This is a genomic window from Kitasatospora sp. NPDC127060, assembly GCF_042724935.1.
Lineage (GTDB): Bacteria > Actinomycetota > Actinomycetes > Streptomycetales > Streptomycetaceae > Kitasatospora.
Map to the genome: position 1 here is coordinate 1 of NZ_JBHXEG010000078.1, position 46422 is coordinate 46422.

Below are 46422 nucleotides of genomic sequence, written 5' to 3' on the forward strand. Positions count from 1 at the left end.
CGTGAGCACCGCCCGAGGGCGGTGCTCACGTCGTTCGTCGTTCCAGGCCCGTGGCCGGTCCTCCGTCGCGGGGGCGCCGACCCGGTCGGACCGCCGGCCCGGTTCGTGGGAAGGCTCGGTGAGGGGCCCTGCTCCCTTGTGACGATTCGGTGCGTATACGGCTTCGGGGGCGCCAGGGACGCCGGGGCGGTGCGGAATCAATGTTGTACTGAGGAGGCGTCAGCCTCGCGCAGGGGGCAGAACCGACGGTCCGTAGGGGACGGACCGGTTGCCCCCGGAGTGTCGGTCCGGGTTCCCCGGAAGGGCACGTGGCCCGTATTGGTGGGGTTCGAACGGGTTGTCGGTCAGTGTGCGAACCGAGGGTGGTGACCATCACGGGTTTGACATGGTCACGGGGCGTAAGGGGAGATTGCGGAAGAGCAAGATCGCGGAGACGAACGGGGCGATTTCGGCGGAAGGGGCCCATTGACACCGTTGGGGGGTCGGGTGCACCTTTCCGGTCCGGTTGCCCGGGCGGGGAAGCCCGCCCGGGCAACCGGGTCAGTGCCCCTGCCGGATGTCGCTCAGCGTTCCGCTGATGTTGAGGAGTTCGTGGCACGTGGCCGCCTGCTTGCCCGAGGCCGGAGTGCCCGGGGACTCGCAGGTCACGTTGGCCGTCACAGCCTGGTCCGCGGGGACCTGGATGGGAGTCACCCAGTGGTAGTCCTGGTTGCGGAAGGTCTCCAGTGCGATCGTCATGAGCGTCTGCTTGCCGGCCATGATGGTCACCACACCCTGGTCGCCCTGGAAGTTGGCGATCACGAGGTCGGTCATGTCGAACACCTTGCCGTGCGGCACCTGGTAACTGCCGGTCGCGGCGCCGCCGTTCGGCGTCTGCACGTCGATCGTGGCGGAGCTCTGCTGGCCGGTGCCCGGCTGGGCCAGACCTCCTGGACCGGGGGCGTTGCCGCCGGGGCTGGGCTGACCGGCACCGGGCTTGGTCTGGCCGCCGGGGGTCCCGCCCGCGGGGGCCGGGGTCGCGCCGCCGGGGGCGGCCGGGTTCGGGGCCGGGGTGGCGCTCTGCTGGGCGACGGCCTGCTCGGCGGCCTGCTTGGCGGAGCTGCGCACCGCCGGGCGGACCAGGGCGAACCAGGCCAGCAGCAGTGCGATCAGTGCCGCCAGCAGGGCGAGCAGCCACTTGGGGAAGATCGGCAGCTGGAGGAACTCGCCCTCCAGCAGCGGGCGTTGGACGACCTCAGGAGTGACGGCCGACACACCTGCGGCGTCCCCGCCGCCGGTGCCCTTGCCCTCGGTGCCGCCCCTTCCGTCCTTTCCGCGCTTTCCGTCGTTGCCGTTCTTCCCGTCCTTGCCCGTGGGGTCGGGGTCCTTGGCCGCAGTGGTCTGCTCGGGGCCCACCGTGACCTCGAACGGCCAGGAGGCCTGCTTGCCGAACCAGATCAGCTTGCGGGCCCGCGCCTGGAGCCGCAGCTCACCGGACTCCCCGGGCTGAAGCCGCAGCTTCTCCGGAGTGGCCCGGAACCGCAGGTCCTCACCGGCCTGTCCGGGGGTGAGCACCACCGTGGTGGGGGCGTTGCCCTGGTTGCGCACCGAGGCGCGGTAGCGGCCGCGCAGCCAGCCACGACGGCGGCGGGGTGCGAGCGCGGCCTGCAGCTCCTGGAACGGCGTCACGGTGACCGTGGTCTCCGGGACCGTCACCAGCTCGGGGCGCTCGGTCGGCAGGACCCGGATGCCGAGCGGGAACTCGCCGGCCCGGGCGGCGGGCGAGCGCGGTGGGGCGAGGCGTACCGTCACAGTCTCGGACGTCCCGGGGAAGAGCGAGACCCGGGCCGGTTCGACCGTCGTCCACGCGGCGCAGTCGCCGACCACCTCCAGCGTGTACGCCTCGACGATGTCGAGGTCGTTGCGCACCGTCAGGGTCGTGGTGGCCACGCCACCGGGCGCCACCGTCAGCGCGGGCAGGCCGAGTTCGGCGGATGTGGTCATGGTGCGACGGTAGGTCCGGAGGACCGTCCGCGGAGAGGGCCGTACGGGCAAGCCGTGGGCACACCCCTTGCCCGAGCGGACCGACCGACCCTGCCCGGCGTCGTCGCGGCACACCGCGCGACCCGGGCCCCCGCAGCAACCAGACCCTCGACCGGGCACCCGGCCGGCTCCGCTCCGCGGCGCCCGGCCACCACCGCCGCAGGTCCACTGGAAATTGGAGAGTTCGATGACGTCGACCGAGGCATCCCGCGGGGAAGCCGTCACCATCCGGCGCACGCCGACGGCCCAGCCGTCCGGCAGCGTCCGGCCGGCCGGGGCACGCATACCGGTCCAAGGGCGCGGCCGGCCCGCCCAGATACCCGTGGCGGTGTACGCCGAGGACCTCATCCTGCAGACCGGAGTGGTCCAACAGCTGCGCCAGCGGCCCGAGGTGGAACTGCTCAGTGAGGCCGACGCGGGCCGGGCCGAGGTCTCCCTGCTGGTGGTGGACGCCCTGACCGAGGCGGTCGTCGACCACCTGCGCCGGCTGCGGCTCGCCACCTCCGGCCGGATCGGCCTGGTGGTCGGCCAGTTCGAGGCCGGCGGGCTGCAGGCGATCGTCGAGCACGGGGTCGCCGCCGTGCTGCGCCGCTCGGAGGCGGACCAGGACCGGCTGGTGCACCTCGTCACCGCGCTGGCCAACGGCGAGGGCGTGATGCCCGGCGACCTGCTCGGTGAGCTGCTCGACCGGATCGGGACGCTCCAGCGCACCATGCTGGACGGCAAGGGCCTGACGCTGTCGACCCTGACGGCCCGGGAGGCGGAGATGCTCCGGCTGGTCGCCGAGGGCTTCGACACCAGTGAGATCGCGGCCAAGACCTCCTACTCGGAACGCACCGTCAAGAACGTGCTGCACGAGATCATCACGAGGCTCGGGTTGCGCAACCGGGCGCACGCCGTGGGGTACGCGATGCGGCGCGGGCTGATCTGAGGAGGCCGGCCGGAGGGGGCGGAGCGTCCCCGAGGATCCGGCCGGAGGGGCAGGAGGCACCGCCGTCCCGGAACGGACGGCGAGCCACGGCGCGGACGGCCGTCCCCAACGCCCGCGACCGTGGCGGCCTGCCCTTTGCGGACACCGCTCGTTACCCCCGGCTCGGGCACCCGGGCCCTGTACCCGGGCGCCCGGGCCGGTGAGACTGCGGGGGAGACCGCCCCTGCCACCCTGTGAGGTCGAGCGTGACCGGCGCCCCCGCCAATCCCCGCTCCGTTCGGCGGCCGGCCCGGGCCGCCGTCGCGGTGCTGCTCGCGCTGGCCGTCGCCATGCTGACCCTGGGCTCCGCGCCCGCCGGGCCGGCCGGCCGAACCGCCCCGGCCGCCACCGCCGAGGACCCGGCCGCCGGGCGGGTGCTCTACGCCGGCACCAACCACCGCGGCCTCGGCCGGGTGACCGGAGCGGCGTCCAGCACCCCGCTGTTCGGACCCGGCCCGATCCACTTCGACCGGGACCCGTCGGCCCGCGGCGACGACCTGGTCTTCACCAGCCTGCGGGACGGCCCGCTGCCCCAGGTCTACCTGCGCGACGCGACCGGCGCGGTGCGCCGGCTCACCAACGGCATGGACACCGCCCACCCCGCGCTCGCCCCGGACGGCAAGGGCGTCGTCTTCGAGGCCCTGGAGCCCACCGCGGCCGGCGGCACCCAGCACGTGCTGTGGGCGGTCAACCGGGACGGCACCGGGCTTCGCCGGATCACCGAAGGCGCCGCCGACGAGACCCACCCGACCGTCTCGCCCGACGGCCGCTGGGTCGCGTACGCCTGCACCGGCGAGCCCGGGCACATCCAGATCTACCTGCGGCCGTTCGCCGGCGGCGCACCCGTGAAGGTCACCAACGTGACCAGCGGCGACGCCGTCGACCCGACCTGGAACCCGGTCAACGACGACGCGCACCGCAACCAGATCGTCTACACCTGGGACCAGGGCGACAAGGGCCGGACCCTGATGCTCACCTCGCCGACCGGCGGCGACAAGGCGTTCTTCCCCGGCACCGGCTCCACCTGGCGGTCCGGCTCCGCCTCCTGGATGGCCGACGGCAGCGGCGTCCTCTTCCTGAGCGCCGACCAGCTCGGCTCCTCCCCGGCGCCCCAGCCCGACCCGAACCAGCCGCCCGTGGTGAACCTCTACCGGGCGCCGACCTGCGACTGCACCGACCCCCAACTGCTCTACCGCACCAACCGGTTGATCGCCACGCCGACCTGGCTCGGCACCCAGGCCCAGGGCGGCCCGGTGGTCGAGCAGACCAGCGCCGCCGCCGCCAACATCGCCGACGTCCAGGACGTCCGCCAGGACGGGACCGACCCGCGCGACCTCGGCATCAGCGTGCTCACCGAGGACCCGGCCGCCGACACCAACACCAACCCCGACCCGGCCGCCGACCCGCTCTTCCACCCCCGCCCCGGCTACGACCCCTGGTACGAACGCCAGACCTACACGCCCGACGGCCGGCGGATCGTGGCCACCCGCTACGAGGACTCCCCGGCCGGACGGATCCAGCGGATCTGGCAGGCCGACGCCGACGGCTCCGGCCCGCAGCCGATGAACCTCGCCGGCCGCGGCCCGACCGACCGGGACACCGACCCCTCGCTCTCCCCGGACGGCAGGCTCATGGTGTTCAGCCGCAGCACCCCGGGCAGCGACCGGACCCCGGCCCGCCCCGGCCGGATCATGATCGCCGAGGTGGCCACCGGCGCGATCGTCGGCACTGTCCAGCCGCCCGCCGACCAGCCGGGCGCCGCCGACGGCGAACCCTTCTGGTCCCCCGACGGCAAGCTGATCGCCTTCTCCCGCACCGCCGCGGTCAACGGCAACACCGGCAACCTGCACGTCTGGACGGTCGCCGCCGACGACCTCACCCGGCAGACCGACCTCAGCCGGACGGCCTGCCCGGGCAACTGCAACGTCATCGACGACAGCCCGGTGTTCTCGCCCGACGGCCGGCGGATCGCCTTCAACCGCAAGGCCGGCGACGGCGGGAACAACCACCGGGACGCCCTGCTGGTCACCACGCCCGCCGGCACCGGCTGCACGGTGCTGCTGCCCGCCGGGCACACCGATGACAAGGGCGCCTGCACCCGGCCGCTGCCCGACACCTCCGAAACCGGCCCGTACCAGCCCCGGGACGTCGCCTGGACACCGGACGGCGCCCGGCTGGTCCTCACCTCGCGCCGCGCCCTGCCGCCCAACTCCCCGGAGGGGCTGGGCACCTACGACTTCGCGACCGGCAAGCTCACCCCGCTGGACTGGCGACTGCCCGGACGGCAGAAGGAACCGGCCGTCCAGCGGTCCGTCCACCTGGCGCTGAGCGCGCCGCCCCGCACCCCGGCCGTCCGGGTCGACGGCGGCACCGACGTCACCGTCACCGTCACCAACCACGGCCCCGCGCCCTCGCCCGGCACCGTCCTCACCGCCTCGGTGCCGGCCGGCGCCCGGCTCGGCAAACTGACCACGCCCGTCGGGACCTGCGACGCCGACGCGCTGCGCTGCGAACTCGGCACCCTGGCACCGGGAGCCGAGGTGAAGGTGACCGCCACCCTGATCGGCACCCGGACCGGTGACCAGCCCTTCGGCTGGACCGTCACCGGAGCGGTGGTCGACCCGAACCCGGAGAACGACTCCGCCGAGACGGTCCTGCCGGTGCTGGACAAGCCCGCGCCGACGCCCACTCCGACCCCGACGCCCACCGCTTCGCCGACCCCGACACCGAGCCCGACCCCGACCCCCGATCCGACCACCCCCGCGCCGCCCCCGCCGCCGGCACCCGCACCGCCGCAGGCCGGCCCCACGGTCACCGTCGGCGCCCAGCCCGCCCCCGGCTACGTCGGCGGCCACGTGACCGTCAGCTACACCGTGCGCAACACCGGACAGGCCCTCGCCACCGGCCTGCGGCTCACCCTCGGCCTGCCCGCCGGGGTGCCCACCGAGCCGCTGCCCCCCGGCTGCCGGGCCGGCAGCTGCGAGCTGGCCGACCTCACCCCCGGCCGCAGCCAGGTGATCCGGGTGGTGCTGTCGCCGGTGGCCGCACTGGACACCACCATCACCGCCGAACTGACCACCACCGGCACCGACGCCACCCCCGGACCGCACCGGGCGAGCACCCCGCTGCGGATCCTCCAGCCCCGCATCGTCGCCGTGCCGCCGATCGGCAAGCCCGGCTTCGTGACCTCCGTGCGCGGCGTGGACTTCCCGCCCGGCGCACCCGTCCGGTTCACCTGGCAGCCCGGCATCACCGCCGACGCGGCCCCGACCTACCCCAAGGCCGACGGGACCTTCGCGGGCCAGCTGCTGATCCTCCCCAAGGACGAGACCGGCCCGCGCACCATCAAGGCCGACGGCCCCGGGTTCTCCCCGGTGACCACCCCGTTCCTGGTGGTCAAGGGCACCATCGGCCCGCCGGCGGAGGTGGAGCGCCGATGATCCACGAGGTCGATGAGGCGCTGCGGCTGCTGCTCGCCGAGGCGGGGCTGCCGGAGCGCGGGGTCGAGGTGGTGTTCGACGGGCCGACCCGGGACCTCGCGGCGCGGCGCACCGCGCCGACGGTCAGCGTCTTCCTCTACGGCATCCGCGAGGAGACCGGCCGCCGGCAGGCCGGCGCCGTCGCCGAGTACGACGCCGAGGGCGTGGTGATCGGCCGCCGGCCCGCGCCGCGCTGGTTCGAGCTGGCCTACCTGGTCACCGTCTGGACCAACCGCCCGCAGGACGAACACCGGCTGCTCGCCGAGGTGCTGCAGTGCCTGACCGCCGTCGACGCGCTGCCCGCCCGGCTGCTCACCGGCACGCTCGCCCGGCTCGGCCTGACCGTCGAGATGGACATCGCCGGGCGCGACACCGGCCTGCCGTCGGTGTCCGACGTCTGGTCCGCGCTCGGCGGCGAACTGCGGCCCTCGATCGACCTCAGGCTGCTCGCCCCGCTCGTCGGCGCGCTCGACCCCGCCGGACCGCCCGTCACCGAAGGCCTGGTCGTGCACGCCAGGGACGCCAGCGGGGACACCAGAGGGGACGGCGCCGGGGACGGCCGCACCGGGGACGACGCGCCGCCTCCTGACGGCCCCGGCCGCCGACTGCGCTACCACGGCGCCACCGACCCCGGCGCGGACGGCTTCGCCGCGCCCCGCGACCGCACGCTGCCACCCGGCCGCCGGACCAGGGGCGGGAAGCGGTGAGCGTGGACCTCGGGACGGTGCTCGACGGGGCGCCGCCCGGCCTCGACCCGGCCCGCGAACCCGACCCCGGCCGCGAACCCGACCACCTGTGGGAGCGGCTGCACCGGGTCGAGCAGCGGGTCCGTACCGCCGTGCGCGAGCGCCGCGCCGACGACCCGGACCCGGACGACCCGTACCGAGGCCAGTACCTCGGCCCGGAGGCGGTGGAACGCATCCTGGCCTCCGCCGCCGCCACCGGCCGCAGCGGTGCGGACGTCCGGGACGAGCCCGCCCCGCCGCCCGGCTCGCGGCTCGCCCGGCTCGGTGCTGCCTTCGGGCTGCTCCCCGTCGACCTCGACCTCCTGATGGTCGCCCTCGCCCCCGAGCTCGACACCCGCTTCGAACAGCTCTACGGCTACCTCAACGACGACCTGACCCGGCGCCGGGCGACCGTCGGTCTGGCCCTCGAACTGTGCGGACTCCCGGGTGCCGGCGTCGGCCGGCTGCGGTTCTCCGGGCGGGCCCCGCTGATCGCCGGCGGCCTGCTGGAGATCGCCGAGCCCGAGCGCCCGCTGCTCTCCCGCACCCTGCGGGTGCCGGACCGGGTGACCGCCCACCTGCTCGGCGACGACGAACCGGACGACGCCCTGGTCGGCCTGGCCCACCGGGCCCTCCCCGGGACGGAGGCCGACGGGGAGACCGTCGGGCGGCTGCGCGCGGCCGCGACCGGCGCCGGCCCCGTCCACCTGCTCGACCGTGACGGGCACGCCGGCCCGCTGGCCGTCGCCGCCCTCGCCGCCGACGGCCGGCCGCCGCTGGTCGTGGACGCCGCCGCGCTGGCCGCCCGGCCGTCGCCGGGCCTGGTCCGGGTGCTCGCCCGCGAGGCCCGGCTCGGCGGGGCCGGGGTGGTGCTCGGCCCGCTGGACCGGCTGGAACCCGAACGCCCCGAACGGGCGGCGCTGCTGCGCGAGCTGGTCGCGGCACTCGCCGCCGTCCCGCTGATCGTGTACGGCCCCCAGGTGTGGGACCCGGCCTGGACCCGGGACAGCCCCGTGGTCGTCACCGCCCCGCCGCCGGACGACGCCGGCCGCGCCGGGCAGTGGGCCCGCGCGCTGGCCACCACCGGGGCGCCGCTCGCCGAGGAGCTGACGGACGGCCTGGCCGAGACGGTGGCCGCCTACCGGGTCGACCGGGAGAAGCTGGAGCGGGCCGCCGCGGTGGCCGCCAGGACGGCCACCGCCGAGCGCCGCCCCGTCCGCGCCGAGGACCTCCGGTCCGCCGTCCGGGCGCAGAACGCGGCCGGCCTGGCCCGCCTCGCCCGGCGGATCGAGCCCGCGGTCGGCTGGGACGACCTGGTGCTGCCCGCCCCCACCGCGGCCCGGCTGCGCGAACTCGTGCTGCGCGCCCGGCACCGCGACCAGGTGCTCGGGCAGTGGCGGATGCGCCCGGGCGGCGGCCGGGGCAACGGGGTGATCGCCCTGTTCGCCGGCGAGTCGGGCACCGGCAAGACCATGTCGGCCGAGGTGGTCGCCGCCGAACTCGGCATGGAGCTGTACGTGGTGGACCTCTCCACCGTGGTCGACAAGTACATCGGCGAGACCGAGAAGAACCTGGAGCGGATCTTCACCGAGGCCGCGCAGGTCAACGGCGTCCTGCTGTTCGACGAGGCGGACGCGCTGTTCGGGAAGCGCTCGCAGGTCAAGGACGCCCACGACCGCCACGCCAACGTGGAGACCGCCTACCTGCTCCAGCGGATGGAGTCCTTCGCGGGCATCGCGCTGCTCACCACCAACCTGCGCGCCAACCTGGACGAGGCGTTCACCCGGCGGCTGGACGTCATCGCCGACTTCCCGCTGCCCGACCAGGCGCAGCGCCGCCTGCTGTGGGACCGCTCGCTCGGCCCGCGGCTGCCCCGCGGCGACGACCTCGACCTGGACTTCTGCGCCCGGCACTTCGAGCTGACCGGCGGCTCCATCCGGGCCTGCGCCGTCTCCGCGGCCTACCTGGCCGCCGGGACGGGAACCCCGCTGGGCATGGCCCAGTTGGTCGCGGCCGTGGTCGGCGAGTACCGCAAGCTGGGGCGGCTGGTGCTGGAGAGCGAGTTCGGGCCGTGGCTGGGTGTCCTCGGGGACATCGGGCACGGCTGACCGGGCGGCCGTCGGCGGGGACGCGGGGACGGACGGGCCGTTCGGGGCGCCTGGGAGTAGCCGCCGGGGGCAGCCGGTGCTGCCCCCGGCGCGGGACCTGGGGACATGTCCCCGGGCGGTGACCCGGCCGCAGACTCGGGGGAGAACCAGGCGAATGACCGGTCATCCGAAGGAGCGCGAATGCCGTCGTACCTGACCCCGGGCGTGTACGTGGAGGAGGTCCAGTCCGGTGCCCGGCCGATCGAGGGCGTCGGCACGGCCGTGGCCGCCTTCGTCGGCTTCGCCGGATCCGGACCCTTCCACGAGCCCACGCTGGTCACCAACTGGGACCAGTACGTCCAGCGGTTCGGCGGTTTCATCGAGGGCACCTACCTCGCGCACGCGGTCTACGGCTTCTTCGCCAACGGCGGCGGCTCCGCCTACGTCGTGCGGATCGGCGACCCGGCCCGGCAGGCCCCCGGCGGCGCGCCCACTCCCGCCGCCGTCACCGCGGCCCCGCCGGCCGAGGTCTCGGGCTTCCTGATCTCCGCCCTGCCCGGCGCGGGCGGCGACGTGTCCGTCGAGATCGCCGACGCCGAGGGCGAGAACGTCCCCGACGACCGCTTCCGGCTGCTGGTCCGCCGCGGTGCCGAGGTCGTGGAGAGCTACGACGTCTCCACCCGGAAGAACACCAAGGGCTACGTCGTCACCCAGCTGCGCGAGTCCAAGCTCGTCGCGGTCACCGAACAGCCCGGCACCGCGCCCAGCCGCCCCGAGCGCCGCACCCACGCCCTCGCCGCCGCAGCCGCGCCGGCGACCGGCCCGGTGCCGGCCCCCGCGGCCCGGCTCGACCCCGCCGAGTACGTCGGCGACGCCGCCGCCCGCACCGGCTTCGCGGGCCTGGAGGCGATCGACGAGATCACCATGGTCGCCGTACCCGACCTGATGAGCGCCTACCAGCGCGGCGACCTCGACGACGAGGGCCTGCGGACCGTCCAGCTCGCGGTGATCTCGCACTGCGAGCAGATGGGCGACCGGATCGCCGTCCTGGACCCGCCGCCCGGCCTCAACGCCCAGCGGATGCGCACCTGGCGACAGGACGAGGCGGGCTACGACTCCCGCTACGCCGCCCTGTACTACCCGTGGGTCAAGGTCTTCGACCCGGCCACCGGCCGCAACGTGCTGGTCCCGCCGAGCGGGCACGCCGCCGGAGTGTGGGCGCGCAGCGACGCCGAGCGCGGCGTCCACAAGGCGCCGGCCAACGAGGTCATCCGCGGCGCCGTGGACCTGGAACTGCGGCTCAGCAAGGGCGAGCAGGACCTGCTGAACCCGATCGGCGTCAACTGCGTCCGGGCGTTCCCCGGCCGCGGCATCCGGATCTGGGGCGCCCGCACCCTCTCCTCCGACCCGGCCTGGCGCTACCTCAACGTGCGCCGGCTCTTCAACTACCTGGAGGAGTCCATCCTCCTGGGGACCCAGTGGGTCGTCTTCGAGCCCAACGACGACCGGCTGTGGTCCAGCATCCGCCGGAACATCACCGCCTTCCTCACCGAGGAGTGGCGGCGCGGGGCGCTGTTCGGCCAGACCGCGGCCGAGGCCTTCTACGTCAAGTGCGACCGCGACAACAACCCGCCGGAGTCCATCGACCTCGGCCAGGTGATCTGCGAGATCGGGGTCTCGCCGGTGAAGCCGGCCGAGTTCGTGGTGTTCCGACTGGCCCAGTTCTCCGACAGCACGAGCCTCGTCAACGAGTGATCGTCGTACGGTCGGCCCCCATCGCACGGAAGGTGACAGCACGCCATGGCTGAAGGCGATCCGCTCTCCACACACATATTCGGCGTCCAACTCGGCGGCTACAACGTCGAGTCCGTCAAGGAGATCAGCAACCTGACGGTCGAGCAGGACGTCGTCGAGTACAAGCAGGTGACCCAAGAGGGCAAACTGATCGTCCGCAAGCAGCCCGGCGCCCGGCTCCCCGGCGAGGTGACCATCACCCGCGGCCTGGACAAGAGCGGCGCCTTCACGGACTGGATCAAGGAGACCCTCAACAACGGGGCGATCAACACCGCGCGGCAGAACCTCACCATCGAGGTCAAGGACACCACCGGTGCCACCCTGCGCCGCATCCAGCTCACCAACGCCTGGGCCAGCCGCTGGGAGGGCCCCACGCTCAGCGCCGGCGAATCCAGTGCCGCGACCGAGACCGTGACCATCGTGTTCGAGGAGATCAGCGTCGAGTGAGGCGGAAGATCGGCCTTGACGAACTGCTGGAAGGGGCCCCGGCCCCGGCCCCGCAGGGCACCGCGCCGCAGCAGCAGGCCCCGGGACAGCCGGGGCCGGCCGGGCCGCCCCGACGGCAGTCGCCGCACAGCGAGTTCGAGTTCGAGCTGCCGCTCGGCTACGTCGACGACGAGGGCACCGTGCACCGCCACGGCGCCATGCGGCTGGCCACCGCCCGTGATGAACTGATGCCGCAGATCGACCTGCGGGTCAAGGAGAACCCGGCCTACCTCAGCGTGGTGCTGCTCAGCCACGTGATCACCAGGCTGGGCGACCTCACCGACGTGCACGCCGGCATCGTCGAGCGGATGTACGCCACCGACGTCGCCTTCCTCCAGGACCTCTACCAGCGGATCAACAGCGAAGGCCACACGCGCGCCGCGGTGACCTGCCCGCACTGCGACGGCGCCTTCGAGGTCGACCTCGCCGGTGGGCGCCTGGGGGAATCGTGACGTACGCGCCTGCTCGGTTGTACGAGGAGATCGCGTACATCGCCTACCACTTCCACTGGCCGCGCGAGGACCTCCTCGACCTGACCCACCGCGAACGCGGGCAGTGGGTGCGCGAGATCGCGCGGATCAACTCCCGTGTCAGTGAGGGTGGGTGAGCCGGGTGGGGCTGCGGGACTGGATCGCGCGGCGACGCGGCGGGGCCGAGTCCGGCACCGGTTCCGGTGCCGTCCCGGGTGCCGTTTCCGGTGCCGTTTCCGGCGCTGTGGAGACCGGGGGCGGGACGGCAGGTGCCGGAGCTGCGGCGCGGCCTCGGCCGGCGGCCGGGGACGGGGGCTGGCGCGCGGTGGCGCCGCTGGTCCCCACCCTGGGCGGCGGGGCGGCACACGGGGTCAGCGACGGCCTGGCGTTCCGCTCCCGGCTCGCCTCCTGGCAGAACCCTTCGCTGAGCGGACCGCTCGGCCATGCCGTGCTGCCGACCGCCCCGGTGGGGATCCTGCGGGCGGTGGTTTCGCCCGGTGCTCCGTCCGTCGCGGTCGGGGGCGGGGAGGCACTCGTCCTGCCGGCGGCAGCCGGGGGAGCGGTGCCGGCGGAGCCGGAACAGCTCGAAGCGGGAGGGGAGTCGGGGGGAGCAGGGCAGCGGCGGCAGGCGCGGCCGGTCCAACGGGCCCTCCCGGTACGACGGTTGCCCGTACGGTCGGGGCCGCGTGCGGGGCGTGCCGCGCGTGCGGCCGGAGCCGACCGGCGCGGCGGCTCGGCGGGCGCCGGCTCGGCGGCTGGTCCGTCAGCGGACTCGTCGGCTGGTCCGGCGTCTGCTTCGGCGTCTGCTTCGGCTGGTGCGGCGACGCCTTCTGCCACCGGGGCGCCGCGCGTGGCGGGGACCGGCGTCGTGCAGAGGTCAAGTGCGACGAAGCCCGGTGCCGCTGCGACCCGCGGCTCGAGGAGCGGCAGTGCGCCGACGTCCCGCGTGGCGACGTCCTCTGCTGCGACGCCTCCGGCGTCGGCGTCCGGTGCGGCGAAGACTGCTGCTGCCGTGCCGAGCAGCGCCGGGACCGGCCCGGTGCCGTCGTCCAGTGCGCCAGTCTCCGGTGCGCCGGAGGCCGGTACGTCCAAGCCCGGTGCGGGCGCCGAGTCGCCACGTCGGAGTGACCCGGCGGGCCCGGCGGTCGTACGCCCGGTGCGGCCGCGTGCCGTCGGTGCGCCGCTGACCGTGGCCCGGCGTCCCCGGCTGCTGTCCGTGCGCCCCGTCCCGGCCGTTGCGGTGCGGGGCGGCGTGGCGTCGGCTCAGCCCGCAGGGGCGGTGGAGAACCCGGTGGACGCCGTGCGGCCGTCCGCGAGCGGCGAGGCCGTGGTGCGGTCGGCGTCCGCGCCGGGCGGTGCGGGTGCGCCCGCCGGCGCGGTCGTCCAGCGTGCGACCGCGCCGGGCGCTGCGGCACCCGCCACCCGTCCGGTCCTCGGCGCGCCCTTGAGCGCGCTGCCCGCGAGCGCCGCGCCGGTGGCTCCGGCCGGGCCCCGGGCCGGTGAGCCCGCCTCGGCGGCGCCGGCCATGCCCGTCGTTCGCGCCGACGCAGGCGTCACCCCTGACACCCGGCAGACCGAGGGCGGGGTGCGCGAGCCGGCCGCTGGGCGGAGCGCTCCGGCGCCGTCCCGCTCCGGGCGGGGGCCCGTCAGCGGCCCGCCCGTTCAGCGCGCGGCGTCCTCGTCGGCTCCCTCCTCACTTCCCGCAGTTCCCGCACGGGTACAGCCCGACCCGGCGCCCGCCCGCACGCGCACCGGACTGGGTGCGCCCCTCGACGCGCTGCCTCCGACGGCGGCAGCGCCCGGCCGTACCGCTCCGCTGCTCGGCGGGCGCCGACCGGTGCGGCGGATCACCGGGCCGATCTCGGAGGGCGGTGCGGGCCGAAGCACCGGGAGTGCGGCGGAGCAGGCCCGTGGAGGGCTACCCGTACAGCGGGCAGCCGACCGCGCGTCAGATTCAACCCCTCTGCCCCTCACCGCAACTGACGGTGGTTCAGGAACAGCTTCCGGTGTGACGGCTGAGCGAGGCCCCGGCAGGTCGGTGCCTGGGCGCCCGGCGGCCACTGCCGCGTCCCAGTCGCTCGCACCCGTGGCCGGGCCCGGTGTCGGCACTTCGCGTCAGAGCGGGAGTGGAAGCGGGAGCGGGAGCAGCAGCGGGCCGGTGGTTCCGCCGACGGTGCTCGTACGTCCGGCGGGCGGCGGCCTGGGCGTGCAGCGAGCCGTCCGACGCGCCGCTCCGAGGCGTGGGTTGATCGGTGAGCGCCCGATGACGGTCGCTCTCGGCACCCCGCCGGCGCCCTTCGCGGGCAGCGCCGCCGCCTCGACGGCCCCTCGCGCGGCAGCCGCCCCGCCCGTGGTCCCGGCAGTCTGGCCCAATTCGCTCGCGCGCCCCACGGCCGACGCACCGGCCTCCGGGCCGGTCTCGTCGCCCGGAGCCGGCGGGCGACGCGGGGGCGCGGCCGTCCCGCAGCGGGCAGCGGCGCGCCGGTCGTGGGCGCCGGGGGAGAGCGGCCCGGCGCCGTCCGGCGCGCCGGGTACCGTGGCGGCGCCCGGCCGTTCGTCCGGCACGGGAGTCTCGTCCGGCACAGGTGTTTCATCCGGTACGGGAGTGCTGCGCGGGGTCGTGGCGGCCGTGCAACGCTCGCGCTCCCGGCGTTCGCCGGTGCGCGGGGACGGTCGTGCGGCGGACGGGCAGCCGTCCGGGGAGGGGAGCCCGGTGCCGTTCGGGGCCGCCCCGACCGCGGTTGCGCCTGCGGATCCACCGCGTGCCCGTCCGGCCCGGACGGCTCGCGCCCGCGCGGCGAGGAACGCCCAGAACGCCAACGCCCAGAACGCCAACGCCGGGAACGCCAACGCCGGGAACACGAGCGTCGGGAACGCGGGCATCGGTAACGCGAGCGCCGTGACTGCGAGCGCCGGGCGCTCGGAACCCCGAGGTCTTCCGGCCGCCGGGGTGTTCGCGGGGAACCCCGGCCACGGCGCCCGCCCTGCCGCACCGTCCGCGCCCGTGGTGCGGCCCGCCACCCCGGTGGCCCGGTCGCTCCAGCGGCTGCCCGCCGCGCCGCCTCCCGGGGGCCCCGGGCGAGCCGCGCCCGTCGTCCCCTCCGCGCCGCCCGAGCCTGCTCGGTCCGCCGGGTCCCCGCTGTCCGCCCCGCCGGTGCCCGGGCCGGGTTCGGAGGCCCGGTCCGTGCCGGTGGTTCGGCCCGCACCCCCGGCGGCCCGGTCGCTCCAGCGGCTGCCCGCCGGGTCCGCGCCCTCGTCCCAGCCACCGGCGCAGCCCCGGCAACCCCAGCCGCAGTCCTGGTCGCAGCCGCCCGCAGCGTCCTCGCCGGTCACCCCCCGGTCCGGCGCGTCCGCGCCGCGGCCCGCCCAGGCCCCGCCCGGCACCGCCCAGGTGCTGCAACGGGTGGCAGAGCAGGCGGGGCTGGCCGGGATCCCGCTGACCGCCGTCCCGGCACGCAGGCCGACCACGGTGCAGGCGGCCCCGCCGACCGCCTCGCCGTCCAAGGGGGGCTCCCCGGCGCCCCGCGAGACCGCCGAGCACCCCGAGAGTGCCGCGCCCGCCGACCTGGACGAACTGGCCCGGCGTCTGGTCGAGCCGGTCGGCCGGCTGCTGCGCACCGAACTGCGCCGGGGCCGGGAACGCGCCGGGAGGCCGTACGACCTGCGCCGCTGAGCACGACGCCGGACAGCAGGCACCAAGCAGTAGGCGCCAAGCACCAAGCAGCAAGCAGCAACAGCGAGTACCGAGCACCAAGCAGGAGGCGGGGCCCCGATGACCGACAACATCTTCGCGAGCAGCGTGTTCTTCAGCCTGACCATCGGCGGCAACGACCTGGGCGAGTTCACCACCTGTTCGGGGCTCGGAGCCCAGGTCGAGATCGAGCAGTACGCGGAGGGCGGCAACAACGGCTTCGCCTGGCAGCTGCCGGGCCGCATCACCTGGTCGAACATCACGCTGTCCCGCGCGGTCACCGCGGACACCGCCAAGATCGCCCGGTGGCTGAACGAGATCGTCCGGAAGGTCGAGCCGAAGGACGGCGAGATCGTGGCGCTGCGCCCCGACTTGAGCCGGATCGTCGGCTGGCAGGTGCAGGGGATCGTCCCGGTGCGCTGGGAGGGCCCGTCCTTCGACCCGTCGAGTTCGCAGCCGGCGATGGAGACCCTGGAGATCGCCCACGCGGGCCTGCGCCCGTCCTGAGAAGCCGGTCCCGCCCGCCCGCCCGCCCGTCCACCCACCCACCATCCAAGGAGCAGCAGGATGTCCTCGGCGGTCCCCGCCAGCGTCACCCGGGCCCAACTGACCATCATGGAGCCCCCGTCCACGGTCGGCGCCCAGCCCGGCGGTCCGATCGCGCGGCTTCCGCTGCAGTTCAACCCGGCGACCCTGGTGCTGCGCAAGACCACCGAGTGGCGGCGTACGCCGTCCAGGATGGCGGGCGAGTCGGCCCTGCCGGAGTTCGTCGGCAGCGGGCCTCGCTCGCTGTCGCTCGACGTGTTCCTGGATTCGACGGCGACGCACGACAACTCGGTGGAGCAGGCGGTGGAGCAGCTGATGAAGGCCTGCGTGCCGACGCCGACCAGCCTGGCGCGCAAGACCCCGGCGAGTCCGTGGATCCGGCTGGACTGGGGCACCCTGAAGACGACCTCGTTCAACGGGGTGCTGACCGGTCTGTCCGTCACGTACACGCTGTTCGACGTGGACGGCAATCCGCTGCGCGCGGTCTGCTCGCTGTCCATCGACGAGGCGAGCGTCGACCCGGCCGGGCAGAACCCGACCTCCGGCTCCCCGGAGGCCCGCAGTACCCACCGGGTGATCGCGGGCGACAGCCTGCCGCTGCTGGCCTGGCGCGCGTACGGGGACGCGACGGCCTGGCGGACCATCGCGGAGGCGAACGACATCGACGATCCGCTGGTGCTGGTGCCCGGTGCGGAGCTGATCGTGCCGGGGATCGACGAACTCACCCGAGGAGGCCGGCCGTGACCACTCCCGAGGCCCGGGGCGGCCGGCCGTTCGCCGCGGATCCCGTCGTCGAGGCGCCGGGGCCGCTGCCGCCGGTGTGGGCGGCCCAGTTGGTGTCCTGCGACATCGAGGAGAGCGTGGGGCTGCCGGACACGGCGGTGCTGAGCTTCCGGGACGCGGACCACACCTTCCTGTCCGCGACGGGTATCACCATCGGCACCGAGCTGCGGGTGTCCGTGGTCACCGTGCAGGGGCACACCCAGGTGCGGCTGTTCACCGGGGAGGTGACGGCGCTGGAGCTGGAGGTGGACACCACGGGCTCGTACACGGTGGTGCGGGCCTCGGCGGTGACCCACCGGCTGATGCGCGGGCGTCGGGTGAAGGCCTTCCGGAACATGACGACCGCCGACATCGTCCGCCAGGTCGCCGCCGGCGCGGGCCTGACCTGCGGGCGGGTGGACTCCTTCCCGGTGGTCCACCAGCAGCTGTCCCAGGCGAACGTCCCGGACTGGGAGTTCCTGCAGTTCCTGGCGCAGGAGAGCGGTGCGCAGGTGCGGGTGGACGACGACGGCAAGCTGGAGTTCGTCCGGCCGCAGCCGGCCTCGGCCGCCCCGGCTCCGAGCACGCCCGCGCCGCAGAGCCCGCTGGTGCTGGAGTACGGGCGCAACCTGCTGGAGCTGCGCGGGGTGCTGACCGGTGCGGCCGGTGCGGACACCGTGGAGGCGCGCGGCTGGAACGTCACCACCAAGAGCGCTCTGGTGGCCACCGAGCCCTCGGTGACCTCGCCGACCGTGCTGCCGGGGATGAGCCCCTCGGTGGTGGCCTCGGCCTTCCCCGGCCAGGCCCGGTTCACCGTCGCCGACACCCCGTACCGCACCCAGGCGGAGACCACCGCCGTGGCGCGTTCGCTGGCCGCCTCGGTGGCCGCGGGCTTCGGGGAGCTGGAGGCGGTGGTGGAGGGCAATCCGCGGCTGCGGGCGGGCACCGCCGTCGCGCTGGGGAACGTCGGCGCGGCCTTCTCCGGCCGCTACACCGTCACCGGGGCGCGGCACCTGCTGGAGCCGTTCCGCGGCTACCGCACCACGGTGGTGGTCAGCGCGGCGCCGGACCGCTCGCTGGCCGGGCTGGCGACCGGCGGCAACGCGCCGCCGCGCGGGCCGCGGATGCCCGGCCTGGCCGTCGCGGTGGTCACCGACGTCCGGGAGCCGGGCGGCGCGCAGCGCGGCTGGGTGAAGCTCAAGTTCCCCTGGCTGGACGACACTTACGTCTCCGACTGGGTGCGCACCGTGCAGTGGGGCGGCCACGGCGGCGGCGGGGTGGTGAGCCCGGAGGTCAACGACGAGGTGCTGGTGGGCTTCGAGCAGGGGGACCTGGACAGCCCCTATGTGCTGGGCGGCCTCTACAACGGCGTTGACGGGCCCTCGCCGCACGACGTGCCGCTGGTCGACGCGACCGCCGGCAAGGTCAACCGCCGTTCGGTGGTGTCCCGTTCGGGCCACCGGATGGAACTGCTGGACGTGCCGGGCGGCAGCTCCGGCGTCCGGCTGGCCAGCGGCGACGGCAAGCTGGAGGTCCGGCTGGACCAGCAGAAGGGGGAGATCGTGCTGACCGTGCACGGCGGGGTCGGCGGGGCGGGCAGCACGGTGCGCCTCACCCCCTCCGGTATCACCCTGGACGCGGGCACCGGCGAGGTGAACGTGCGCGGCGGCTCGGTGACCGTCCGCGGCACCACGGCGGTGACCGTGGACGGCGGTGCCGAGGCGGTCATCAAGGGGGCGTTCGTGCACATCAACTGACGCGGCGTCAGATGACGGAAGGAAGATCACTGCGCTCCGGCAGGAGCCATCGGAATGGAGACCGTACATGCCCCCCGCAGCCCGGACCGGCGACCCCACCGACCACGGCGGCGCCCTCACCACCCCGCCCCCGGGTGCCCTCAAGGTCGCGACGGTGCTGATCGGCGGCCGGCCCGCCGCGGTGGCCGGCACCGTGCACGCCTGCGTCCCACACGTGGAGATGGGGCCCGCCAACCTCGTGGAGCCCCAACTCGGCGGGATGACCGGGGGCGCGGTGCTCATCGGCGGCCTGCCCGCGGCCCGGATGGGCGACAAGACCACCTGCGGCGCCACCATCATCGCCGGGGCCTTCAACGTACTGATCGGGGGTGCCGTGTGACCAGCAGCTTCATCGGCCGCGGCTGGGCCTTCCCGCTCCGGGTGAACGCCACCGGCGGCATCGGCATGGTCGAGCGGGACCGGGAGATCGCCGAGGCGATCCGGCTGATCCTCGGCACCGCCCCCGGCGAGCGGCCGATGCGCCCGGAGTTCGGCTGCGGCGTCCACGATTACGTCTTCGCCCCGGGCGACAGCACCACCGCCGGGCGGATCGCCCGCGAGGTGCGGATCGCGCTGGAGCGCTGGGAGCCGCGGATCACCGTGGACGACGTGGTGATCGCCTTCGACCGGGTCGACGAGGGCACCCTCTACATCGACGTCCACTACACCGTGCGGGCCACCAACGACCGCCGCAACCTGGTCTTCCCCTTCTACACCATTCCGGAGACGCCGTCCGCGGAGTCCCCGGCCGCCCTGGACGGGAGTGTGCGCTGATGGCCCTGCCCTCCCCGAACCTGGACGACCGCCGCTTCCAGCAACTCGTCGACGAGGCCAAGCGGTACGTCCAGCAGCGCGCCCCGGAGTGGACCGACCACAACGTCTCCGACCCGGGCGTCACCCTCATCGAGACCTTCGCCTACCTGGTGGACCAGCTGCTCTACCGGCTGAACCGGGTGCCGGAGAAGAACTACTCCGCCTTCCTCGACCTGCTGGGCATCCGGCTGTTCCCGCCGGCCGCCGCCCGGGCCGAGGTCGACTTCTGGCTCTCCGCCCCGCAGCCCGAGACGGTGCTGCTGCGGGCCGGCACCGAGGTGTCCACCCTGCGCACCGAGACCGACGAGGCGGTGGTCTTCGCCACCGCCGAGGACCTGCCGATCGTGCCCAGCGCGCTGGAGCGGCTGGTGACCGTCTCGGCCGCCGGGGAGCAGTCCGACGTGACCACCCGGCTGGCCGACGGCGCGGACGTGCCGTGCTTCCAGTCGCGCCCGGTGGCCGGCGACGCCATGCTGTTCGCCCTGCCGGCCGTGGTGCCGCGCTGCATCCTGGCCGTCCGGCTGGACAGCCGGGTGGAGGGCGTCGGCGTCGACCCGCGCCAGCCGCCGCTGGCCTGGGAGGTGTGGGACGGCGCGCGCTGGATCGAGTGCGAGACCGGCAGCGACACCACCGGCGGGCTCAACCGGCCCGGCGAGGTGGTGGTGTTCGTACCGGCCGGCCACACCGCGTCGGTGGTCGCCGGGCGCCGGGCCGGCTGGCTGCGCTGCCGGGTCACCGAGCCGCGGCCGGGCCAGCCGTTCTACTCCGAGTCCCCGACCGTCCGGCGGGCCGAGGTGTTCACCGTCGGCGGCACCGTCACGGCGGCGCACGCCCAGACCGTCACCGATGCGCCGCTGGGCAGCTCGGAGGGCGTCGCGGGCCAGCGGTTCCGGCTCGCCCGGCCGCCGGTGCTGCTCGACGGCGGGCCGCCGGTGGTCGAGGTCTCGGCCGGGGAGGGGTGGCAGCGCTGGACGGTCGTCGAGCACTTCGGCGACTCCGCGCCCGCCGACCGGCACGTGGTGCTGGACGCCACCAACGGCGAGTTCCTGTTCCCACCCGCCGTCCGGGAGGCGGACGGCAGCCTGCGCGCGTTCGGCGCGGTGCCGCCCAAGGGCGCCCGGCTGCGCGTCCCGCAGTACCGCACCGGCGGCGGGATCGCGGGCAACGTCGCCCGGAACACCGTCACGGTGCTGCGCAGCTCCGTCCCGTACATCGCCCGGGTGGACAACCGCGAGGCGGCCAGGGGCGGGGTCGACGGCGAGACCGTGGACAACGCCAAGGCGCGCGCCCCGCACCAGCTGCGGCTGCAGGAACGCGCCGTCACCGCCGGGGACTTCGAGCTGATCGCCCGGCAGGCCGCGCCCTCCGCCGCCCGGGTCAGCTGCGTACCGGCGGCCGGCGGCGAGGCCGGGGCGGTGCGGGTGCTGGTCGTCCCGGACGCGGTCGCGGACGACGGCGACCGGCTGCGCTTCGAGCAACTCATCCCGGACGAGCAGGTGTTGGCCGCCGTGGCGACCGCCCTGGACGAGCGGCGGCTGATCGGCACCCGGGTGCTCGTCCAGCCGCCCACCTACCAGGGCGTCACGGTGGTCGCCCGGCTCACCACCCGCGCCGCCGACCCGGACCGGGTCCGCGAGGCGGTGCTGCAGGCGCTGTACCGCTACCTCAACCCGCTGCGCGGCGGCGCCGACAGCACGGGCTGGCCGTTCGGCCGGGCGGTGCAGTACGGGGAGGTGTTCGCCGTGCTCCAGCGGGAGGCGGCCGTCGCCGGGGTGGAGGAGCTCCGGCTGTTCCCGGCCGACCCGATCACCGGGCGCCGGGGCGCACCCGCCGAGCGGGTCGACGTCCCCCCGGACGCCCTGGTCTTCTCGCACCAGCACCAGGTCGTGGTCACCGCCCTCGCCGAGGACGGCACGTCATGACCCGCGCCGCCGTACCCGGGCTGCCCAGCCCGCACCCGATCGGCGAGCTGCTGCCCGCCCTCTTCGCCGAGGACGACTTCGCCCAGCGCTTCACGGCCGGCCTGGACACCGTCCTCGCCCCGGTCTTCAACACCCTGGACAACCTGCCCGCCTACTTCCGGCCCCGCCTGGCGCCGGTCGACTTCCTGGACTGGCTGGCGACCTGGGTCGCGGTGGACATCGACCCGGATTGGCCGGAGGAGGTGCGCCGGGCGGTGGTCGGGCGCGCGGTGGAACTGCACCGGTGGCGCGGCACCCGGCGCGGCCTCGCCGAGCGGCTGCGCCTGGTGCTGGGCGCCGGCTGCGAGATCAGCGACGGCGGCGGCGTCTCCTGGTCCACCACCCCCGGCGAGGCCCCGCCGTCCGCGCCGGGTGGCGAGGTGCTGATCCGGGTCTGGCCGCTGGACGGCACGGCCCTGGACGAGGACCGGCTGCTGTCCGCCGTCCGGGCGGGCTGCCCGGTCCACCTGAACTGCCGGATCGAGATCCTGCCCGGTCCACCCGGGCGAGCGGAGGGCTGACGGATGCCGGTGTGTCCCGAATGCGGAACGGCCAATGCGGAGGGGGACGACTTCTGCGGCAACTGCGGCGCCTACCTGGGGTGGTCGCGCAGTACGCCGGCGGCTGCGCCTGCCGCTCCTGAGCCCGCTGCTCCTACGCCTGCTACTCCTACCCCTGCTACTCCTACGCCCGCTGTTCCCGCGCCCGCTGCCCCGGCGGCGCCCGCGGCCGCCCCTGCCGAGCATTCGCCCGCGCGGGTCGAGCCTTCGCCCGCCGAGGTCGAGTCCGCCGCCCCCGGGACCGCGCGCACCGGCTCCACCTGGCGCAACGTCTCCCGGCGGGTGACCAGCCGCAGCAGGCGTGCCCAGCCGCCCGCCCCGGAGCCCGCCCCCGAACGCGTGGCCGAGCCCGTGGCCGAGCCCGGGGCCCCAGCGGCGCCGACCCCGGCCGCCGAGGAGCCGCCGGCCCCGCCCGCGGGGGCGACCTCGCGCTCGACCTCCACCCGGGCCCGGCCCGCCCCGGCGCCCCAGCCCGCCCCGGTTCCGGCGGCCACGCCCGGACCGGTGCCCCAACCGGTACCCGAACCGGCCCCCGTGCCGCCGGCCGACCCGGTGGCGGTGCAGCCCGCCAAGCCCATCGCGCCCCGCCCGGTGGTCCGGACCGCCACGGTCGACGAGGCCCAGGACGGCCCGCCCTGCCCCCGCTGCGGCACGCCCAACCTGCCCGAGCGGCGGTTCTGCCGCCGCTGCGCCGCGCCGCTGACCGTCACCGCGGCCGGGCCCGAGCTGCCCTGGTGGCGCACCCGGTGGCCGTTCCGCCGCCGGGTGCGGATCGGCGGTTCGGGCAACGCGCTGCGCCGCGCCATCGCGCTGATCGTGCTGGTGGCGCTGGTGGTGGCGGGGGTCCTGCTGTGGCCGCTCGGCAAGAGCGCCTACCAGGACGTGCTGGACAAACTGGGCAGCACCGCGCCGATCGCCCCCTCGCTGACCACGGCGAGCGCCGCCGTCGAGGGCCATCCCGCGACCCTCTCCGACGACGGCCTCTCCAACACCTACTGGGGGGCGCCGGCGATCGGGGACTCCGTCAGCTTCACCTTCCGCAGCCCGTTCCGGCTGGTGGACCTGATCATCCACACCGGCGACTCCGCCGACCCGGAGCACTTCCGGCAGCAGGCCCGTCCGGTGCTGCTGGACCTGGAGGTGACCGCCTCGGACGGCGAGGTGCACCGCAAGCAGGTGACGCTCAACGACCAGCCGGGCCCGCAGACCGTGGGGACGGGGATCAGCGACGTCGTCCAGGTGAAGCTGACCGTCCGCGAGGCCGCGGGCACCGGCCCGGGCCGCACCATCGCGCTGGCCGAGGTGGAGTTCTTCAAACGCACCTGAAGCGGTGCCCGCCGCCGTGGGGTGAGAGGGAGCAGGGGCCGTTCGGGTGGGCCCCCGGCCCCGCGGCGGCGGCGCGGCGGGCGTCAGGGGGTCGGCTGGTCGTGGGTGGAGCAGTGGATGCCTCCGCCGCCGGAGGCGATGGTGTCGATCACCAGCGGGACGATCTCGCGGCCCGGGAACTGGTCCCGGAAGACCTCCTGGGCGTGCCCGTCGGCCCGGGAGTCGCCGAACTGCGGCAGGTAGACGCCCTTGTTGCCGATGTAGAAGTTCATGTACGAGGAGACGAAGGCGTCGCCGCGCCCGGTGATCCGGTCCGGGTCGGGCTGGCTGATCTCGACCACCTTGAGCTTCTTGCCGGTGGCGTCGGTGGCCTCGGCCAGGACGGCACGGGCCTGGTCGGCCGAGCGGGACCAGACGTCCGCCGGGGAGCCGGGGAAGGCCCGGTCCAGGAAGACCACGCCGGGGGCGGCGAACCGGGCCAGGCAGTCGACGTGGGCGTCGGTGATGTCCTTGCCCTTGACGCCCGCCAGCCAGATCACCTTGGTGACGCCCAGGGCCTGCTTGAGCTCGGCCTCGATCTGGTCGCGGTCGCGCCCCGGGTTGCGGTTGGCGTTGACGATCGAGCTCTCGGTGACCATCAGGGTGCCCTGGCCGTCGCTCTCGAACGAGCCGCCCTCGGCGACCAGTTGGGTCGGGATCCGCTCGACCCCGAACTTGTCCAGGACGGCCCGGGCGATCCGGGCGTCGCTGTCGTGCTGCTGCTTGCCGCCCCAGCCGCTGAAGTTGAAGTCGACGCCCTTGACCTTGCCGCCCTCCTCCACGAACACCGGCACGGTGTCGCGGGCCCACAGGTCGTCGACCGGGACGGACAGCAGCTCGACGTCCTTGCCGCAGGCGTTGCGGGCCGAGTCCTCCTGACCGGGGCGGACCAGCAGGACCAGCGGTTCGCGGCCGCCGATGGCCCGGGCCACCGAGGCGATGTCCTTGCGGACCGGCCCGAGCTGTTCGCCCCAGACGTTCTCGGAGGCGGGCCAGGCCATGAAGGTCCGCTCGTGCTTCTCCCACTCGCCGCCGAGCCGGCGCCCGCGGGCCGGGGTGGGGGCGGCCGTCGCGGGCGGCGTGGTGGCGGGCTCGGACGGCCGGTCGGCGGGGGCGCCGGAGGAGGACGGGCCGGCCGGCTCCGCCTGGTCGTCGGTGGCCGCGCAGGCGGTCGCGCCGGCCGCGATGAGGCCGGCGCCGGCGAGGGTGCGCAGCACCGTGCGGCGCGCGAGGGAGGTCTGGGACACGGTGGACTCCGGTGGGGCCGAGGGTGGGACGGTCCGGCGGGCGGGGCGCCGACGGGTGCCGCGTACGGGGGCGGGCGCAGTCGCCCGGCCTCGCCGGAACCGAACTCTGGCATTGACTGAAAAATCAGTCAAGCTTGAAGGTGAAACCACCCAAACCGCCCCGAGGCGACCCGGTGCACCCGGTTCGCCCGCACACGACCCCGGTCCGAACGCCGGGTGACCTCCGTCGCCGTCAGGAGCACGAGGTGCGCGGCCGCCGGTGGACGGGGGTGGTTCGCCGGGGCCTGGGTTCCTGTCGCCAGCGATCGGGTGGGAGCGGCCCGTACGGGGCTGCCGGGCCGCTCCCGGTCCTGTGGCGGGTGTCAGCCGCTGTGCGGGATGCGCGGCGGGGCGAACCACCACTGCTGCGCCGCCGAGTAGTTGCAGGTGTAGATCTGCAGCTGGTTGCTGTCCTGGATGTTGCCGCCGGGGACGTCCAGGCACTTGTCGGACCGCGGGTTGACCAGGACGTTGCCGAGGTACCGGACCCAGCGCTGGGCGTCGGAGCCGTTGCAGTCCCACAGCTGGACCTTGGTGCCGTCCGTGGTGCCGCTCCCGCTGACGTCCAGGCACTTGCCGAGGGCGGACAGGGTGATGCCGGTGCCGTCCGGCTTGTCGGTCCCGGTCCACCACTGGGCGCTGGAGGCGTTGCAGGTGTAGATCTGCACCGGGGTCCCGTTCGCGGTGTTGCTCCCGCGGACGTCGAGGCACTTGTTGGTGTCGAGCACGCTGATCATGCCGGCGGTGGAGTCGGCGCTGGCCGTCCCCGGAAGGGCGGCGACGGCGATCGCCGCCGCCGCAAGCGCGCCCCACACGTGGCTCTTCCGTACCAGGGTCCTCACAGCTGTACGCCCTCTCTCGAAGTTTCGCGCCGACGTACCGCCGCCGCGTTCGGGGAGGACTGTCGCCGAGCCCGGTAGACGTTCGATGTACGCCGGTGTCGACAGGACGCCGGCGCGCCCTGGCCGACCGCTCAGCCGTTGCGGCGGTAGTGGTCCAGCGAGACCCTGACCGGCCCGTCCGCGCCCGCCGTCGACAGCACCCGCACCACCGCCAGCTCCTTGCCGTCCGAGGACCGCACGCAGAAGGCGCCGCGCGGGCCGACCGCACTGAACGGCACCCGGGTGGTGGGGTGGGCGCCGAGCCCCTGGAGGCACTCGGCGACGCCGAGGCCCGCATCCCGCGCGATGTAGGCGTCGGCGTTCTCGGGCACGAAGAACTCGCTGTCGCTGCGCCCCACGTACCAGTTCACGCTGTCGGTCGGCACCACCGTGCCCGAGGTCAGGTCGAACTCGTAGCCGGCGTCCGCCGAGGTCAGCTCCACCGCCCGGTAGTCGGCCGCGTAGCCGGCGGCGGGGTCCGGGCGCGCGGGGCTCGGTGGTCCGGCGGGTGTCGGCGAAGCGGCGGGTGTCGGTGATCCGGCCGGGGCGCCGGGTGCGGGGGAGCCGGTCGCCGGGGCGTCGGTCGTGGCCGCCTCCACCGGGTCCGAGTCGTCCAGTACGAACACCGCCGCCGCGGCGCCGACGGCCAGGGCCACGGCGGCGATCAGCGCGGTGCGGCCGCGGGCCCGCTTCGGCGGCACGCCCGGCCGCGCCGCCGGGGCCGGCCCGGCGGGTGTGGCGGGCTCGGCGTCCATCGCGGGCTCGGCGCCCGTCGCGGCGAGCAGGGTGGGCGGCGGCCCGGCCGGGCGTGCGAGGACCGTCGGCGCCGCGTTCAGGCCGGGCCCGGCGGCGGCCCCGGCGGCCCCTGCGGCCTCCGGCGGCGCCTGCGGCAGCTCGGCATGCCGGGTGATCTGGCTGGTCAGCTGCTGCGGCAGCCAGTCCTCGCCGAACCGGAGGTGTCCGCCCACCGCCGGGTGACTGCGGGCGGCGGCGATCACCTCGGCGGTGGTCGGCCGGTCCTCGGGGCGTTTGGTCAGGCAGGCCCGGAGCAGGTCGCGCAGGCCGTTCGGCACCCGGTCGAGGTCGGGTTCCTCGTGGACGGTCCGGTAGAGCGTCACCGGGTGCGGGCCGTCGCCGAAGGGTGGGCTGCCGCCGGCGACGTGGACGGCGAGGGCGCCGAGCGCGTACACGTCGGTGGCCGAGGTCGCGGCCCGGCCCATGGCCTGTTCGGGGGCCATGTAGGCGGGGGAGCCGATCTGCAGTCCGGTGCCGGTCAGGGCGACGGCGTCGGCGGCGCGGGCGATGCCGAAGTCGATCACCCGGGGGCCGTCGGCGGCGATCAGCACGTTGCCGGGCTTGAGGTCGCGGTGCACCACTCCACTGGCGTGGATCGCCTGGAGCGCCTCGGCGATCCCGGCCACCAGCAGCAGCACGGTGCGCTCCGGCAGCGGGCCGAAGCGCTGCACCACCTGTTGCAGGGACGGCCCCGGCACGTAGGTGGTGGCCAGCCACGGGGTGGCGGCGTCCGGGCCGGCGTCGATCAGCTGGGCGGTGAACAGCCCGTGGATGCGTCGGGCGCTGGCCACCTCCTGGGCGAACCGGGCCCGGAAGTCCGGGTCCTCGGCCAGTTCGGGCCGCACCACCTTCAGTGCCACCGGGCGGCCGCCCGGGGTGTACGCGAGGTAGACCCGGCCCATGCCGCCGGCGCCGAGCCGCGCGTACAGCTGGTGGCCGCCGACTTCGCGCGGGTCGTCCGCGGTCAGCTCCTGGAAGACCGGCTGGAGGGCGAAGGGGGATCGGTCGGCGGACATGCGGGCTGCCTCTCTCGGCGGACCGGGACGGGAGCGGGCTGTAGTGCCCCGGAGTGGGCGGGCACGGCCCGCTGGCGCGGCAGAGTTTAGAGGTTTCGTCAGGACCCATCGAATCGGCCCCCGCCGGAGCCGCCGGAGCCGCCCGGCCGGCCGCGGTCCAGCTCCGCCTCGATCGCGCCGCGGAGCAGCCGGCGCGCCTGCTCGATCGGGAGCGATCCGCTCAGCCAGCGCACGCTGAGGCCCTCGACCAGGGCGGTGAGCCGTTCGGCGGCGGCCGCGTGGGCCGGGGCGGTGCCGGTCGGGTCGGTGTGGGCGAGCAGCCCGGCGACGTCGTGCACCCAGCTGTGGGTGTTCCGGGCCAGGTCTTCGCGCAGGTCCGGTTCGAAGACGGCGGTCGCCCGCAGCTCGCCCCAGGCGGTGCTGTTCTCCCGCACCTCGGTGGTGTCCTGGAGTTCCCGCAGCAGGACCCGTTCGAGTTCGGTGCCCGGGTCCCGGTCCTGCCCCCGGGCGGGCGGGCCCGCGGCGGGCGCGGGCTGGTCCTCGGCGGTGTAGTGGTCGGCGCGGTCGCTGATGAACTCCAGCGTCTGGCGCAGGATCCCCGCCCGGTCGGTGAAGTGGTAGTAGATCAACGCGGTGGACACCCCGGCCTCGGCGGCCAGCTCGCCCATCCGCAGGCCGCGCACGCCGCGTCGGGCGATGACGCGGGTGGCGGCCTGGAGTATCCCTGTCCGGCGGTCCGACATGGACGCTCACTCTACCCGTCCTGGATGCGGACTTGATGAAATCCTGATCAGTTTGTCAGGTCGATGCGCTTTGTGTCGCTCACAGGGTTGACTGGATTTTCAGTGAGGTACAGGATGCGGGGCAACCCCCACACCTCCCACCTCTTGCAGGGAGCGTCCATGACCACCCCCACGCCCACCGAGGCGACCCCCTCCCCCTCCCGTCGGAGACTGCTCCGGTTCGGCGCGGCGGCCCTGCCGGCGCTGGCGTTCGGCGCGGCCCTGCCGGACGTCGCCCGGGCCGCCACCGAGCCGGCCGCCGCAGCGACCCCCACGCTGCGGATGCCGGCCGAGACCGACCGGCACGACCGCACCTTCATGGCCTGGCCCGCGCTGTCCTCGATCTGGGGCAGCCAGCTGTCGGCCGTCCGCGACGACATCGCCCGGGTCGCCTACGCGATCTCCCGCTACGAACCGGTCGTCGTGGTGGCCCGCCCCGACCAGGCCGCGGACGCCCGCTACTGGCTCGGCCGCGGCGGCGCCTACGGCATCACCGTCCTGGAGATCCCCAACGACGACCTCTGGATCCGGGACTTCGGCCCGACCTTCCTCACCGCCCCCGGTGCGATCGCCGGGCTGGACACCAACTTCAACGGCTGGGGCAAGAGCGGTACGCCCTACTACCAGCCCTTCGCCGAGGACGCCGCCGTCGCGGCCGCCCTCCTCCAGGAGTACGGCGTCGACCGGGTCCGCGCGCCGTTCACCGGTGAGGGCGGCGCACTGGAGACGGACGGCCAGGGCACCCTGCTGGCCACCGTCAGCTCGCTGGTCAACGCCAACCGCAACCCCGGGATGTCCCAGGGCCAGGTCGAGCAGGCGCTGAGGACGAGTCTGGGCCTGAGCAAGGTCATCTGGCTCCCCGGCCTGGCCGGCCAGGACATCACCGACGACCACGTGGACTGCCTGGCCCGCTTCACCGCACCCGGCAAGGTCGTCCTGGACCGGCCAGGCCCTGGCACGGACCAGATCTGGATCGACGTCTACCAGCAGGCCAAGCAGGCTCTGGCCGGCGCCACCGACGCCCGGGGCCGTTCCCTGGTCGTCACCGAACTCCCGGGCCCCGAACGCCAGTTGATCCGCGGCAAGGGTAAGGACTTCCTGTCCAGCTACACCAACTTCTACACCGCCAACGGTGCCGTGTTCGTCCCGCAGTTCGGCGACGCCGTGGCCGACGGAACGGCGTACGCGATCCTCCAGGCCGCCTACCCGGACCGCGACGTCGTCCAGCTGGACATCGACACCATCGCGAGTGGCGGCGGCGGCATCCACTGCGCCACCCAGTCCCAGCCCAGCGTCCCGCCGCTCGGCTGAACCGTCCGAGCCGGGCCGAGCCGCCGAGCCGGGCCGAGCCGCCGAGCCGGGCCGAGCCGCCGATCAGGCCGAACCGTCCGAGCACCACCCCGAGACTCCCGGCGGCCCGCAGGCCAACCCCACGGAGGGGGTCCGCCGGGCCCACCGCTCCACCCGCACACCCGATCCCGAAGAGGTATCCCGTGACCGTCACGTACCGCATGCCCGCCGAGTGGACCGAGCACGAGGGCTGCCTGATGGCCTGGCCCGTCCGCGAGGACCTGTGGGGCGACACCCTCGCCGAGGCGAAGCGCGAGTACGCCGAAGTCGCCCGCACCATCGCCCGGTTCGAGCCCGTGACGATGACCGCCCCGCCCGGCCACGGCGAGGAGGCGCGTGCCCTGTGCGGCGAGGGCGTCACCGTCGTCGAACTGCCCATGGACGACTCCTGGTTCCGTGACTCCGCGCCGATCTTCGTCCTCGACGCCGAGGGCCGCCGGGCCGGCGTGGACTTCCGCTTCAACGCCTGGGGCCGCAAGCACCACCCGTGGGACGCCGACGACCGGATCAGCGCCCTGCTGCTGGAGCACCTCGGCACCCCGGCGGTCCGCTCCGAGATGATCCTCGAAGGCGGCGCCATCACCGTCGACGGCGAGGGCACCCTGATCACCACCGAGCAGTGCCTGCTGCACCCCAACCGCAACCCCGGCATGAGCCGCAAGGAGATCGAGGCCGAGCTCAAGCGGCGCCTCGGCGTCACCAAGGTGATCTGGCTGCCGTACGGCGGCCTGCTGGACACCGAGACCGACGGCCACGTGGACGGCGTCTGCGCCTTCGCCGCCCCCGGCAAGGTCGTCGTCCAGCTCCCCGCCGACCCGGAGCACCCCGACTACGCCCGGATGCGGGCCAACCGCGCCGTGCTGGAGCACTCCACCGACGCCCAGGGCCGCCCGTTCGAGATCGTCGACGTCCCGCAGGCCGCGTTCGTCGAGGTCGACGGCCGCGAGGTCGAGGTCGGCTACCTCAACTACTACCTGGCCAACGGCGCGGTGGTCGTCCCGGTGGCCGACCACCCCGAGGACGAGGCCGCGCTCGCCGTCCTCGCCGGGGCGTACCCGGACCGCAAGGTCGTCGGCGTCCGCTCCCGGGTGATCGCCTGGGGCGGCGGCGGCATCCACTGCATCACCCAGCAGGTCCCGGCCGTCCGCGGCTGACGCGCCATCCGCACGGCGCACCGCACGTCCCCTCCCCGCTCCGACCGGAAGCCCACCCTCATGACCCTCACCCCCGCGAGACGAGCCGCCTCCCCGGGCCGGCTCGCCCTCGCCACCACCGCCCTGCTGTCCGCCGCGGCGCTGGTCGCCGCCTGCTCCGGCCCGCCGCACGGTGCCGGCGCCGACCAGGGGGGCGTCCAGCTCTCCGCGACCACCCCGCCGGCCAAGGGCGAGCTCGACTCCTTCACCTGGGCCACCTACGCCGAGCCGCCGACCCTCGATTACGTCCAGGCCTTCGACTACCCGCAGAACACCATCCTCTCCAACGTGTGCGAGAGCCTGATGCGCTGGACGCCCCAGCTCACCCTGGCGCCCGGCCTGGCGGAGAAGGCCACCAACCCCGACCCGACCACCTGGGTCTACGACCTGCGCTCCGGGGTGCACTTCCACGACGGCACCGAGATGACCGCCGACGACGTGGTGTACAGCCTCGGCCGGCAGACCAACCCGGACAACGCGGCGGCCTGGGCCCAGGTGTTCCAGAACGTCGACGCCGTCACCAGGACCGGACCGCTGCAGGTCACCGTCAAGCTCAAGCAGCCCGACTCCCAGTTCCCGCAGTACATGGCCACCGCGGCCGGCGTGGTCGCCGCCAAGGCCGGGGTGGAGGCCGCGGGCAAGGACTACGGCACCAGCGGCAGCCTCGACTGCACCGGACCGTACCGGCTCGGCACCTGGGCCAAGGGCCAGTCGCTGGAACTCCAGCGCTTCGACGACTACTGGGGCACCAAGGCCAAGTCCAAGAAGGTCGTGTTCAGCTTCCTCACCGACTCCTCCGCCCGCACCAACGCGATGCTCACCGGCGACGTCGACGGCGGCTACCTGATCCCCACCGAGAGCTACGACCGACTGCGGAAGAGCGGCCCGGGCACGCTCTACTTCGGCGAGGGCCTGAGCACCGTCAACGTCAACGTCACCAACATGAAGGGCGCGCTCGGCGACGTCCGGGTGCGCCAGGCGCTGTCGCTGGCCCTGGACCGCTCCGGCTTCGTCAGGACCGGCCTGGCCGGCGCCGGCACCGTCACCGGCTCCCTCACCACCCGGGCCGCCTGGGGCGGCGCCCCCGACGACGTCCGCAAGAGCGCCTTCGGCGGCCTCACCCCCACCACCCAGGACATCGACAAGGCCAAGGCCCTGGTCAAGGAGGCCGGCGCGAGCGGCAAGACGCTCGTCATGGCCACCAGCACCATCGGCCAGGACGTCTCGCTGCTCGCCACCGCCGTCCAGGCCGCCGGGACGAAGATCGGGCTCGACATCCAGCTCAAGACGATCGCCCCGAACGCCTTCACCGCGCTGTTCACCGACGCCAAGGCGCGCGAGGGCGTCGACATGTTCCCGGAGACGTACTACGACTCCGTCACCGACCCGCTCGACCTGCTCGTCAACTTCCGCACCGGCGCCTACCAGAACTTCGCGGGCTACAGCGACAAGGCCTACGACGACCTGGTCGACCAGGCCACCGCCGAGTACGACCCGGCCAAGCGCGGCGCGGTCGAGGCCAAGCTCCAACAGGCCGCCTCCCAGCAGCTGTTGTGGATCCCGGTCGCCGAGTGGCCCACCGCCGTCTTCCTCAACAAGCGGATCACCGGCGCCCCGACCACCATCTCGTACATGTACTACCCGTGGGCCGCCGATGTGGGGGCCGCTCGGTGAGCTTCCTCCGATTCGCCGCCCGGCGGCTGATCGAGATGACGGTGACCCTGCTCGGTGCCTCCTTCGTGGTCTTCGGCGCGATGTACCTGGCACCGGGCAGCCCCGCCAGTTTCCTGCTGTCCGGCCGGTCGGCCTCGCCGGCCGCCCTGCAGGCGATCAACGAGCAGTACCACCTCGACGACCCGTTCCTGGTCCGGTACTTCCGCTGGCTCGGCCAGGTGCTCCAGGGCGACTTCGGGCGTTCCATCACCTACCGCACCGACGTGTCCAAGCTGCTCGCCGACCGGCTGCCCGCCACCCTGCTGCTGGTCGGGATGGCCCTGGTGGTCGTGGTCGTCATCGGCCTGGCGCTCGGCCGGATCGGTGCGGTGCGCGGCGGCGCCACCGACGCCACGATCCTGGTCACCACCACGATCGCCCTCGGCACGCCGTCCTTCGTGGCCGCCGTCCTGCTCCAGGGCCTGTTCGCGGTCAAGCTGGGCTGGTTCCCGGTCGGCGGCGTCGGCGAGGGCCTCGGCGACATGCTCCGGCACCTCACGCTGCCGGCGGTCGCCCTCGCGCTCTACCTCATCGGCATGCTCGCCCGGGTCACCCGCACGGCCATGCTGGAGGCCCTGGAGGGCGAGCACGTCACCGTGGCCCGCAGCCGGGGCGTCCCGGAGCGGGAGGTGATCCGCCGACACGTGTTCCGCAACTCGCTGGGCACCGTGCTGACCACCGGTGGTCTGATCGTCTCCACCCTGCTGGTCTGCACCGTCCTGGTGGAGTCCGCCTTCAGCATCGGCGGCATCGGCCAGTTGCTCGAACTGTCCACCACCACCAAGGACTTCCCGACCGTCCAGGCCATCTCCCTGATCATCGTGGCCCTGTTCATGACGGTGAACCTGGTCGTCGACCTGATCCACCCGCTGGTCGACCCCCGGATCACCCTCGGCTCCAGGAGGTCCGGCGCATGAGTACCGGTCTCATCCAACGGTCGGGCCTCACCCGCCGCCCCGGGATCGCCCGGATCAAGTCCGCCGGCGGCCCGCTCCACCTGGTCTGCCTCGGCTTCACCGCCCTGGTCGTGCTCGCCGCACTGCTCGCCCCCTGGCTCTCGCCGTACGACCCGAACGCCGTCGACCTCGGCAACGCCCTCGCCGGGCCCTCGCCCGAGCACCTGCTCGGCGTCGACCCGGCCGGGCGCGACACCCTCTCCCGGCTGCTGCTCGGCGCCCGCACCTCGCTGCTCGGCCCGCTCGGCGTGGTGGCCTTCTCCACCGTCGCCGGCATCGCGGTCGGCCTCGCGGCCGGCTGGCGCGGCGGCTGGCTCGACTCCGTCCTGTCCCGCAGCACCGAACTGGTCTTCGCGTTCCCCGGCATGCTGCTCGCCATCCTGATCGTCTCGGTGTACGGCGAGGGCCTGCTCGCCCCCGTCGTCGCCCTGGCGATCGCCTACCTGCCGTACGTCTCCCGCCTCACCCGCTCCCTGGTGCTGGCCGAACGGACCCGGCCGTACGTCTCCGCGTACCAGGTCCAGGGCCACTCCGCGGTGCAGATCTGCCTGCGGCACGTCCTGCCCAACATCGCGCCGATCGTCCTCGCCCAGTCCGCCGTCAACTTCGGCTACGCCCTGATGGACCTCGCCGGCCTCTCCTTCCTCGGGCTCGGCGTCCCCGCGCTCACCCCCGACTGGGGCCGGATGGTCTTCGACGGCCAGACCGCGATCCAGCACGGCTACCCGCTCTCCGCGATCCTGCCCTGCGCGCTGATCGTGCTGACCGTCGTCGCCTTCAACGTCGTCGGCGAGCGTTGGGCCGACCAGGTCGCCCGGAGGACCACATGAACGGGGGCCGCGTGACAACGGGCGACCGCGTGAAGACGGGGGGACCGCATGATTCGGATGACTCGGAGGACCACGTGAACGCCCTCGACATCCAGGGCCTCCGGCTCCGCCTGCCCGGCACCGCCCGCCCCGTCCTGGACGGGGTCGACCTCACCGTCGCCCCCGGCGAGACCGTCGCCCTGGTCGGCGAGTCCGGCTCCGGCAAGACCCTCACCTCCCGCGCCGCCCTCGGCCTGCTGCCACCCGGCGCCACGACGGAGGGGAAGGTCCTCGTCGACGGCCAGGACGTGCTGACCATGGACCCCGCCCGGCTGCGAGCCCTGCGCACCGGCCGGGCCGCGATGATCTTCCAGGACCCGCGGGCCGCCATCAACCCGCTGCGCCGCATCGGGGACTTCCTCACCGAGAGCGTCCGCCTCACCGGCACCATGAGCGCCGCGGACGCCGACCGGCGCGCCGTGGAACTCCTCGAAGCCGTCGGCCTCGGACCGGAACTGCTGCGCCGCTACCCCGGCCAGCTCTCCGGCGGCATGCTGCAGCGCGTGATGATCGCCGCCGCCCTGATGGGCGACCCGGTCCTGCTGCTCGCCGACGAGCCCACCACCGCGCTCGACGTCACCAGCCAGGCCGAGGTGGTCGCCCTGCTCGGCCGGCTGCGCGAACGCTTCGGCACCGGCCTGCTGTTCGTCACCCACGACCTCGGCCTCGCCGCCGCCATCAGCGACCGGGTCTACGTGATGTACGCCGGGCGGATCGCCGAACACGGCCCCGCCGCCGCGCTGTTCGAACGGCCTCGGCACCCGTACACCGCAGCCCTGCTCGCTGCCACCCCCGCACTGGACGCCCCGGCCGGCCGGCTCGCCGCAATCGACGGCCAACCACCTGACCTGCGACAGGAGTTGACGGGCTGCGCGTTCGCCGCACGGTGCCGCCACGCGACCGACCCGTGCCGCGAACAGGTGCCCGCCCAGCGCGGCGAGCACCCGGCCGCCTGCCACCACCCGCTCGAAGGGAGCCGTACCGATGGCTGAGCCCGTCCTGCGGGTCAGCGGCCTGCACCGCGCCTTCGGGGCCGTGCAGGCCGTCGACGACGTCGCCTTCACCCTCGACGCCGGCGGCTCGCTCGGCATCGTCGGCGAGTCCGGCTCCGGCAAGACCACCACCGCCCGCATCGTCGTCGGCCTCGACCAGGCCGACGCGGGCGCGGTGCTGGTGCACGGCCGGGCCCGGACCGGCCGGGCCCGGAACAAGGCCGAACGGATCGCCCGGGCCCGCGAGGTCCAGATGGTCTTCCAGGACCCGTACCTCTCCCTGGACCCGCGCACCAGCGTCGAGGCCGTGCTCCGCGAGACCCTGCGGCTGCACTTCCCCGACACCGACCACCCAGCCCGGATCCGGGAACTCCTCGACCAGGTCGGCCTGGGCACCCGGGCCGCCGAGGCCCTGCCCCGCCAGCTCTCCGGCGGCCAGCGCCAACGCGTCGCCATCGCCCGGGCGCTGGCCGTACGGCCGGCCGTGCTGGTCCTGGACGAGGCGGTCGCCGCCCTGGACGTCTCGGTCCAGGCCCAGGTGCTCAACCTGCTCGCCGACATCCGCGAACAGACCGGCATCGGCTACCTGTTCATCACCCACGACCTCGGCGTGGTCCGCTGCGTCACCGACCGGGTCGTCGTGATGCGGCACGGACGGATCGTCGAATCCGGCCCCACCGCCCACGTCCTGGACTCCCCGCGGCACGCCTACACCAGGCTGCTGCTGGAGTCCGTCCCCCGGCCCGGCTGGGATCCCGATCGGATCGCCGCCGCGCGCCGCGCGCTGTAGGGCGGCCCGGGCCCGGCGGGTGGTGGGACCCGCGGACCCGGGCGAACCAGCACCACCGGCGGACGGCGCCGGCCGGCGGCGAACCCCGCAGGCCGGCTCGGTCGCCGCAGAAAGGGACGACCGTGCAGGTCACCATCGAGCGGCTTCGCCCGCGCGGATTCCCCCGGACGGCGGAGCCACGCCGCGCCGGACCCTGACCGGTGTTTCAGTAGCCTGCGGAGCCGAACCCGACACCTTCCGGAACGAGGCCCCATGGCTCCCTCCCGGCCGTCCCGCCGCGGGCTCCTGCAATCCGGGGCCGCCCTCGCCGCCCTAGCCCTGGCCGGCGGCTGCTCCTCCGGCAGCACGTCGGAGGAGCAGCCCGGCCCGAGCGGCACGGCCTCGGGCGCGGCGCCGGCCGCCGGCCGGGCGATGCCCGCCGAGTCCGGCCCGCACACCCGCACCTTCATGGCCTGGCCGGCCCTGGAGGAGGTGTGGGGCGACCAACTCCCCGGCGTGCGCCAGGACATCGCCGCACTCGCCCAGGCCGTCGCCGGCTTCGAACCGGTCGTCCTGCTGGCCCGCCCCGACCAGGCCGACCAGGCCCGCCAGGCCTGCGGCGCCTCGGTCGAGGTACTGGAGCTGATGGTCGACGACCTGTGGGCCCGGGACACCGGCCCGACCTTCGTCACCGGCCCCCAGGGTCCGGCCGGCGTCGACTTCAACTTCAACGGCTGGGGCGGCAAGCAGACCCACGCCAACGACGGCCAGGTCGCCCGCACCCTCCTCGACCACTACGGCATCACCCGCGTCCAGGCGCCGATCACCGGCGAGGGCGGCGCCATCGAGGTGGACGGCCAGGGCACCCTGATGGCCACCGAGAGCTCCTGGGTCAACGACAACCGCAACCCCGGCAGGACCCGCGACCAGATCGAGGCGAGCCTGAAGGAACTGCTCGGCGTCGAGAAGGTGCTCTGGTTCAAGGGCGTCGCCGGGCAGGACATCACCGACTGCCACGTCGACGCCCTCGCCCGCTTCGCCGAACCCGGCACCGTCGTCCTGCACCGCCCGGCTGCCGACACCCCGCCGGACGTCTGGACCACCGCCTCCGCCCAGGCCCTCCAGGTGCTGCAGTCCGCGACCGACGCCAAGGGCCGCGGCCTCAAGATCGTCGACCTGCCGGAGCCCGACCTCGACCTGATCCAGGGCGCCGGCAAGAACTTCCTGGCCACCTACATCAACTACTACCTCTGCAACGGCGGCGTCATCGTCCCGCGCTTCGGCGACCAGGCCGCCGACGACCGAGCGGCCGGCATCCTCGGCGACCTCCACCCCGGCCGCAAGGTCACCCAGGTCTCCATCAACCACATCGCCGCGGGCGGCGGCGGCATCCACTGCGCCACCCAGCAGCAGCCCGTGGCCACGGCCGCCTCCTCCAGCACGTCTGGCCCGGCCACCCCCTCCGCCTCGGCATGAGGGGCCCCGCCCGGCTGCGCGGCAACCGATTCGCCCTCGCGCTGCTGCTCCTCACGGTGCTCTGCTCGGCCGGCATCGCGCTCTACCTCAATGAGCGCGACACCCGGCAGCAGACCCGGGAACTGGCCCTGCCGACCAGCGGGGACTGGATCGAACTGGACCTCACCGCCCAGGAGATCGACCCCGGGACGGGCGAGCTCACCCTCTACGTCGTGCCCGTTCCGCACGGGAGCCTCGCCGAGGGCCCGGACTCCACGGCGTTCACCCGCCAGGTCGACGTCACCGCGCACTCGGCGGCCCGCACCGAGCTGCGCGCCGCACCGGGGGAGCCGGCCACGCCGCAGGCCGTCCAGGCGAACCTCTACGAGGGCACCGAGTCCGACTACCCCTTCGACCGCTACCACTTCGCCCTCGGCTTCGCGGCCTCGGACAACGCGGGCCCAGTGCCGGTCGGCCTGGTCTTCGCGGACGTCGACCCGTTCTTCGTGGTCCGGCCGACCAGCACCCCGCTCACCTCCGGAGCGCGACTGCTGGAGGGCAAGGTCACCCGGGGGCGCAGCACCTTCATCCTGGCCTGGTTCATGATCGCCGCGATGTGGGCGCTCGCCCTGGCCGTACTGGCCGGGGCCGAGGTGCTCTACCGGGGCGGCCAGGGGCTGGTCTGGCCCTCGCTCGGCTGGATGGCCGCGACCCTGTTCGCGCTGATCGGGATGCGCAACGCGGCGCCCGGCTCGCCGCCGATCGGCTCGCTGATGGACTACCTGGCGTTCTTCTGGGCGGAGGGGATCATCGCGGCGAGCCTGGCCTTCACCGTCGTCGCGGGCACCAGGGTCGAGCACCGCAAGCGCCGGGCCGAGGCCGCCGAGGCAACTGCGCCTTCGGGGTCTTGACGGTGTCGGCCGGTCAGACGGTGGCGGCCAGCGAGTCCAGCAGCGCGATCCTCGGCTCCGCCACCAGTGCCCAGGGCACCCCGGTGTCGGTCAGCACCATCCAGGGCCCCGACTACTACCTGATCCGCTCGACCGACCCCAACTTCGTCGGCTCCTACGCCAACTACTACCTGTGCGACAACGCGGTGATCGCGGCCCAGTTCGGCGACACCCGGGCCGACAACGCCGCCCGTGCCGCCCTCGCCCGGCTGTTCCCGGGCCGTACGGTCGAGCAGCTCAACATCGACCACCTCGGCGCGGGCGGCGGCGGCATCCACTGCGTCACCCAGCAGCAGCCCGCCGCTTAGGGTCTGTCCGCCGGACAGACCCTGGTCCCGACAGACCCTGGTCCCGACGGAGCCGGGCCCGGCCCGCCGACCGGACCCGGCCCGAACGGTGGCCGGCCCGGGGCCCGTCCCGTGGAGGGTTCCCGGACCGGCCACCGTCCGGTCAGCCCACGGCGGGGATGTCGTGGGTGGCGCAGTGGATGCCCCCACCGCCGGCCGCGATCGCGTCGATCCTCACCGGGACGATCTCCCGGCCCGGGAAGTACTGCCTGAGGACCTGCTGGGCGCGCTCATCGGCCCGGGCGTCGCCGAACTTCGGCAGGTAGACGCCCTTGGAGCCGATGTAGAAGTTCATGTACGAGGAGACGAAGGCGTCCCCGCGTCCGGTGATCCGGTCCGGGTCGGGCTGCTGGAGCTCGATCACCTGGAGCTTCCTGCCGGTCGCGTCGGTGGCGTTCGTGAGGACGCCGCGGGCCTGGTCGGCCGCGCGCGACCACACGTCGGCCGGGCCGCCGGGGAAGGCCTGGTCGAGCAGGACGACCCCGGGGGCGACGAAGCGGGTCAGGCAGTCGACGTGGGCATCGGTGATGTCCTTGCCCTTGACGCCGGCCAGCCAGATCACCTTGGTCACGCCGAGCACCTTCTTCAGCTCCGCCTCGACCTGGTCCCGGCTCATCCCCGGGTTGCGGTTGCCGTTGACCACGGAGCTCTCGGTGACCATCAGGGTGCCCTGGCCGTCGGTCTCGAAGGAGCCGCCCTCGCCGACCAGCCGGGTCTCGATCCGCTCCACGCCGTACTTGGCCAGTACCGTCCGGGCGACCTTGGAATCGTTGCCGCGCTGCTGCTTGCCGCCCCAGCCGTTGAAGTTGAAGTCGACGCCCTTGACCTTGCCGCCCTCCTCCACGAACACCGGCAGGGTGTCCCGGGCCCACAGGTCGTCGACGGCGATCGGCACCACCTCGACGGCCGGGCCGCAGGCCTTCCGCGCGGCGTCCGCCTGCTCGGGGCGGGCCATCAGCACGACGGGTTCGCGGGCGGCGATGGCCTGGGCCAGGCCGGCGACGTCCCGGCGGACGTCCGGGAGCTGGTCGCCCCAGACGTTCTCGGAGGCGGGCCAGGACATCACCGTGCGCAGGTGCTTCTCCCACTCGGCGCCGAACCGGCGGACGCCGGGGGCGCCGGGCTGCTGGGAGGGCGGCACGGCGCCGTCCGGGTCCTCGGCGCCGGCGGGGTCGCAGGCGGTCAGGCCGAAGGCGAGGGCGCCGATACCGGCGCCGACGCCGGCGAGGGTGCGGATCACGCCGCGGCGGGACAGGGCACTGGTCATGCGGGTACTCCGGTCGAGGTCGGTGCTGTGCAGGCGGACGGGCGGGCGGTCGGACGGGCGGGGTGGGTCACGGCATCGGCTCGTGCATGGTCGAGCAGTGGATGCCGCCGCCCCCGGTCATCAGCCGGTCGACGTCGAGTTGCACCACCTCGCGGCCGGGGAAGGCCGCGGCCAGCGCCTCGCGCGCGGCGGCGTCCTTGTAGGCGTCGCCGAACTGGGCGGTGATGACACCGCCGTTGACGAGGTGGAAGTTGAGGTAGGAGTCCACGAACTTGGAGCTGCGCGAGCGTACGGTGTCCGGTCCGTGCACCACCGTGACGTGCAGGCGGCGGCCCCGGGCGTCGGTCGCGGCGGACAGGATCGCGAACTGCTCGCGGGCGTCCCGCGCCCACTCGTCGTTGCGGTCGGCCGGCGGCAGCTGCACCATCACCACGCCGGGCCGGATGAACCGGGAGGTGACGTCCACGTGGTCGTCGGTGATGTCCTGGCCCTTGATGCCGGGCAGCCAGATCATCTTGTCCGCGCCGTAGGCCTCCAGGACGGACGCCTCGATCTCGTCCCGGCTCATGCCGCGGTTGCGGTTCTTGTTGACCAGGCTGCTCTCGGTGGCCATCACCGTGCCGTCGCCGTCGGTCTCGATCGCGCCGCCCTCGCCGACGAAGTCCGCGTAGGTGTGGCGCAGGCCGCGGCGGGCGGCGATCCGCTCTGCGACCCGGGCGTCGTCGTAGTGGACCTGCTTGTTGCCCCAGCCGTTGAAGTTGAGGACCACGGCGTCCAGGCCGCCGTAGCCGTCCCGGCGGAACACCGGCGCGGTGTCGCGCATCCACAGGTCGTCGGTCGGGATGGCGGTGATCACCTCGACGGCAGGGCCGCAGCGGTCCCGGGCCTTGTCGGCGGTCCAGTCGTCGGGGGCGCACATGACCACTGGTTCGAACCGGGCGACGGTGCGGGCGATCAGCGCGATGTCCTCCTGGACGCCGCCCAGGCGCAGTCCCCACACACCCCGGCGGGACGGCCAGGACATCCAGGTCCGCGCGTGCGGGACGTCGTCCGCGGGCACCCAGGGGTAGGTCTCGGCGGAGCGGGCGTCGTGGTAGCTGGTCATGAGGGTCTCCAGTTCGTGCGACGGTGCCGGAGGAGGGTGCGGGACCGCCGGGACCACTCTTCGCGCCGCAACGCGCCGGCGCACCACGGGGACGGGCCGGCGGCAGCACCCTGCCTGCGGGTCCAGGCTGGCATTGACTGAAAAATCAGTCAAACCCGTCGACGCGCCATGACTCCGCGGCTGGGAAGCCGGTACGGAGCGTGACGAATCGACGAGTCGACGAATCGCCCGCCCGCTCAGGTGGGGCGCGGCGCGGTTCGGCCAGGGGTCGGCCAGGGCTTGGTCGGGTCCCCGGTCAGGATCCGAGCCGGGTGACCTCGCCGTCGATGGCGTCCAGCAGCAGGGTGCGGGCGTGCGCCAGCGGCAGGCTGCCGCTGAGCCAGCGGGTGCTCAGACCCTCCAGCAGCGCGGTCAGCCGCTCCGCCGCACCGGCCAGCGCGACCGCCGAGGACATCGGCTGCACGGTGCCGAGCAGTTCGGCGATCTCCTGCACCCAGACCCGGGTGGCGCGCGACAGGTCCTCGCGCAGCGTCTCGTCGAACACCGCGCTCGCCCGCAGCTCGCCCCAGGCGGTGCTGTTCTCGCGGACCTCCACGCTGTCCTGGAGCTCCAGCAGCAGCGTCTGCTCCAGCTCCTCGCGGGCCGTCAACGGCGGTGCGTCCGCTGCGCGTTCGGTCGTGTAGCGCTCGGCCCGGTCGTTGATGAACTCCAGCGTCTGCCGGAGGATCCCGGTGCGGTCCTTGAAGTGGTAGTAGATCAGTGCGGTGGACACCCCCGCCTCGGCGGCGAGCTCTTCCACCCGCAGTCCGCGCACACCGCGCCGGGCGATCACCCGCGCGGCTGCTTCCATGATCGACGTTTTACGACTGGCCACGATCGGCCACCTTACCCGTGGACCGGGCCAAGATCCCTCCGTCTGCTGAAAGTCCCGTCAGCCGAGATGCCCGGGCCGAGCGGGAGACAGCGGGAGGCAGCGGGAGCACGGGGGAGGACGGGGGAGGACGGGGGATCGGCAGGACGGCTTTCGGACAAGGTGGGCCCCGGAGCCGGAATTCTCGACTCCTCCCCTGAACTTTCACCTCACCACCACCTAGGGTGGCTCTCGCTCCGCCGCCGGACGGGCGGGGCGGGCCGGGCGAACCGGCCCCACGGGGGCTGTCGGCTTTCCTCGACACCATTGGAGCAAAACGAACATGATGCTTCGTCAGTTATGGAAGCGCGCGGCCGCCCGGTTCGTCGGCCGGGGCGCCGGAGCCGTCGCGGCGGCCGTGGCCCTGATCGCGGCCGTCGCCCTGGGCGGCACGGTCTCCGGCATGTCCGCGGCGGAGGCCAGGACGACGAGGTGGGGCGCGGGCACCTGGAGCTGCTCCGGGCAGCCCGTCGCCGCCGGCAACGTCATCACCGACCACGACAGCACCGGCTGCAACGGCTACGGCTCCTGGTACCAGCAGCCCGCCAAGGACGGCATCTGGACCTGCTCCGGTTCGCCGGTGGTGACCGGCTACGTGATCACCGACCACCAGACCACCGGCTGCCGGGGCATCGGCGCCTGGCGCCACAACCTCGTCCACGACGGCATCTGGACCTGCTCGGGCTCGCCCGTCGTGCCCGGCTACGTCATCACCAACCACCTGCGGGCCGGCTGCGGTGGCATCGGCGGCTGGCAGCACGGCCTGCCGCACGACGGGATCTGGACCTGCTCGGGCTCCCCGGTAGTGGCCGGCTACGTGATCACCGGGCACCTGGCGGCCGGCTGCGACGGCGCCGGGGCCTGGCGCCACAACACCGCCCGCGTCGGCCTGTGGACCTGCCCGGGCTCGCCCGTCCCGCCGGGCTTCCGCTCCACCCTCTACAACGCCGGCGCCTGTGACGGCCTCGGCGGCTGGGTGCTCGCCCGCGCCTGACGCCTCGACCCCCTGACCGGCCCGGCCCCGCTGCTCGTACGGCTGCTCGTGCAGCTCATGCGGCTCGGACGGCCGGGTCGGTCAGGACGGCCTGCGCCGCGTTGTGCCCCGGGATGCCGCTGACCCCGCCGCCGCGGACGGCGCCCGCCCCGCACAGCAGCACGTTCGGGTGCGCCGTGGCCACTCCCCAACGAGCGGCGACGCCCTGCGGCCCCGGCATCGCGTCCTCAGCCTCGCCGGTGAACGGGAAGGCGAGGTCACGATGGAAGATGTGCCCGCCCGGCAGCCCGAGCTCCCGCTCCAGCTCCGGCGGCGTCCTGGCCTCGACACAGGGCCGCCCGTCGGCGTCGACGGCCAGGCAGTCGGCGATCGGCTCGGCCAGCACCGCGTCCAGCTGCGCCAGGCTCGCGGCCAGCGCGCGCTCCTCGGCCGCCGGGTCGCCGAACAGCCGGGCCGGCATGTGCAGCCCGAACAGGGTCAGCGTCTGCAGCCCCTGCCGGACGGCCTCCGGCCCGAGGATCGACGGGTCGGTCAGGGTGTGGCAGTAGATCTCGGACGGCGGGGCCGAGGGCAGCCGGCCGGCCAGCGCCTCGGTGTACGCGGTCTCCAACTGCCGGTAGCCCTCGGCGATGTGGAACGTCCCGGCGAAGGCCTCGCGGGGGTCGGCGGTGGTGTCCCGAAGCCGGGGCAGGCGACGCAGCACCATGTTGACCTTCAACTGGGAGCCCTCCGGCGCCGGCCCCGCGTCCTCGCCGAGCAGCCCGGCCAGGGTGGCCGGCGCGGCGTTGACCAGCACCCGGCGGCCCGCCGCCGTCGCCTCGCCGTCCCGGTGCCGGTAGGAGACCTCGGCGTCGCCGCGGCCGTCGGTGGCGATGGCGGTGACCTCGCAGCCGGTCCGGATCTCGGCCCCGGCCGCGAGTGCGGCCTCGGCCAGCGCGTCCGTGACCGCTCCCATCCCGCCGACCGGGACGTCCCAGTCGCCGGTGCCGTTGCCGATCACGTGGTAGAGGAAGCAGCGGTTCTGCCGGAGCTCGGGGTCGTGGGCATGGGTGAAGGTGCCGATCAGCGCGTCCGTCAGGACCACGCCGCGCACCAGGTCGTCGGTGAAGCTCCGTTCGATCTCCTCGCCCAGCGGCCGCTCGAACAGGGAGCGCCAAGCGGCCTCGTCGCCGACCCGCCGACGCAGCTCGGCGCGGGTGGGCAGCGGTTCGGTGAGGGAGGGGAACACCCGGCGGGCGACCTCCCCGGTCATCCCGTAGAAGCGCTGCCAGGCCCGCCACTCCCGGTCGCCACCGGTCAGTGCCCGGAAGCTCTCCCGGGTGCGGGCCGGGTCCGCCGCGTCCACCAGGAGCCCGGTGGGCTTCCCGTCCCGGACGGCGGGGGTGTACGAGGAGACCCGGCGTCGGCGCAGGTCCAGCCGCAGCCCGAGGTCCCGGACCACCTTCCGCGGCAGCAGGCTGACCAGGTAGGAGTAGCGCGACAGCCGGGCGTCCACGCCGGGGAACACCCGGGCGGAGACGGCGGCCCCGCCCACCCTGGCCAGCCGTTCGAGGACCAGCACCCGCCGGCCGGCCCGTGCCAGGTAGGCCGCCGCCACCAGTCCGTTGTGCCCGCCGCCGACGATCACGACGTCGTACCGGGAGTTGAGGATCGTGGTCACGCGGTCACGGTACGACACCGGGCCGGGTCGGGGAACAGGTGCGACATCGCGACTGCCGGGCCCGTCCCGCCGCAGTGGTCCTCACCGTACGGGCCGTCAGAAGTCATGTGTGCGCGTTCCGTTCGGGAGCCGCACACCGTTCGAGGACGTACAGTCGGTGTGGCCAGTCATGTTCACCTCAGGCTGATGAAGCGACCAGAAGGAGTGCCCTTCCTTGACCACTCACCTCAAGAACGGCGTGCGGGCGCTGCCCGCGCTCGCGGCGGCGCTGTGCGGAATCATCGGTGGCACCACGCTCGGGACGTCCCCGGCCCAGGCGGCCGACCAGCGCCACCCGGTCTACGCCATCGCCCACCGGGTCGACACCCTGGACGGCGTGGACGCGGCCCTCAAGCACGGCGCCAACGGCATCGAGATCGACGTCTGCGCCTGGTGGAACCCGAACGAGTGGCGCGCCTACCACGACTGCTCCTCCGCCGGGGAGAACCGGCTCGGCCCCGGCTTCGACGCCATGATCGACCGCATCCTCTCCAACGCCAACGCCGGACGTCGGTTGTCCCTGGTCTGGCTGGACATCAAGGACCCGAACTACTGCGGCGAGGAGCCCAACCGCACCTGCAGCGTGGCCGGACTGCACGACAAGGCGCAGCGGCTGACCGCCGCCGGCATCCAGGTCCTCTACGGCTTCTTCGAGTACCACGGCGGCAACACCCCGGACGTCGGCGGCCGCGGCTGGAAGAGCCTGGAGGGCAGGCTCGGCCCGCTGGAGGGCATGACCACCACCGGCACCCGCGACCAGGCCGTCGGCGCCTTCAACCGCTCCGGCGGCGGCATCCCCGTCGGCCACCGGGCGATGGACTACGGCGACACCGACATCAAGAACGGGTTCGGCAACTGCACCGAGGCCACCTGGAACACCTGCGCCGAGCTGAAGAAGGGAGCGGCCGACCGGGCCTCGGGCCAGCTCGCCGCCACGCTGTCCTGGACGGCCACCTACAACGACCCCTGGTACGTCGACAAGCTGCTCGGCGACGCCCGGGTCGACGGCATCATCGCGGGCTACGGAGCCTTCACCGGCGTGCGGGAGTACGACGACAGCTGGCAGTGCGCCAACGCCGTCAACCTCGTCCGCGACTGGGTGAGCCGCCACAGCGGCACCCACCGCATGGCCAACAGCGGCGACCGCCTCTTCCACTGATCGCCCGGCAGCTGAGCCGGTGACAGCCCGGTCCGGGGCCGCGTGGGTGCGGCCCGGACCGGGCGTTTTGTTCGGAGCGCCGGGGAGGGGTACTGTCTTCCAGTCGCCGGAGAGGCGGCCCCACTCAGCAAGACCCACTCTCGCACTTCTAAGCCCATTCGGTTGGGTTCGTCGGCGTTGTCGTCGACAGGGTGTGAGTGTGAATTTCGAGTAACCCTCGGAATGCGCTACCGTGGTGGTCGTCGCAGAAAGTGGCCCCGGCCAGTTCGGGAAATCGGATGAATGAAACTCCGGAAAACGGAGCGGAAAACGTCTGATAAGCTGGAAACACGAAAGAACGAAGCGCCCGGAGGGCCCGCTGGAAGGCGGTCCGAAGGAAGCGTCCGTTCCTTGAGAACTCAACAGCG

39 protein-coding genes and 1 pseudogene are annotated in these 46422 nt (G+C 74.3%); 30 read left to right on the forward strand and 10 right to left on the reverse strand.

Annotated elements, in window-relative coordinates; all coding sequences use genetic code 11:
• Positions 1 to 540: 540 nt before the first annotated feature.
• Positions 541 to 1983: a hydrolytic protein gene (locus ACFWIS_RS32085; protein ID WP_380459966.1), complete on the reverse strand. Its 1443-nt coding sequence runs from the start codon at positions 1981 to 1983 to the stop codon at positions 541 to 543.
• Positions 1984 to 2209: 226 nt separating this feature from the next.
• On the opposite strand from ACFWIS_RS32085, the gene ACFWIS_RS32090 reads away from it, so the two are divergent.
• The 8 genes from ACFWIS_RS32090 to ACFWIS_RS32125 all read left to right on the forward strand — a co-directional run bounded on the left by ACFWIS_RS32090 (position 2210) and on the right by ACFWIS_RS32125 (position 12170).
• On the forward strand, positions 2210 to 2953 hold the full coding sequence (locus ACFWIS_RS32090; RefSeq protein ID WP_380459964.1) for a LuxR C-terminal-related transcriptional regulator: 744 nt from the start codon (positions 2210 to 2212) through the stop codon (positions 2951 to 2953).
• A 245-nt stretch (positions 2954 to 3198) separates the two neighbouring features.
• Positions 3199 to 6432, forward strand: a complete 3234-nt coding sequence (locus ACFWIS_RS32095; protein ID WP_380459962.1) for a hypothetical protein — start codon at positions 3199 to 3201, stop codon at positions 6430 to 6432.
• On the forward strand, positions 6429 to 7178 hold the full coding sequence (locus ACFWIS_RS32100) for a DUF4255 domain-containing protein (protein WP_380459961.1): 750 nt from the start codon (positions 6429 to 6431) through the stop codon (positions 7176 to 7178). Before ACFWIS_RS32095 ends, ACFWIS_RS32100 begins: the two co-directional genes overlap by 4 nt.
• Positions 7179 to 7264: 86 nt before the next feature.
• Complete coding sequence (locus tag ACFWIS_RS32105; RefSeq protein ID WP_380459970.1) at positions 7265 to 9304, forward strand: AAA family ATPase; 2040 nt, start codon at positions 7265 to 7267, stop codon at positions 9302 to 9304.
• 180 nt (positions 9305 to 9484) lie between these two features.
• A complete protein-coding gene (locus ACFWIS_RS32110; protein ID WP_380459959.1) occupies positions 9485 to 11038 on the forward strand; it encodes a phage tail sheath family protein in 1554 nt (517 codons plus the stop codon).
• A 45-nt stretch (positions 11039 to 11083) separates the two neighbouring features.
• Complete coding sequence (locus ACFWIS_RS32115) at positions 11084 to 11524, forward strand: phage tail protein (RefSeq protein ID WP_030290301.1); 441 nt, start codon at positions 11084 to 11086, stop codon at positions 11522 to 11524.
• Positions 11521 to 12015: a hypothetical protein gene (locus ACFWIS_RS32120; RefSeq protein WP_380459957.1), complete on the forward strand. Its 495-nt coding sequence runs from the start codon at positions 11521 to 11523 to the stop codon at positions 12013 to 12015. The genes ACFWIS_RS32115 and ACFWIS_RS32120 overlap by 4 nt, the downstream gene beginning before the upstream one ends.
• Positions 12012 to 12170 carry a DUF6760 family protein gene (locus ACFWIS_RS32125; RefSeq protein ID WP_188307682.1) on the forward strand — a complete coding sequence of 53 codons (159 nt, stop codon included), beginning with the start codon at positions 12012 to 12014 and terminating at the stop codon, positions 12168 to 12170. The genes ACFWIS_RS32120 and ACFWIS_RS32125 overlap by 4 nt, the downstream gene beginning before the upstream one ends.
• 1126 nt (positions 12171 to 13296) lie before the next feature.
• Here ACFWIS_RS32125 and ACFWIS_RS32130 read toward each other — a convergent pair.
• Entirely contained in the window at positions 13297 to 13590 is a 294-nt protein-coding gene (locus ACFWIS_RS32130) for a hypothetical protein (RefSeq protein WP_380459955.1), read from the reverse strand.
• A 1846-nt stretch (positions 13591 to 15436) separates the two neighbouring features.
• Between ACFWIS_RS32130 and ACFWIS_RS32135 the strand changes: the two genes are divergently transcribed.
• The 10 genes and pseudogenes from ACFWIS_RS32135 (at position 15437) to ACFWIS_RS32180 (ending at position 23488) form a co-directional block, all read left to right on the forward strand.
• Positions 15437 to 15706, forward strand: a complete 270-nt coding sequence (locus tag ACFWIS_RS32135) for a hypothetical protein (protein ID WP_380459954.1) — start codon at positions 15437 to 15439, stop codon at positions 15704 to 15706.
• A gap of 99 nt (positions 15707 to 15805) precedes the next feature.
• Positions 15806 to 16231: a phage tail protein gene (locus ACFWIS_RS32140; protein ID WP_380459952.1), complete on the forward strand. Its 426-nt coding sequence runs from the start codon at positions 15806 to 15808 to the stop codon at positions 16229 to 16231.
• A 60-nt stretch (positions 16232 to 16291) separates the two neighbouring features.
• On the forward strand, positions 16292 to 17014 hold the full coding sequence (locus ACFWIS_RS32145) for a LysM peptidoglycan-binding domain-containing protein (RefSeq protein WP_380459950.1): 723 nt from the start codon (positions 16292 to 16294) through the stop codon (positions 17012 to 17014).
• A complete protein-coding gene (locus ACFWIS_RS32150; protein WP_380459948.1) occupies positions 17011 to 18789 on the forward strand; it encodes a VgrG-related protein in 1779 nt (592 codons plus the stop codon). Before ACFWIS_RS32145 ends, ACFWIS_RS32150 begins: the two co-directional genes overlap by 4 nt.
• A 67-nt stretch (positions 18790 to 18856) precedes the next feature.
• Positions 18857 to 19168 carry a PAAR domain-containing protein gene (locus ACFWIS_RS32155; RefSeq protein ID WP_380459946.1) on the forward strand — a complete coding sequence of 104 codons (312 nt, stop codon included), beginning with the start codon at positions 18857 to 18859 and terminating at the stop codon, positions 19166 to 19168.
• Positions 19165 to 19602: a GPW/gp25 family protein gene (locus ACFWIS_RS32160; protein WP_380459944.1), complete on the forward strand. Its 438-nt coding sequence runs from the start codon at positions 19165 to 19167 to the stop codon at positions 19600 to 19602. The genes ACFWIS_RS32155 and ACFWIS_RS32160 overlap by 4 nt, the downstream gene beginning before the upstream one ends.
• Positions 19602 to 21563, forward strand: coding sequence for a putative baseplate assembly protein (locus tag ACFWIS_RS32165; protein ID WP_380459942.1), 1962 nt, complete (start codon positions 19602 to 19604; stop codon positions 21561 to 21563). The genes ACFWIS_RS32160 and ACFWIS_RS32165 overlap by 1 nt, the downstream gene beginning before the upstream one ends.
• Positions 21560 to 22123, forward strand: a complete 564-nt coding sequence (locus tag ACFWIS_RS32170) for a phage tail protein I (RefSeq protein ID WP_380459940.1) — start codon at positions 21560 to 21562, stop codon at positions 22121 to 22123. The genes ACFWIS_RS32165 and ACFWIS_RS32170 overlap by 4 nt, the downstream gene beginning before the upstream one ends.
• Positions 22124 to 22126: 3 nt before the next feature.
• Positions 22127 to 22192: pseudogene (locus ACFWIS_RS32175) on the forward strand (zinc-ribbon domain-containing protein); the annotation flags it as partial.
• A gap of 252 nt (positions 22193 to 22444) precedes the next feature.
• Positions 22445 to 23488 carry an NADase-type glycan-binding domain-containing protein gene (locus ACFWIS_RS32180; RefSeq protein ID WP_380459968.1) on the forward strand — a complete coding sequence of 348 codons (1044 nt, stop codon included), beginning with the start codon at positions 22445 to 22447 and terminating at the stop codon, positions 23486 to 23488.
• A gap of 83 nt (positions 23489 to 23571) precedes the next feature.
• Here the strand turns inward: ACFWIS_RS32180 and ACFWIS_RS32185 are convergent, their stop codons facing one another.
• The 4 genes from ACFWIS_RS32185 to ACFWIS_RS32200 form a co-directional block, all read right to left on the reverse strand.
• Positions 23572 to 24774, reverse strand: coding sequence for an agmatine/peptidylarginine deiminase (locus tag ACFWIS_RS32185; protein ID WP_380459938.1), 1203 nt, complete (start codon positions 24772 to 24774; stop codon positions 23572 to 23574).
• Between the two features lie 362 nt (positions 24775 to 25136).
• Positions 25137 to 25628 (reverse strand): ricin-type beta-trefoil lectin domain protein, encoded by a 492-nt coding sequence (locus ACFWIS_RS32190; protein ID WP_380459937.1) that lies wholly within the window; start codon positions 25626 to 25628, stop codon positions 25137 to 25139.
• A gap of 158 nt (positions 25629 to 25786) precedes the next feature.
• Positions 25787 to 27505 carry a protein kinase gene (locus tag ACFWIS_RS32195; RefSeq protein WP_380459935.1) on the reverse strand — a complete coding sequence of 573 codons (1719 nt, stop codon included), beginning with the start codon at positions 27503 to 27505 and terminating at the stop codon, positions 25787 to 25789.
• Between the two features lie 98 nt (positions 27506 to 27603).
• On the reverse strand, positions 27604 to 28248 hold the full coding sequence (locus ACFWIS_RS32200; RefSeq protein ID WP_380459933.1) for a TetR/AcrR family transcriptional regulator: 645 nt from the start codon (positions 28246 to 28248) through the stop codon (positions 27604 to 27606).
• Positions 28249 to 28407: 159 nt separating this feature from the next.
• Between ACFWIS_RS32200 and ACFWIS_RS32205 the strand changes: the two genes are divergently transcribed.
• The 10 genes from ACFWIS_RS32205 to ACFWIS_RS32250 all read left to right on the forward strand — a co-directional run bounded on the left by ACFWIS_RS32205 (position 28408) and on the right by ACFWIS_RS32250 (position 38842).
• Positions 28408 to 29598, forward strand: a complete 1191-nt coding sequence (locus ACFWIS_RS32205; RefSeq protein WP_380459932.1) for an agmatine/peptidylarginine deiminase — start codon at positions 28408 to 28410, stop codon at positions 29596 to 29598.
• Positions 29599 to 29780: 182 nt separating this feature from the next.
• Positions 29781 to 30791, forward strand: a complete 1011-nt coding sequence (locus tag ACFWIS_RS32210; protein ID WP_380459930.1) for an agmatine/peptidylarginine deiminase — start codon at positions 29781 to 29783, stop codon at positions 30789 to 30791.
• Between the two features lie 60 nt (positions 30792 to 30851).
• A complete protein-coding gene (locus ACFWIS_RS32215) occupies positions 30852 to 32504 on the forward strand; it encodes an ABC transporter substrate-binding protein (RefSeq protein WP_380459928.1) in 1653 nt (550 codons plus the stop codon).
• Positions 32501 to 33460 carry an ABC transporter permease gene (locus tag ACFWIS_RS32220; protein ID WP_380459927.1) on the forward strand — a complete coding sequence of 320 codons (960 nt, stop codon included), beginning with the start codon at positions 32501 to 32503 and terminating at the stop codon, positions 33458 to 33460. The genes ACFWIS_RS32215 and ACFWIS_RS32220 overlap by 4 nt, the downstream gene beginning before the upstream one ends.
• Complete coding sequence (locus tag ACFWIS_RS32225; RefSeq protein ID WP_380459925.1) at positions 33457 to 34329, forward strand: ABC transporter permease; 873 nt, start codon at positions 33457 to 33459, stop codon at positions 34327 to 34329. Before ACFWIS_RS32220 ends, ACFWIS_RS32225 begins: the two co-directional genes overlap by 4 nt.
• Before the next feature lie 74 nt (positions 34330 to 34403).
• Positions 34404 to 35360 carry an ABC transporter ATP-binding protein gene (locus ACFWIS_RS32230; RefSeq protein WP_380459923.1) on the forward strand — a complete coding sequence of 319 codons (957 nt, stop codon included), beginning with the start codon at positions 34404 to 34406 and terminating at the stop codon, positions 35358 to 35360.
• On the forward strand, positions 35353 to 36150 hold the full coding sequence (locus tag ACFWIS_RS32235; protein WP_380459921.1) for an ABC transporter ATP-binding protein: 798 nt from the start codon (positions 35353 to 35355) through the stop codon (positions 36148 to 36150). Before ACFWIS_RS32230 ends, ACFWIS_RS32235 begins: the two co-directional genes overlap by 8 nt.
• Positions 36151 to 36402: 252 nt before the next feature.
• A complete protein-coding gene (locus ACFWIS_RS32240) occupies positions 36403 to 37605 on the forward strand; it encodes an agmatine deiminase family protein (protein WP_380459919.1) in 1203 nt (400 codons plus the stop codon).
• Complete coding sequence (locus tag ACFWIS_RS32245) at positions 37602 to 38495, forward strand: DUF4436 family protein (RefSeq protein ID WP_380459917.1); 894 nt, start codon at positions 37602 to 37604, stop codon at positions 38493 to 38495. Before ACFWIS_RS32240 ends, ACFWIS_RS32245 begins: the two co-directional genes overlap by 4 nt.
• A gap of 2 nt (positions 38496 to 38497) precedes the next feature.
• The gene (locus ACFWIS_RS32250) at positions 38498 to 38842 is read left to right on the forward strand and encodes an agmatine deiminase family protein (RefSeq protein WP_380459915.1); all 345 of its coding nucleotides are present in this window, start codon (positions 38498 to 38500) and stop codon (positions 38840 to 38842) included.
• Positions 38843 to 38984: 142 nt separating this feature from the next.
• Here ACFWIS_RS32250 and ACFWIS_RS32255 read toward each other — a convergent pair whose 3' ends face one another.
• The 3 genes from ACFWIS_RS32255 to ACFWIS_RS32265 all read right to left on the reverse strand — a co-directional run bounded on the left by ACFWIS_RS32255 (position 38985) and on the right by ACFWIS_RS32265 (position 42103).
• Positions 38985 to 40148 carry an agmatine/peptidylarginine deiminase gene (locus ACFWIS_RS32255; protein WP_380459913.1) on the reverse strand — a complete coding sequence of 388 codons (1164 nt, stop codon included), beginning with the start codon at positions 40146 to 40148 and terminating at the stop codon, positions 38985 to 38987.
• Between the two features lie 67 nt (positions 40149 to 40215).
• Positions 40216 to 41253, reverse strand: a complete 1038-nt coding sequence (locus tag ACFWIS_RS32260; RefSeq protein WP_380459911.1) for an agmatine/peptidylarginine deiminase — start codon at positions 41251 to 41253, stop codon at positions 40216 to 40218.
• 295 nt (positions 41254 to 41548) lie between these two features.
• Positions 41549 to 42103 carry a TetR/AcrR family transcriptional regulator gene (locus tag ACFWIS_RS32265; RefSeq protein ID WP_380459909.1) on the reverse strand — a complete coding sequence of 185 codons (555 nt, stop codon included), beginning with the start codon at positions 42101 to 42103 and terminating at the stop codon, positions 41549 to 41551.
• Between the two features lie 343 nt (positions 42104 to 42446).
• Between ACFWIS_RS32265 and ACFWIS_RS32270 the strand changes: the two genes are divergently transcribed.
• Positions 42447 to 43157 carry a hypothetical protein gene (locus ACFWIS_RS32270; RefSeq protein ID WP_380459908.1) on the forward strand — a complete coding sequence of 237 codons (711 nt, stop codon included), beginning with the start codon at positions 42447 to 42449 and terminating at the stop codon, positions 43155 to 43157.
• Between the two features lie 55 nt (positions 43158 to 43212).
• Here the strand turns inward: ACFWIS_RS32270 and ACFWIS_RS32275 are convergent, their stop codons facing one another.
• Complete coding sequence (locus ACFWIS_RS32275; RefSeq protein WP_380459906.1) at positions 43213 to 44817, reverse strand: phytoene desaturase family protein; 1605 nt, start codon at positions 44815 to 44817, stop codon at positions 43213 to 43215.
• 214 nt (positions 44818 to 45031) lie between these two features.
• On the opposite strand from ACFWIS_RS32275, the gene ACFWIS_RS32280 reads away from it, so the two are divergent.
• Positions 45032 to 46015 (forward strand): phospholipase, encoded by a 984-nt coding sequence (locus tag ACFWIS_RS32280; RefSeq protein ID WP_380459904.1) that lies wholly within the window; start codon positions 45032 to 45034, stop codon positions 46013 to 46015.
• The last annotated feature ends 407 nt before the right edge of the window (positions 46016 to 46422 follow it).

Excerpts from the sequence above, each read along its gene's own strand:
- ACFWIS_RS32090 (WP_380459964.1), top strand. The coding sequence starts at position 2,210 with ATGACGTCGACCGAGGCATCCCGCGGGGAAGCCGTCACCATCCGGCGC.
- ACFWIS_RS32165 (WP_380459942.1), top strand. The coding sequence starts at position 19,602 with ATGGCCCTGCCCTCCCCGAACCTGGACGACCGCCGCTTCCAGCAACTC.
- ACFWIS_RS32200 (WP_380459933.1), bottom strand. The coding sequence starts at position 28,248 with ATGTCGGACCGCCGGACAGGGATACTCCAGGCCGCCACCCGCGTCATC.
- ACFWIS_RS32155 (WP_380459946.1), top strand. The coding sequence starts at position 18,857 with ATGCCCCCCGCAGCCCGGACCGGCGACCCCACCGACCACGGCGGCGCC.
- ACFWIS_RS32270 (WP_380459908.1), top strand. The coding sequence starts at position 42,447 with ATGATGCTTCGTCAGTTATGGAAGCGCGCGGCCGCCCGGTTCGTCGGC.
- ACFWIS_RS32170 (WP_380459940.1), top strand. The coding sequence starts at position 21,560 with ATGACCCGCGCCGCCGTACCCGGGCTGCCCAGCCCGCACCCGATCGGC.
- ACFWIS_RS32115 (WP_030290301.1), top strand. The coding sequence starts at position 11,084 with ATGGCTGAAGGCGATCCGCTCTCCACACACATATTCGGCGTCCAACTC.
- ACFWIS_RS32265 (WP_380459909.1), bottom strand. The coding sequence starts at position 42,103 with ATGGAAGCAGCCGCGCGGGTGATCGCCCGGCGCGGTGTGCGCGGACTG.
- ACFWIS_RS32260 (WP_380459911.1), bottom strand. The coding sequence starts at position 41,253 with ATGACCAGCTACCACGACGCCCGCTCCGCCGAGACCTACCCCTGGGTG.
- ACFWIS_RS32110 (WP_380459959.1), top strand. The coding sequence starts at position 9,485 with ATGCCGTCGTACCTGACCCCGGGCGTGTACGTGGAGGAGGTCCAGTCC.
- ACFWIS_RS32240 (WP_380459919.1), top strand. The coding sequence starts at position 36,403 with ATGGCTCCCTCCCGGCCGTCCCGCCGCGGGCTCCTGCAATCCGGGGCC.
- ACFWIS_RS32215 (WP_380459928.1), top strand. The coding sequence starts at position 30,852 with ATGACCCTCACCCCCGCGAGACGAGCCGCCTCCCCGGGCCGGCTCGCC.
- ACFWIS_RS32235 (WP_380459921.1), top strand. The coding sequence starts at position 35,353 with ATGGCTGAGCCCGTCCTGCGGGTCAGCGGCCTGCACCGCGCCTTCGGG.
- ACFWIS_RS32205 (WP_380459932.1), top strand. The coding sequence starts at position 28,408 with ATGACCACCCCCACGCCCACCGAGGCGACCCCCTCCCCCTCCCGTCGG.
- ACFWIS_RS32100 (WP_380459961.1), top strand. The coding sequence starts at position 6,429 with ATGATCCACGAGGTCGATGAGGCGCTGCGGCTGCTGCTCGCCGAGGCG.
- ACFWIS_RS32140 (WP_380459952.1), top strand. The coding sequence starts at position 15,806 with ATGACCGACAACATCTTCGCGAGCAGCGTGTTCTTCAGCCTGACCATC.
- ACFWIS_RS32255 (WP_380459913.1), bottom strand. The coding sequence starts at position 40,148 with ATGACCAGTGCCCTGTCCCGCCGCGGCGTGATCCGCACCCTCGCCGGC.
- ACFWIS_RS32225 (WP_380459925.1), top strand. The coding sequence starts at position 33,457 with ATGAGTACCGGTCTCATCCAACGGTCGGGCCTCACCCGCCGCCCCGGG.
- ACFWIS_RS32195 (WP_380459935.1), bottom strand. The coding sequence starts at position 27,505 with ATGTCCGCCGACCGATCCCCCTTCGCCCTCCAGCCGGTCTTCCAGGAG.
- ACFWIS_RS32245 (WP_380459917.1), top strand. The coding sequence starts at position 37,602 with ATGAGGGGCCCCGCCCGGCTGCGCGGCAACCGATTCGCCCTCGCGCTG.
- ACFWIS_RS32085 (WP_380459966.1), bottom strand. The coding sequence starts at position 1,983 with ATGACCACATCCGCCGAACTCGGCCTGCCCGCGCTGACGGTGGCGCCC.
- ACFWIS_RS32145 (WP_380459950.1), top strand. The coding sequence starts at position 16,292 with ATGTCCTCGGCGGTCCCCGCCAGCGTCACCCGGGCCCAACTGACCATC.